60 protein-coding genes (1 of these 60 cut by a window edge) are annotated in these 57,671 nt (G+C 35.0%); 43 read left to right on the top strand and 17 right to left on the bottom strand.

Annotated features, from left to right (window positions below; genetic code table 11):
- From PBT91_RS17425 to PBT91_RS17410, 4 genes are all read left to right on the top strand, one after another.
- Nucleotides 1-1,126: the 3' portion of a GH3 auxin-responsive promoter family protein gene (locus tag PBT91_RS17425; RefSeq protein WP_270059732.1), read on the top strand. The gene continues 374 nt to the left of window position 1, outside the view; the window shows 1,126 of its 1,500 coding nt (coding positions 375-1,500); its start codon lies off the left edge, out of view; the stop codon is at nucleotides 1,124-1,126.
- 68 nt (nucleotides 1,127-1,194) lie between these two features.
- On the top strand, nucleotides 1,195-2,820 hold the full coding sequence (locus PBT91_RS17420; RefSeq protein WP_443089648.1) for a DUF6909 family protein: 1,626 nt from the start codon (nucleotides 1,195-1,197) through the stop codon (nucleotides 2,818-2,820).
- A gap of 61 nt (nucleotides 2,821-2,881) precedes the next feature.
- Entirely contained in the window at nucleotides 2,882-3,871 is a 990-nt protein-coding gene (locus PBT91_RS17415; RefSeq protein WP_270059730.1) for a UDP-glucuronic acid decarboxylase family protein, read from the top strand.
- A gap of 5 nt (nucleotides 3,872-3,876) precedes the next feature.
- Nucleotides 3,877-4,650, top strand: a complete 774-nt coding sequence (locus tag PBT91_RS17410; RefSeq protein WP_270059729.1) for a glycosyltransferase family 2 protein — start codon at nucleotides 3,877-3,879, stop codon at nucleotides 4,648-4,650.
- Here PBT91_RS17410 and PBT91_RS17405 read toward each other — a convergent pair.
- Entirely contained in the window at nucleotides 4,639-5,949 is a 1,311-nt protein-coding gene (locus PBT91_RS17405) for a phenylacetate--CoA ligase family protein (protein WP_270059728.1), read from the bottom strand. The two genes, PBT91_RS17410 and PBT91_RS17405, sit on opposite strands and share 12 nt — an antisense overlap.
- An 82-nt stretch (nucleotides 5,950-6,031) precedes the next feature.
- Between PBT91_RS17405 and purD the strand changes: the two genes are divergently transcribed.
- Nucleotides 6,032-7,306 carry a phosphoribosylamine--glycine ligase gene (gene purD / locus PBT91_RS17400; RefSeq protein WP_270059727.1) on the top strand — a complete coding sequence of 425 codons (1,275 nt, stop codon included), beginning with the start codon at nucleotides 6,032-6,034 and terminating at the stop codon, nucleotides 7,304-7,306.
- Here the strand turns inward: purD and PBT91_RS17395 are convergent.
- Entirely contained in the window at nucleotides 7,303-7,527 is a 225-nt protein-coding gene (locus PBT91_RS17395; protein ID WP_270059726.1) for a DUF6341 family protein, read from the bottom strand. The two genes, purD and PBT91_RS17395, sit on opposite strands and share 4 nt — an antisense overlap.
- Nucleotides 7,528-7,630: 103 nt before the next feature.
- On the opposite strand from PBT91_RS17395, the gene PBT91_RS17390 reads away from it, so the two are divergent.
- The 3 genes from PBT91_RS17390 to PBT91_RS17380 all read left to right on the top strand — a co-directional run bounded on the left by PBT91_RS17390 (nucleotide 7,631) and on the right by PBT91_RS17380 (nucleotide 10,327).
- Nucleotides 7,631-8,500, top strand: coding sequence for a DUF6427 family protein (locus tag PBT91_RS17390; protein ID WP_270061487.1), 870 nt, complete (start codon nucleotides 7,631-7,633; stop codon nucleotides 8,498-8,500).
- Nucleotides 8,501-8,643: 143 nt separating this feature from the next.
- On the top strand, nucleotides 8,644-9,249 hold the full coding sequence (locus PBT91_RS17385) for a DUF4254 domain-containing protein (protein ID WP_270059725.1): 606 nt from the start codon (nucleotides 8,644-8,646) through the stop codon (nucleotides 9,247-9,249).
- A gap of 7 nt (nucleotides 9,250-9,256) precedes the next feature.
- Nucleotides 9,257-10,327: a glycosyltransferase family 9 protein gene (locus PBT91_RS17380; protein WP_270059724.1), complete on the top strand. Its 1,071-nt coding sequence runs from the start codon at nucleotides 9,257-9,259 to the stop codon at nucleotides 10,325-10,327.
- Between the two features lie 204 nt (nucleotides 10,328-10,531).
- Here PBT91_RS17380 and PBT91_RS17375 read toward each other — a convergent pair whose 3' ends face one another.
- Nucleotides 10,532-11,578 carry a ferredoxin--NADP reductase gene (locus PBT91_RS17375; protein ID WP_270059723.1) on the bottom strand — a complete coding sequence of 349 codons (1,047 nt, stop codon included), beginning with the start codon at nucleotides 11,576-11,578 and terminating at the stop codon, nucleotides 10,532-10,534.
- A gap of 130 nt (nucleotides 11,579-11,708) precedes the next feature.
- On the opposite strand from PBT91_RS17375, the gene PBT91_RS17370 reads away from it, so the two are divergent.
- From PBT91_RS17370 to PBT91_RS17260, 23 genes are all read left to right on the top strand, one after another.
- Complete coding sequence (locus PBT91_RS17370) at nucleotides 11,709-12,044, top strand: PadR family transcriptional regulator (RefSeq protein WP_270059722.1); 336 nt, start codon at nucleotides 11,709-11,711, stop codon at nucleotides 12,042-12,044.
- Between the two features lies 1 nt (nucleotide 12,045).
- Nucleotides 12,046-12,705: a hypothetical protein gene (locus PBT91_RS17365; protein ID WP_270059721.1), complete on the top strand. Its 660-nt coding sequence runs from the start codon at nucleotides 12,046-12,048 to the stop codon at nucleotides 12,703-12,705.
- Nucleotides 12,706-12,751: 46 nt separating this feature from the next.
- The gene (locus tag PBT91_RS17360; protein ID WP_270059720.1) at nucleotides 12,752-13,447 is read left to right on the top strand and encodes a hypothetical protein; all 696 of its coding nucleotides are present in this window, start codon (nucleotides 12,752-12,754) and stop codon (nucleotides 13,445-13,447) included.
- Nucleotides 13,448-13,501: 54 nt separating this feature from the next.
- Entirely contained in the window at nucleotides 13,502-14,986 is a 1,485-nt protein-coding gene (locus tag PBT91_RS17355; protein WP_270059719.1) for a DUF5687 family protein, read from the top strand.
- 82 nt (nucleotides 14,987-15,068) lie between these two features.
- A complete protein-coding gene (locus tag PBT91_RS17350) occupies nucleotides 15,069-15,827 on the top strand; it encodes an ABC transporter ATP-binding protein (RefSeq protein WP_270059718.1) in 759 nt (252 codons plus the stop codon).
- A 114-nt stretch (nucleotides 15,828-15,941) separates the two neighbouring features.
- Entirely contained in the window at nucleotides 15,942-18,479 is a 2,538-nt protein-coding gene (gene porW, locus PBT91_RS17345) for a type IX secretion system periplasmic lipoprotein PorW/SprE (RefSeq protein ID WP_270059717.1), read from the top strand.
- A 57-nt stretch (nucleotides 18,480-18,536) separates the two neighbouring features.
- Nucleotides 18,537-18,755, top strand: coding sequence for an AtpZ/AtpI family protein (locus tag PBT91_RS17340; protein WP_270059716.1), 219 nt, complete (start codon nucleotides 18,537-18,539; stop codon nucleotides 18,753-18,755).
- Nucleotides 18,756-19,142, top strand: a complete 387-nt coding sequence (locus PBT91_RS17335; protein ID WP_270059715.1) for a hypothetical protein — start codon at nucleotides 18,756-18,758, stop codon at nucleotides 19,140-19,142.
- 132 nt (nucleotides 19,143-19,274) lie between these two features.
- A complete protein-coding gene (atpB, locus tag PBT91_RS17330; RefSeq protein ID WP_270059714.1) occupies nucleotides 19,275-20,357 on the top strand; it encodes a F0F1 ATP synthase subunit A in 1,083 nt (360 codons plus the stop codon).
- Nucleotides 20,358-20,381: 24 nt separating this feature from the next.
- Complete coding sequence (gene atpE / locus PBT91_RS17325) at nucleotides 20,382-20,603, top strand: ATP synthase F0 subunit C (RefSeq protein WP_084841957.1); 222 nt, start codon at nucleotides 20,382-20,384, stop codon at nucleotides 20,601-20,603.
- A gap of 68 nt (nucleotides 20,604-20,671) precedes the next feature.
- Nucleotides 20,672-21,166, top strand: coding sequence for a F0F1 ATP synthase subunit B (locus PBT91_RS17320; protein ID WP_270059713.1), 495 nt, complete (start codon nucleotides 20,672-20,674; stop codon nucleotides 21,164-21,166).
- Nucleotides 21,167-21,175: 9 nt separating this feature from the next.
- A complete protein-coding gene (gene atpH, locus PBT91_RS17315) occupies nucleotides 21,176-21,733 on the top strand; it encodes an ATP synthase F1 subunit delta (protein ID WP_270059712.1) in 558 nt (185 codons plus the stop codon).
- 44 nt (nucleotides 21,734-21,777) lie between these two features.
- Entirely contained in the window at nucleotides 21,778-23,358 is a 1,581-nt protein-coding gene (atpA, locus tag PBT91_RS17310) for a F0F1 ATP synthase subunit alpha (RefSeq protein WP_270059711.1), read from the top strand.
- A 79-nt stretch (nucleotides 23,359-23,437) separates the two neighbouring features.
- Entirely contained in the window at nucleotides 23,438-24,298 is an 861-nt protein-coding gene (gene atpG / locus PBT91_RS17305) for an ATP synthase F1 subunit gamma (protein ID WP_270059710.1), read from the top strand.
- A gap of 132 nt (nucleotides 24,299-24,430) precedes the next feature.
- A complete protein-coding gene (locus PBT91_RS17300) occupies nucleotides 24,431-24,871 on the top strand; it encodes a hypothetical protein (protein WP_270059709.1) in 441 nt (146 codons plus the stop codon).
- A gap of 48 nt (nucleotides 24,872-24,919) precedes the next feature.
- On the top strand, nucleotides 24,920-26,365 hold the full coding sequence (locus PBT91_RS17295; RefSeq protein WP_270059708.1) for an oligosaccharide flippase family protein: 1,446 nt from the start codon (nucleotides 24,920-24,922) through the stop codon (nucleotides 26,363-26,365).
- Nucleotides 26,362-26,796: a dUTP diphosphatase gene (dut, locus tag PBT91_RS17290; RefSeq protein ID WP_270059707.1), complete on the top strand. Its 435-nt coding sequence runs from the start codon at nucleotides 26,362-26,364 to the stop codon at nucleotides 26,794-26,796. The genes PBT91_RS17295 and dut overlap by 4 nt, the downstream gene beginning before the upstream one ends.
- Before the next feature lie 47 nt (nucleotides 26,797-26,843).
- The gene (locus tag PBT91_RS17285; protein ID WP_270059706.1) at nucleotides 26,844-27,854 is read left to right on the top strand and encodes a sugar phosphate nucleotidyltransferase; all 1,011 of its coding nucleotides are present in this window, start codon (nucleotides 26,844-26,846) and stop codon (nucleotides 27,852-27,854) included.
- Nucleotides 27,855-27,882: 28 nt separating this feature from the next.
- Complete coding sequence (locus PBT91_RS17280; protein ID WP_270059705.1) at nucleotides 27,883-29,265, top strand: tetratricopeptide repeat protein; 1,383 nt, start codon at nucleotides 27,883-27,885, stop codon at nucleotides 29,263-29,265.
- Nucleotides 29,262-30,032, top strand: a complete 771-nt coding sequence (locus tag PBT91_RS17275) for a DUF4292 domain-containing protein (protein WP_270059704.1) — start codon at nucleotides 29,262-29,264, stop codon at nucleotides 30,030-30,032. Before PBT91_RS17280 ends, PBT91_RS17275 begins: the two co-directional genes overlap by 4 nt.
- Nucleotides 30,029-31,246: a murein hydrolase activator EnvC family protein gene (locus PBT91_RS17270; RefSeq protein WP_270059703.1), complete on the top strand. Its 1,218-nt coding sequence runs from the start codon at nucleotides 30,029-30,031 to the stop codon at nucleotides 31,244-31,246. The genes PBT91_RS17275 and PBT91_RS17270 overlap by 4 nt, the downstream gene beginning before the upstream one ends.
- Before the next feature lie 61 nt (nucleotides 31,247-31,307).
- A complete protein-coding gene (locus tag PBT91_RS17265) occupies nucleotides 31,308-31,997 on the top strand; it encodes a hypothetical protein (RefSeq protein WP_270059702.1) in 690 nt (229 codons plus the stop codon).
- Nucleotides 31,998-32,019: 22 nt separating this feature from the next.
- The gene (locus PBT91_RS17260; protein ID WP_270059701.1) at nucleotides 32,020-32,661 is read left to right on the top strand and encodes a hypothetical protein; all 642 of its coding nucleotides are present in this window, start codon (nucleotides 32,020-32,022) and stop codon (nucleotides 32,659-32,661) included.
- A gap of 2 nt (nucleotides 32,662-32,663) precedes the next feature.
- Here the strand turns inward: PBT91_RS17260 and PBT91_RS17255 are convergent, their stop codons facing one another.
- Both PBT91_RS17255 and PBT91_RS17250 read right to left on the bottom strand, forming a co-directional pair.
- On the bottom strand, nucleotides 32,664-33,176 hold the full coding sequence (locus PBT91_RS17255; RefSeq protein WP_270059700.1) for an acyl-CoA thioesterase: 513 nt from the start codon (nucleotides 33,174-33,176) through the stop codon (nucleotides 32,664-32,666).
- A 57-nt stretch (nucleotides 33,177-33,233) separates the two neighbouring features.
- On the bottom strand, nucleotides 33,234-34,169 hold the full coding sequence (locus tag PBT91_RS17250; RefSeq protein WP_270059699.1) for an SPOR domain-containing protein: 936 nt from the start codon (nucleotides 34,167-34,169) through the stop codon (nucleotides 33,234-33,236).
- A gap of 97 nt (nucleotides 34,170-34,266) precedes the next feature.
- On the opposite strand from PBT91_RS17250, the gene dprA reads away from it, so the two are divergent.
- Nucleotides 34,267-35,367 carry a DNA-processing protein DprA gene (gene dprA / locus PBT91_RS17245; RefSeq protein ID WP_270059698.1) on the top strand — a complete coding sequence of 367 codons (1,101 nt, stop codon included), beginning with the start codon at nucleotides 34,267-34,269 and terminating at the stop codon, nucleotides 35,365-35,367.
- 7 nt (nucleotides 35,368-35,374) lie between these two features.
- On the opposite strand, the gene trpS is transcribed toward dprA, so the two are convergent.
- Complete coding sequence (gene trpS, locus PBT91_RS17240; RefSeq protein WP_270059697.1) at nucleotides 35,375-36,343, bottom strand: tryptophan--tRNA ligase; 969 nt, start codon at nucleotides 36,341-36,343, stop codon at nucleotides 35,375-35,377.
- Between the two features lie 75 nt (nucleotides 36,344-36,418).
- Here trpS and PBT91_RS17235 point away from each other — a divergent pair, with 75 nt between their 5' ends.
- On the top strand, nucleotides 36,419-37,162 hold the full coding sequence (locus PBT91_RS17235; protein ID WP_270059696.1) for a lysophospholipid acyltransferase family protein: 744 nt from the start codon (nucleotides 36,419-36,421) through the stop codon (nucleotides 37,160-37,162).
- A 4-nt stretch (nucleotides 37,163-37,166) separates the two neighbouring features.
- Here PBT91_RS17235 and PBT91_RS17230 read toward each other — a convergent pair whose 3' ends face one another.
- The 4 genes from PBT91_RS17230 to recA all read right to left on the bottom strand — a co-directional run bounded on the left by PBT91_RS17230 (nucleotide 37,167) and on the right by recA (nucleotide 41,080).
- Nucleotides 37,167-38,630 carry a hypothetical protein gene (locus PBT91_RS17230; protein WP_270059695.1) on the bottom strand — a complete coding sequence of 488 codons (1,464 nt, stop codon included), beginning with the start codon at nucleotides 38,628-38,630 and terminating at the stop codon, nucleotides 37,167-37,169.
- Nucleotides 38,627-39,169: an RNA polymerase sigma factor gene (locus PBT91_RS17225; protein WP_270059694.1), complete on the bottom strand. Its 543-nt coding sequence runs from the start codon at nucleotides 39,167-39,169 to the stop codon at nucleotides 38,627-38,629. The genes PBT91_RS17230 and PBT91_RS17225 overlap by 4 nt, the downstream gene beginning before the upstream one ends.
- A gap of 272 nt (nucleotides 39,170-39,441) precedes the next feature.
- Complete coding sequence (locus PBT91_RS17220) at nucleotides 39,442-39,942, bottom strand: hypothetical protein (protein WP_270059693.1); 501 nt, start codon at nucleotides 39,940-39,942, stop codon at nucleotides 39,442-39,444.
- 118 nt (nucleotides 39,943-40,060) lie between these two features.
- Nucleotides 40,061-41,080 (bottom strand): recombinase RecA, encoded by a 1,020-nt coding sequence (recA, locus tag PBT91_RS17215; RefSeq protein ID WP_270059692.1) that lies wholly within the window; start codon nucleotides 41,078-41,080, stop codon nucleotides 40,061-40,063.
- Nucleotides 41,081-41,287: 207 nt separating this feature from the next.
- Between recA and PBT91_RS17210 the strand changes: the two genes are divergently transcribed.
- The 9 genes from PBT91_RS17210 (at nucleotide 41,288) to PBT91_RS17170 (ending at nucleotide 49,945) form a co-directional block, all read left to right on the top strand.
- Entirely contained in the window at nucleotides 41,288-42,529 is a 1,242-nt protein-coding gene (locus tag PBT91_RS17210; protein WP_270059691.1) for a peptidase U32 family protein, read from the top strand.
- On the top strand, nucleotides 42,529-42,759 hold the full coding sequence (locus PBT91_RS17205; RefSeq protein ID WP_270059690.1) for a ferredoxin: 231 nt from the start codon (nucleotides 42,529-42,531) through the stop codon (nucleotides 42,757-42,759). Before PBT91_RS17210 ends, PBT91_RS17205 begins: the two co-directional genes overlap by 1 nt.
- A 30-nt stretch (nucleotides 42,760-42,789) precedes the next feature.
- A complete protein-coding gene (trhO, locus tag PBT91_RS17200; protein ID WP_270059689.1) occupies nucleotides 42,790-43,821 on the top strand; it encodes an oxygen-dependent tRNA uridine(34) hydroxylase TrhO in 1,032 nt (343 codons plus the stop codon).
- A 216-nt stretch (nucleotides 43,822-44,037) separates the two neighbouring features.
- Entirely contained in the window at nucleotides 44,038-45,210 is a 1,173-nt protein-coding gene (locus PBT91_RS17195) for a PSP1 domain-containing protein (protein ID WP_270059688.1), read from the top strand.
- Nucleotides 45,200-45,691 (top strand): gliding motility lipoprotein GldH, encoded by a 492-nt coding sequence (locus PBT91_RS17190; protein ID WP_270059687.1) that lies wholly within the window; start codon nucleotides 45,200-45,202, stop codon nucleotides 45,689-45,691. Before PBT91_RS17195 ends, PBT91_RS17190 begins: the two co-directional genes overlap by 11 nt.
- 5 nt (nucleotides 45,692-45,696) lie before the next feature.
- Nucleotides 45,697-48,015, top strand: coding sequence for a penicillin-binding protein 1A (locus PBT91_RS17185; RefSeq protein WP_270059686.1), 2,319 nt, complete (start codon nucleotides 45,697-45,699; stop codon nucleotides 48,013-48,015).
- 144 nt (nucleotides 48,016-48,159) lie between these two features.
- Complete coding sequence (locus PBT91_RS17180) at nucleotides 48,160-48,852, top strand: CoA transferase subunit A (RefSeq protein ID WP_270059685.1); 693 nt, start codon at nucleotides 48,160-48,162, stop codon at nucleotides 48,850-48,852.
- A 64-nt stretch (nucleotides 48,853-48,916) separates the two neighbouring features.
- Nucleotides 48,917-49,252, top strand: coding sequence for a four helix bundle protein (locus PBT91_RS17175; protein WP_270061486.1), 336 nt, complete (start codon nucleotides 48,917-48,919; stop codon nucleotides 49,250-49,252).
- Between the two features lie 39 nt (nucleotides 49,253-49,291).
- On the top strand, nucleotides 49,292-49,945 hold the full coding sequence (locus tag PBT91_RS17170; RefSeq protein WP_270059684.1) for a CoA transferase subunit B: 654 nt from the start codon (nucleotides 49,292-49,294) through the stop codon (nucleotides 49,943-49,945).
- Here PBT91_RS17170 and PBT91_RS17165 read toward each other — a convergent pair whose 3' ends face one another.
- Both PBT91_RS17165 and PBT91_RS17160 read right to left on the bottom strand, forming a co-directional pair.
- Nucleotides 49,946-50,662, bottom strand: a complete 717-nt coding sequence (locus PBT91_RS17165; protein ID WP_270059683.1) for a 3'-5' exonuclease — start codon at nucleotides 50,660-50,662, stop codon at nucleotides 49,946-49,948. It abuts the gene before it with no gap.
- Between the two features lie 89 nt (nucleotides 50,663-50,751).
- Entirely contained in the window at nucleotides 50,752-51,579 is an 828-nt protein-coding gene (locus tag PBT91_RS17160; protein ID WP_270059682.1) for an ankyrin repeat domain-containing protein, read from the bottom strand.
- Nucleotides 51,580-51,747: 168 nt separating this feature from the next.
- Here PBT91_RS17160 and PBT91_RS17155 point away from each other — a divergent pair, with 168 nt between their 5' ends.
- Entirely contained in the window at nucleotides 51,748-53,658 is a 1,911-nt protein-coding gene (locus PBT91_RS17155) for a S9 family peptidase (protein WP_270059681.1), read from the top strand.
- A 74-nt stretch (nucleotides 53,659-53,732) separates the two neighbouring features.
- On the opposite strand, the gene PBT91_RS17150 is transcribed toward PBT91_RS17155, so the two are convergent.
- From PBT91_RS17150 to PBT91_RS17130, 5 genes are all read right to left on the bottom strand, one after another.
- The gene (locus PBT91_RS17150) at nucleotides 53,733-54,881 is read right to left on the bottom strand and encodes a serine hydrolase domain-containing protein (protein WP_270059680.1); all 1,149 of its coding nucleotides are present in this window, start codon (nucleotides 54,879-54,881) and stop codon (nucleotides 53,733-53,735) included.
- Between the two features lie 36 nt (nucleotides 54,882-54,917).
- The gene (locus PBT91_RS17145) at nucleotides 54,918-55,394 is read right to left on the bottom strand and encodes a methylated-DNA--[protein]-cysteine S-methyltransferase (RefSeq protein WP_270059679.1); all 477 of its coding nucleotides are present in this window, start codon (nucleotides 55,392-55,394) and stop codon (nucleotides 54,918-54,920) included.
- Entirely contained in the window at nucleotides 55,342-56,481 is a 1,140-nt protein-coding gene (locus PBT91_RS17140) for a CNNM domain-containing protein (protein WP_270059678.1), read from the bottom strand. Before PBT91_RS17140 ends, PBT91_RS17145 begins: the two co-directional genes overlap by 53 nt.
- A gap of 127 nt (nucleotides 56,482-56,608) precedes the next feature.
- Nucleotides 56,609-57,127 carry a hypothetical protein gene (locus PBT91_RS17135; protein ID WP_270059677.1) on the bottom strand — a complete coding sequence of 173 codons (519 nt, stop codon included), beginning with the start codon at nucleotides 57,125-57,127 and terminating at the stop codon, nucleotides 56,609-56,611.
- Nucleotides 57,128-57,193: 66 nt separating this feature from the next.
- Nucleotides 57,194-57,547 carry a hypothetical protein gene (locus PBT91_RS17130; protein WP_270059676.1) on the bottom strand — a complete coding sequence of 118 codons (354 nt, stop codon included), beginning with the start codon at nucleotides 57,545-57,547 and terminating at the stop codon, nucleotides 57,194-57,196.
- Nucleotides 57,548-57,671: the final 124 nt, after the last annotated feature.

Raw genomic sequence — 57,671 nt, 5'->3', positions numbered from 1 at the left:
TGCAATTCTCTGTTATATTGCTGAAACCGGAAATTCGAAGTTTGTAGACGGTAAAATGATTTTTCTACAGGGAAGCCCAGAGCTTACCGAGAAAAACGGAGTAAAATTAGGGAGATTATCGGGTATTGTTGCGCATTACGTACCGGGTTATCTTCAGAAAAACAGGATGCCAAGCTGGGAGACCAATTGTATCGAAGATTGGGAAACTAAAGTTGATGCCATTGTCGAGGAAACTCGCAATCTAAATATGACCGTGATTAGCGGAATCCCAAGCTGGGTGCAGATGTATTTTGAAAAGCTTCAACAAAAAACCGGTAAAAAAGTAGGTGATATTTTTAAGAATTTTGACTTATTTATTTATGGTGGAGTAAACTACGAACCTTATCGGTCGAAATTCGAAAATTTAATAGGCAGAAAAGTTGATAGTATAGAATTATATCCCGCTTCGGAAGGGTTTTTTGCCTTTCAGGATAGTCAGAAAGCAAAGGGAATGTTACTTCAGCTTAATAGCGGAATTTTTTACGAGTTTATTAAAGCTGAAGCATTCTTTGATGAAAATCCAGAAAGGCTTACCATTGGTGAAGTAGAATTGGGAATAAATTATGTAATGATCATTAGTAGTACCGCCGGTTTATGGGCTTATAATGTTGGTGATACGGTTCAGTTTACCAGCTTGAAGCCTTATCGATTAATGGTTTCGGGAAGAATTAAACATTATATTTCTGCATTCGGGGAGCACGTAATTGCAAAAGAAGTAGAAGAAGCAATGCAGGTAGCTTCAGATAATACAGGAGCTAGAATTAACGAATTTACTGTTGCACCACAAGTAAATCCTTCAGCTGGAGAATTGCCTTATCACGAGTGGTTTATCGAGTTTGAAAAGGAACCTGAAGATTTTACAAAATTTCGGGATACATTAGATCAATCACTTCAGCAGCAAAATTCCTATTATTTCGATTTAATTGAAGGAAATATTCTGCAGCCAGTAAAAGTCACCAAAATCCCGAAAAATGGCTTTCAGGAGTATATGAAATCTATAGGCAAATTAGGGGGACAAAACAAGTTACCAAGGCTTTCTAACGATCGTAAGATTGCTGAGGTTTTAGAAAAGATAATTAAGAAATAAAAAAATTATAGAATTTGAAATTGGAAGGTAGAACAAGAGCACAGGAAAGTACTAACGCTATTGAGCGTATGTACATTACTATGAGACATTTATTTAATCGTGGTTTTTATAAACCTATGGGTGTTTCTGGAGAGACATTGCGAGAAGGTTTATTAGCATTGCGCCCCGAGATTTATGGCTCTGTTGCTGAAGATAAAGCTGAATTAAACGGATTGTTATATGTATTAGAACGTCTACCTTTAGGTATAGAACAATGTCGTTATATTAACCTTACCAGCGATGAAGGTTATGGAAATTCTCATTTTCAGCCAATTGTACCACCCAAACGTCGAAGAAATTGCTACCGTATCGACGAGGAGCAAATGAATATTGAAATAACCAGAGGACGATCTGAAATTTATGATATCCTAACGCACCTAACTTTCTTATTCATCGAATCTCATAAAATTATGAGACGAGTAGTTATCGATGAGGACGGGAGTGTAACCCGGGATTGGAAAAAACTTGAAGCTGTTGTGCTTTCTAAAGAAGAAATTGATAAATCTGAACGTGAAGTTGCGCTTACCCACGCGGCAAATATTTTAGGAAGAACGTTTTACGAAGTTTCTACAATTTATCCTAAGTTTTCTACCCGAGATAATCCAGAACAATTTCTGCATATTATTTACTGGATGGGAAAACTAGCGATCGAGGAAACCGTAAACAATGATAAGAGAATCATCACTTTTAGTCCGATTCTTAGAGAACGTTTAGGCCATCATATTCATGGTGAAGTTTGGGCAGATAAGATTAAGAAAAGTTTGGTAGAAAGCGATTTGGTGCAACGTCCAATCCATATTATAAGTGCGAACATGCATAGTGTTATGAATACGCTTTATGCTCCTTTAGCGCTTAAAAATGAAATCAAGAAAAAAGATATTCTTCAGGTTTACGAAATGCTAAGTGATTCTTCTAGCGGGAATGTGCGGCAAAAAGTATCTAAAATGGCGCTATCCAACGGAATGAGGTTTTTGGAAGATGAAAGCGGTACCAATATCGATGTCCAGATATTCGATACAGCTATGCTTGAAGAAGGCTTTAGAAACGAAAATTTTAAAAGCTTAAAAGAAGAAGAGAAACCTGTAATTATAGTTATGGATTATGCGTTTGGTGAGCAGGCTTATGAAACGATGGACGAGCTTTTAAAGCCTTATATTCTTGATGGAGAAGAAATAAAGATGAATGTAAGATCGGTTTCTATTATGGGAAAAGCCGGTATTTTAGAAGGAGGTAAAGGAGATATTATGATTCCCTCGGCACATATTTTTGAAGGTACAGCAGATAACTATCCTTTTAAAAACGAGCTTAAAAAAGATGATCTTGAGGGCCACGGAATAAAAGTTGTGGATGGTAGCATGATTACCGTTTTGGGTACGTCACTTCAAAATAGAGATATTCTTAAGTTTTTCCATGATTCAACCTGGAATGTAAGTGGATTAGAAATGGAAGGCGTACATTATCAAAAAGCAATTCAGGCTGCAAGTAAGCTTAGAAAAAGTATCGCAGAAGATGTACAGGTTCGTTATGCTTATTATGCTTCAGATAATCCTTTAGAAACTGGTAGCACTTTAGCATCTGGAGGTTTAGGAACTACAGGAGTTAAACCAACCTATTTAATTACTGAAAAGATTTTAGAGCAAATTTTTAATTCTTAGAGCGCTTCTGCTTAACTTGAGGTTGATAATAATTAGATTAAAATCGATTAATAAAAAATAAATGGGCAAAACTGTATTAATTACAGGAGCAGCAGGATTCTTGGGATCACATCTATGCGATAGATTTATTAAAGAAGGTTATCGCGTTTTAGGAATGGATAATTTGATAACTGGTGATATTCGAAATATCGAGCATCTTTTTAAGAACGAGAATTTCGAGTTTTATAATCATGATGTTACTAAATTTATCCATGTGCCGGGCAAACTAGATTATATTTTGCACTTTGCATCTCCTGCCAGCCCCATTGATTATCTAAAAATTCCTATTCAAACTTTAAAGGTTGGTTCTTTAGGAACTCATCATTGTTTAGGTTTAGCCAAAGAGAAAGGCGCTAGAATTTTGATTGCTTCAACTTCAGAAATTTATGGTGATCCTTTGGTGCATCCACAATCTGAAGATTACTACGGAAATGTAAATACCATAGGACCAAGAGGAGTTTATGATGAAGCAAAACGTTTTCAGGAATCATTAACGATGGCTTATCACAGATTCCACGGAATAGAAACAAGAATAGTTCGGATATTTAACACGTATGGCCCGCGAATGCGATTAAATGATGGTCGCGTTATTCCTGCGTTTATTGGGCAATCCTTAAGAGGAGAAAACTTAACTGTTTTTGGCGATGGTACGCAAACAAGATCCTTTTGCTATGTAGACGATCAAATTGAAGGAATATATAGACTATTACTCAGTGATTACAGTCAGCCAGTAAATATTGGTAATCCAGATGAATTAACCATTAATGATTTTGCTGAAGAGATTATAAAGCTCACCGGCACAGATCAAAAAATAGTTTATAAGAAACTTCCTAAGGACGATCCAATGCAAAGACAGCCAGATATTACACGGGCAAAGGATATTCTTGGCTGGCAGCCTGCAGTGAGTAGGGAAGAGGGAATGCGCATTACTTATAATTACTTCAAAAATTTATCTAAAGAAGATCTATTAAAGAAAGAACATAAGGATTTTAGTAAGCATAATCGAAAATAGATAAAATGCAGCGTCCTCTTGTTTCGATAATTATGCCTGCATATAATTCTAATAATTATATCGCTTCATCTATTGCTTCCGTAATAAATCAGGATTACCAAAATTGGGAACTCATTATTGTCGACGATTTTTCTAAAGACGAAACTTTTAAAATAATTTCAGCTTTTTCAGAAAAAGATAAGCGAATTAAAGTTTTCAGAAATAAATCAAATAGGGGCGCAGGTTTTTCTCGTAACAAGGCGTTAAAAGAAGCAAATGGGGAGTTTATTGCATTTCTAGATGCAGATGATCTTTGGAAGAGAGAAAAGCTCTCTAAACAGCTCAATTTCTGCTTAGAGAATAAAGTAAACATTGTTTATAGCAGTTATGAAAAAATAGACGAGCAGGGTAGATTATTAAAGCAAAAAATTAAAGCCTTACCATTTGTAAATTATCAAAAACTGATGCGAAGCAATTACATTGGTAATCTTACCGGAATGTATAATGCTGCAAAAATAGGAAAAATATATCTGCCCGAAATTAGAAAGCGTCAGGATTGGGCTATGTGGCTTGTGGTTGTTGAAAAAGGAGGAACAGCTCACGGAATAGAGGATTCTTTAGCTTTCTACAGAATTAGAAAAGGATCGGTATCCGAGAATAAACTGGCGATGCTTTTTTACAATTTTAAAATTTATAATGAAGTACTTGGGTTTGGAAAACTGAAAAGTCTGTATTGGATGTTGGTCTTTTTGGGAGATCATTTTTTCGTTAAATCGAAACAAACTGTATCAATCGACTAAAGATGTAAACTGCTTTAATTTGCCACTTTTAGTTCTGTTTAGCATGTGTTTACGTTTAAAGTTTACATTAAGGTTTTTTCCTACATATTTTTCTACGGCATCGGCTATTTTTGCGATCTCTTCCTCCTCAAAATCATTTTCTCTAACATATTCAATCTCAAAAGTATCAATATCTGTTTGGGTAATTACAAATTCTTTGGTGCTACCGGCATCGTCGATTATCGTTTTTGTGACATAGTAAAATGTAAGTCCTGGTACTACTTTGCCGTTAGCAAGTTTTGCTACATCGCTGGTTCTTCCTATTAATGATTTTAAAATTGGTTTTTTCGTGGTGCTTTTCTCATCTAAAATACCAATATCTCCTATGGCATATCTTATTATAGGATGTGCTCTATTGTAAAGCGATGTAATTATTACTTTTCCCTCCTGTCCAACAGGCAAAGTTTTATTGTTTTGATCTACAATTTCAATATAAAGATCTTTAGAATTTAGACACCATTCCCTTTTTTGGTTTTCGAAAGCAATAAGTCCAACCTCACTTGCGCCGTATTCATTAATAACCGTAACGCCAATGGCTTTTTCAATAATTTCTTTGTCTTTATCAAACAATCGCTCAGAAGTTACGATGCATAATTTTAAACTTGGGCAAATATTCTTAAGTACGATTTCTTTTTTCTGTAGAAATTTAGCGAATAATAAGATTGCACTCGTATATCCATTAATATAATTAAAATTGCTCTTTTTAAAACGGTTAAGAAAACTTTGTAATTTTGCATCGCTAAGGTCAAAAATGGTAAAGCGACGCCTTAAACTTATTCTATCTTTTATGCGTTCTTGCAGATTACCATAAAAATCTAACGGGATACCATAAAACCTTGCTTGTAGCGATTTGTTCAAATCAATCCCGTGCCAGTTATAATGATCGTTAAAACCTTCCCACGCCATAGCATGGCATAACCTGTCTTTAGCAAAAGTAAAGGGATGTCCACTACTGCCCGAAGTTTTTCCTATATATGTGTTTTTTAAATTAAATCCTTTGCTAAGTCTGTTGTTAAGAGGTATTTGAAGATCTTTCTTCGTCATTACCGGGATATCCTCCCAATTTTCTATTGACCGATCTCCGATAAAATCTTTATAGAAATTATTGTTTCTAAGATGAAATTCAACAATTTCACGCTTTTTCTTTTCTACAAAGTTTTGATAGTCTTCTTCAGGAATTTTTTGAATATCATCAAGTATCTTGCGCGCCCGATTAACAGGGAATTTATTGAATTGAAGCGAAAGTTTAAACCAGTCCAAAACTTATCAGTGTTTTTTTCTTTGATTTTATTGGCGCTTCAATTTACAAACAATTATTTTTGAAGACCAAAATATATAAAAAATGAAAATCTTAATACTAGGTTCAGGTGGTAGAGAGCATACTTTTGCTTACAAAATTGCACAAAGTCCAAAATGCGATAAACTATACATAGCTCCCGGAAACGCCGGAACTTCAAAAGTTGGGGAAAATATAAGCCTAAATGTAGGAGATTTTTCCGGTATTAAAGATTTTATTCTTGAAAAAAATATCGAAATGCTGGTGGTAGGACCAGAAGATCCACTAGTTAAGGGAATTACTGATTTTTGTAGGCAAGATACAGAATTAAAAGAACTATTAATTGTAGGTCCTTCTAAACGAGGAGCACTCTTAGAAGGAAGCAAAGAGCGAGCTAAAGAATTTATGCTAATACATAAAATTCCTACTGCTGCTTACGAGAGTTTTACGATAGAAAGTTTAGAAGCGGGAAAAACCTTTTTAGAAACTTTAAAGCCTCCTTATGTGCTTAAAGCCGATGGTTTAGCTGCCGGGAAAGGCGTGTTAATTCTCAACAATCTTGCTGAAGCTAAAGCCGAATTGGAAAATATGCTGAAGAACCAAAAGTTTGGTGAAGCCAGCGCAAAAGTAGTGATCGAAGAATTTTTGGATGGTATCGAGCTGAGTGTATTTGTTTTGACAGACGGTAAAAACTACAAAATTTTACCAACAGCAAAAGATTACAAACGAATTGGTGAAGGCGATACTGGTTTAAATACTGGAGGAATGGGAGCAATCTCGCCAGTGCCGTTTGCCAATGAAGAATTTATGCAGAAAATCGAAGATCGTATCGTAAAACCTACGGTAGATGGTCTTGCTGAAGAAAATATAGATTACAAAGGATTTATTTTTATTGGTTTAATTAAAGTGGGTGAAGAACCTTATGTGATCGAGTACAATGTGAGAATGGGTGATCCCGAAACCGAAGTGGTTTTACCAAGAGTAAAATCAGATTTGGTTGAAGTATTGACAAAAGCAGCACAGGGAAGACTTGATGAGGTAAACTTAGAAATAGATGACAGAGCAGCTACAACTGTAATGTTGGTTTCTGGAGGCTATCCTGAAGCTTACGAAAAAGGAAAAGAAATTACCGGTATAGAGAATGTAGAAGATGCAATTGTTTTTCATGCAGGAACTACATTAAAAGACGGTAAAGTAGTTACCAATGGAGGGCGAGTAATTGCAGTAACCGCGTTTGGAGAAGATTACGAACAGGCACTAAAAAAATCTTACCAAAATGTAGAGAAACTACAATTTGATAAGATGTATTTTAGAAAAGATCTAGGCTTCGACTTAGATTAACCTAAATAAGGTTTAGATCTTGTGTTTTCGTCATCAGCATCTTGGAATATTTTTAGTTGCTTACACCAGTAGGCAAATGCGATCATTCCAATGATAATAAATACAAAGTTGATGGCGTTAGCACCCCACCAGGTGTCTAGTTCCAGAGAACGTAACCAATCTAGTGGCTTAAGAAGAACTTCTTCAAACAGCCATGAGATTCCATTAAAAAATTCATTCATCGTTTAACATTGTTAGTTTAACACTACAAAAATAGAAAAAAGAGCAATGCTAACAAGCTTTTTCTCCAAATCAAAACCAATAAATATTGCTCTTGTTATCCTATTGCTTTCTGGATTTTTCATATCAGCAAATTTTCAGAACTGGTTTTTAGACTTCGAGATCTTTAAGTTTTTTAAGATTTTAAGCGTTTTCTTGTGCTTAATGTTTTCTCTTTTTTTGCTGAATTTTGTGGCCAAAAAGAATGATTTAACACAACGAAGCGCGTATAAGGTGCTGCTATTTTCTGTCTTTTGCGCTTCCTTTCTTTCTTTGCTTAAAGATTATAATATTATCATTTCAGCAACTCTAATTTTAATGGCATTAAGGCGTATTATTAGTCTTAAGTCACAAATTTCTGTTCAGAAAAAGATATTTGATGCAGCTTTATGGATTTGTATTGCTTCCCTCTTTTATTTCTGGTCGATTTTATTCTTATTAATTGTTTTTGGAGGTATTGTAATTTATAGCCCAAGACCAAAAAACTGGTTAATTCCTATAGTATCAGCAGTATGTGTGTATATGATTTATTGTTCGATTAATCTTTTGGTAAAAGATCAGTTCTATTTATTTTCTAATTGGTATCAGGATTATAATTTCAATTTTTCTAATTACCAGTCATTTAAATTCCTAACGCCTATTAGTATTATTCTTGCACTTACTGTATGGTCGCTTGTTTATTATTTTTCTATAATCCAGAAAGCCGGTGTGAGTCTAAGACCTTCTTTAAATCTAATTTTATTTACCCTAATTATAGGAATTGCCGTTGGTGTTTTGGCTCCTAGTAAGAATGGTAGCGAATTGATCTTTTTCTTTATACCGCTTAGTATTATTGTTTCTAATTACTTTGATAACGGTAGAGATAAGATTTTTAGGGAGATTTTATTGATTATTCTAATTTTAATGCCCTTTGGTGTGTTATTCATTCAGGATTAATAGCATATAGATTACGTTTTAGAGTCATAGATTTTATAATATCTTTGCTCTTCAGTTTTTAAATATTCAATAAAAACGCCTAATATTTCAATTTTAAAGTTTTATAGGTGTTTTAAACTAGTTCTTTTTAAAAAATCAACATAATGTTTACAGATAAAGCGAATAAGATCTTTCAGGAAGTGATTGAAAAATATCATGAATTGGATAATGTAGATCAGCCTTTTACAAATCCTTACGATAGCGAAGCACAACTTATCGAGCACCTTCTTTATAGAAAATGTTGGATAGACACGGTACAGTGGCATTACGAAGACATTGTAAGAGATCCAAATATCGATCCTATAGCTGGTTTAAAATTGAAACGACTTATTGATGCTTCTAACCAGGATCGTACCGATACCGTAGAATATATCGATAGCTATTTTCTTGAAAAATATAAAGCAGTTGAGCCAAAAGACAATGCGACAATCAATACCGAAAGTCCGGCTTGGGGTGTAGACAGATTGTCGATTCTTGCGCTTAAAATCTATCATATGCACGAAGAAGCAACTCGAGAAGATGCATCTACCGATCATAAAGAAAAATGCCAGGCGAAATTAGATGTTTTATTAGAGCAACGAGTAGATCTTTCTTCAGCAATCGATCAGTTTTTAAAAGATATTGAAAGCGGAGATAAATACATGAAAGTCTATAAGCAGATGAAGATGTATAATGATGACGAGTTAAACCCGGTTCTTAGAAACAAATAAAAGAAATATGAGCACTAAAAATCAACATATTCCAAAAGTGAATAGAGAGAAAAGTGCTCATATTCTTGCTATTCGTTTATCGGCGATGGGCGACGTAGCCATGACGGTTCCGGTGATTAGGACCTTTATGTCCACCTATCCTAATTGTAAAATTACTTTTCTTACCAGGCCATTTTTCGCGCCTATGTTTAAAGGAATTCCAAATGTAGAAATTTATGAAGCCGACGTGAAGGGCGAGCATAACGGTGTAATGGGATTGGGACGATTAGCGCGCGAGTTAAGAAATCATGAAATTGAAATGGTAGCCGATCTTCACAATGTGTTGCGTAGTAATGTGCTTAAGTCGGTTTTTTACCTTTTTGGAATTCCCGTGAAACAAATTGATAAAGGAAGATCTGAAAAAAAGAAACTAACCCGCGAAGATCACAAGCTTTTTAGGGAGTTGAAAAGCACCCATCAGCGCTATGCAGATGTTTTTGCGGAAATGGGTTTTCCGCTCGATTTCAAAGCTCATGTTTTTCCAGAGAAGCATCAAATTCCGGCCAAAATCAGCGAAATTATATCTCAATCTTCTAAAAAATGGCTGGGAATTGCACCTTTTGCACAACATGATTCTAAAGTATATCCAGCAGATCTTATGGAGGAAGTTCTAAAAAAGCTGAATACAGAAAATAATACTCAGATATTTTTATTTGGCGGTGGAAATGCTGAAACTAAAAAGCTGCAATCCTGGGAAAATCAGTTCGAGAATTGTGTAAGCATAGCCGGACTTTTATCTTTTGAAGAAGAGCTGGCTCTAATCTCCAATCTTGATGCAATGCTTTCTATGGATAGCGGAAATGGCCATATGGCCGCAATGTATGGAGTGCCTGTAATTAGTATTTGGGGCGTTACACATCCTTTTGCTGGTTTTAAACCATTTGGGCAGTCTTTAGAAAATTCTTTGATTCCAGATTTAGAAAAATTCCCTAAAATTCCTACCTCTATCTACGGGAATAAATATCCGGAGGGTTATGAATATGCCATAAGAACGATCACACCGGCTATGGTGGTTGATAAGATACATTCTGTTTTGTAATCATTAGCTTACACCTTCACACACTCTAAAAATTCAGTTTAAAAATATCAAATTTGAATTCTAATCATTCAGATTTCAGCATAAAATAGTTCTAAATCTGTTTTTTCGCTATTCTATAATTATTCGAGCGGCTTACCTCAAAAAATTAAAAAAGGCCTTTAGAATCAACTAAAAGCCTTTGTTATATTTCATTTTTAATGACGATTAAACATCATCGTAATCGACCTTAATAGATGGAGTAAGCGGATGTGCCTGGCAGGTTAAAATTAGGCCTTCTTCAATTTCATCGTCGGTTAGAATCTGATTTTTACGCATTTCAGCTTTACCTTCAGTAATTCTGGCAATACAGCTACTGCAAATTCCACCCTGGCAAGAATAAGGAACATCAAGATCGTGTTCTAAAGCAGCATCCAGAATAATATCGTTTTGATTCATCACAAAACTTGTTTCCTCATCATCCACTAAAATAGTGATTTGTGACTGTCCTTCTAGGTTGGCTTCTACCTCTCCGGTATCATTACTGGTAAATAACTCGTAATAAATATTTTCTTCAGCAATATCATTATTGGTTAGTACTTCGCTAACATGATTAATCATTTCTTCTGGACCGCATAAATACACCGCATCAAAAGGATGATCTTTAAATTTATTTTTCATTACAAAATTAACCGTACTTGTTTCGATACGGCCAAAATGAGAATTTTCTTCTCGGGTTCGACTAAAGACAAATTCTACAAATAAACGATCTGGATAGGCTGCTTGTAACTCTAAAAGTTCTTTAAAGAAAATGGTATCTTCTGGAGATTTATTTCCGTAGGTAAGAATAAAACGGCTATGGCTTTCGTTATTAAGAACTGTCTTTATAATCGATAATATTGGCGTAATTCCACTTCCAGCAGCAAAAGCCGCATAGGTTCTTGAAGCTTCAGAAGGTTCTAAAATAAATTTTCCTTCGGGCGGATGAACTTCTAAAGTATCACCTGCTTTTAAGCTATTGTTGGCTAATACAGAGAATTTACCACCCTCAACTTCTTTTACTGTAACTTTAAATTCGTCGGAATTAGGGGCAGAACAAAGCGAATATGCTCTACGTAATTCTTTGCCTTCTACATCTGCTTTAATAGTAATATATTGCCCTGCCTTGAATTTGAATTCTTCTTTCAATTCAGCCGGAATTTCAAAAGAAAGACTAACAGCTTGTGCAGTTTCCCTAATTACTTCCTTTATTTTCAGTTTATGAAATGTACTCATCAAAAAATAATTTGTGGGCAAAAATACAAAGTAAGCTGTGTTTTAAAAGATTAAAAATTTAAAATATTATACCTAAGTATTTTATGCATAAGAAATTTATGTATATTAGAATCGGTATAATCGATCTAAAATGTCAAATTCAAAATTATATAAGGGTAGTTTATCTACCATCATTTTAAAACTTTTAGCTGAAAGCGATAAAATGTATGGTTATGAAATTACCCAAAAGGTAAAAGATATTACCAAAGGAGAATTGAAAATCACAGAAGGAGCGCTTTATCCCGCGCTGCATAAGTTAGAAGCTGATGGATTTTTGGAGGTTGAGGTAAAAAAAGTAGATAATCGGCTTCGGAAATATTACAAACTTACTGAGGCTGGAAATAAAGAGAAGGTTAATAAAATCAATGAGTTAGAACAATTTATTGAAAATATACAAGGGATTATAAATCCTAAATTCAGTATCTAAGATGAAGAATTTGAAGACCGAACAAATAGATGATATCCGCAAAATACTTTTCTACAAGGGTGTTGTTTTTTGTGAAATTCAGGAAGAACTTATAGATCATATTGCCAGTGAAATAGAAGAGAAAATGGCTTCGGAAAATTTAAGCTTTAAAGGAGCTTCTGATAGCGTTTTTTCGAAATGGGAAAATGCCTTTATATTAAAACAAAATAGATGGTTATTAGGGAAGGAGATGTATCCTAGTATAATTTATGAGGAACTTAAGCGAGCTTATTTGAAAATGATATTACCGCTAAGTATCATTTCTTTTATATTAGCAGGTTTACTTTGGATTCTCTTCCAAACTCAAAATGAGTTATTTAGTAACCTGTCTTATTTAATTTGTTCATTTTTAATAGTTTCAGGACTCTTTGTGTCGTTTGTCTATAAGAAGTTAAAAAACGGAAATCAAACGATTTACAGTCATTTTTTACTAAGAGAATTTAAAATGTTTGTTCCAATGAGTATACTATTAATTATAGAAATCTTCGAAAAAGATTTACAAAACCCATCGATTGTTCATAACATACTGTTCTTCGTTTTCATGGCAATGATGCTTTGCTTTTCAATTTATTTAATCAGCCTGTATACTAAACACGTAGATGTCCAGAGAAAGTTTTCGTAATAATGAACTTTTAGCACTATACTTTTTATGTAAACGATATTAATTTATGAGAAAAGTAAATCAAAATCAAACAGATAGACTGTACCGATTTACTAGCGAACATCTTGTAGAATATTATGATGTGCAAACTGAATTAGTAGATCATTTAGCATCTGCCATTGAAGAAAAATGGAGCCAAAACCCAAGTTTTGAATTTGAAGAGATGCTTCAACAAGAGTTTAAAAAGTTTGGTGTATTTGGATTTTTAGAAGTTGTGGAGGCGAGACAAAAGGCGATGACAAAAACTTACTGGAATCTGGTTTTAAATGAAGCTTTAACTTTCTTAAAACTTCCGAAGGTACTACTAATTATAGGCGTAGTTTCCTTTATATTTTGGAGTCTTACAAAGCTTGAGTTTGGAAAAATTATAATTGCCTCTATTGTTCTCTTGGAGATGATTCTTCTTTTTTACCAACTTATTAAACTGAACGGTGAGAAGAAAAAACGTGCAAAAAGAAATGAAAAAATATATCTTTTAGAGGAAATGATTTTAAATGTTGGCCAAATTGCGGCAATATCTTTCTTTCCGGGGTATTTGCTAATTCATTTTGATAAAATAGTTCCGGTTGATATTGGATCTATTATTATGGCAATACTAATCACATTATCTTTTGTAATCCATTATATAGCAGTAGTTGTACTTCCTTCAAGAAAAGAAGAAATATTGATAGAAATATATCCAGAACTTAAGTTAAATTATTAATTCTGTTGTAACAAAAAACTAAATTTAGACACAAGTAAGTAAAGCATTCTTTTTATGATTGGTAAATTACTCAGCTTAGAGTGGAAATCTTTTACTCGTAGCGCTAGTTTTGGTAAAAGCCTTAGCGTTAAAATTTTATTGGGTTTTTTGGGGCTCTATTTCGCAGTTATTTTTTTAGGTTTTGGTGTTGGATTACATCCTTTTCTAAAAGAAATGTATCCAGATGAAGTTCCGCTTTTAAAATTCAATGAATTTGTGTTGGCTTGGCTTGGATTTGAGTTGATTTTTAGATTTTTTTTCCAAAGCTTACCGGTGCTCAAAATTAAGCCTTTGCTTGTTCAGGATATAAGAAAAAAGAAATTAGTAGATTTTGTATTGTATAAATCACTGTTTTCCTTCTACAATCTTTTTCCAATCCTTTTTTATGTGCCATTCGCTATTATGAATGGAATTAAATCTGATTATAGTGCGATCTCTCTTTTAGGATGGTGCGCGGCAATGCTTTTTTTTAGTTTTTCCTTAAACTTTTTAAACTTCCTTATTAAAAAGAAATTCGCTGAAAATATTAAATCCTTTTTGCCATTTATCTTTTTGATTTTGGTTGTAGCGGGCTTAGATTATTTTGATATTATTTCGTTAAGTGAACAATTTGGAGTGTTCTTAAACTTTCTATTACAAATGCCTTATTTGGCCGTACTACCGCTACTGCTTTGTATAGGTTTGTTTATGGTGGTTAGACATATACTTTTAGACAAATTTTATCTGGATTCTGGTTTAAAAGCTAAACAACAAGTGGCGAAATCTCAGGATTTTGAATGGACTAAGCGTTTTGGTGATATCGCTCCTTTTCTTCAATTAGATATGAAAATGATTTGGCGTAATAAACGCCCCAAAACAACCGTGTTTCTATCTTTTATCTTTGTGCTATACGGCTTGTTGTTTTTTAGTGATACAGGCTTAGATGGGCTAAAAATTATGCCGATTTTTGCAGGAGTTTTTATGACGGGCATGTTTGTAACTAATTTTGGGCAATTTATACCAAGTTGGGATTCCTCGTATTATCAAATGATAATGTCTCAAAATATTCCTATGCGAAAATACCTTGAGTCTAAAGCAGTATTACTTAGCTTCAGCATTATTATTCTAACAATTTTATGCACACCTTATCTCTATTTTGGATGGAATGTGATGTTAATTATCGTGATGTGCGCTTTGTATAATCTAGGTGTTAATGTCCCGTTTTTATTATTTATGGGATCGCTTAATAAAAAAAGAATCGATTTGGAAAAAAGTCCTATGATGAACTATCAGGGAATGGGCGCGGCACAATGGATTATGGCAATACCAGTCTTAATAGTGCCTCCGGGAATTTTTTCCTTGTTTTATAATTTATTCAGTTTTAATATCGGACTTCTGGCATTGGGCGTTTTAGGAGTTATCGGACTTTTACTTCGGAATTACCTGATGGATAAAATCACACTTCAGTACAAAAAGAAAAAGTATATTATGATTCACGGCTTTAAACAAACTGACGCATAGAACTTAGCTGAGTAAAAAGCAACCCTAGAATCAATTTAAAGCGAACGTATATTCAATCTCGATAACGAGTAAATAAAATAGCATGATAACAGCAACCAACCTCTCAAAAGTATATAACGGTACTAAAGTTTTAGATATCGACCATTTAGAAATTCCACAAGGACAAAATTTTGGATTAGTAGGAAATAATGGAGCCGGGAAAACTACATTTTTTAGTATGTTACTTGATTTAATTCGGCCAACTTCAGGTAGTATTTTTAATCATGAAATTACCGTAAACGAAAGTGAAGAGTGGAAGACATTCACTTCCTCTTTTATTGATGAAAGTTTTTTGATAGGCTACCTTACTCCTGAAGAATATTTCTATTTTGTGGGAGAACTTCGCAATCAAAATCGTGCTGATATTCATAGTTTTTTAGAGCAATTTGAAGAGTTTTTTAACGGCGAGATCATTGGTCGGAAAAAATATCTTCGCGATTTATCCAAAGGAAACCAAAAGAAAGTAGGTATTGTTGCCGCTTTAATTGGCAATCCAAAAGTAGTAGTGTTAGACGAACCTTTTGCAAACCTGGATCCTAGCACCCAGATTAAGCTGAAAAAAATTATTAAAGAGCTTTCTGAATTTTCGGGCACAACGGTATTAGTTTCTAGCCATGATCTTATTCATGTTACAGAAGTTTGCGAGCGCATTGTAGTTTTAGACAAAGGAGTGATTGTACGCGATATCAATACTTCAGAAGCGACTTTAAAAGAATTGGAATCTTACTTTTCAGGAGAGACAGCACCACAGGAAAATATAGATCCTTCAATACAACATAATACCGAAAATACTATGGAATAGCTTCTCCTTCTTTCTAATTTGAATCGCAAATCTTTGTATTTGTAAAAAGAAACTTATTTTTACACACTAAACGTGGCGTAACTGAGTTATGATGGTATTAAGAAAGAGTTGATTTTGAGGACATTTACACAATTTTTTTTCATAGCTCTTCTTCTTGGAGCAGTAATTTCTTGTTCTCGTAAGAAGGATAATTTTATTAGCCGAAGCTGGCACTCCGTTACTGCGGAATATAATACGCTTTATAACGGCAATCTGGCTCTAGAAGCAGGGCGTAAAGAACTCAACCAAAATTATAGTGATAATTACTGGGATTTGCTACCTATTGAACGTATGCAGATCGACGAAGAAATATTGCTACCCGATAGCGTAAGAAATCAAAATTTTGGAATAGCAGAAAAAAAAGCAGCAAAAGCTATCCAAAGACATTCGATATTGATTGACGGGAAAGAAGAGAATCCACAAATAGACGAAGCTTTTATTCTACTTGGCAAAGCTCGATATTACGATCAACGTTTTATACCTGCTTTAGAAGCTTTCAACTATATCTTACAAAGATATCCTGCGAGTAACAGCATAAGAACGGCACAAATTTGGCGAGAAAAAACCAATATTCGTTTGGAGAATAATCGTATTGCGATTAAAAATCTAAAAAGGATTTTAAACAATGCAAAATTTGAAGATCAGGAATATGCCGATGCAAAAGCTGCCATGGCACAAGCGTATATTAATCTTCAGCGACCAGACAGTGCACTTGCGCCTTTAACCACCGCTGCTAATTTTACTAAAAAAGATGAAGAAAAAGGGCGTTACTTTTTTATTATAGGCCAGTTATATAATTTATTAAACCAGCCAAAAAACGCGAATCTTGCTTTTGATGAGGTTATTGATTTAAATAGAAAGTCACCCAGAATTTATATGATTAATGCCTATATCCAAAAGGCAAGAAATTTTGATCCTGAAGAAAACGACGATCAACAACTAAAAGAGCTCTTAACCGAGCTTAAAGAAGATCGCGAAAATCGACCATTTTTAGATAAAATCTATTTTCAGATTGGCGAATATTACAATCAGCGTGATTCTTTAGATACCGCAATTACATACTATAACAAATCGCTTAGAACACCAGGAAGCAGCGATCCATTTTTAAGATCAATTAATTATGAAATTCTGGCAAATATTAATTTTGATCGTTCAGAATATCAAACGGCTGCAAGCTATTTTGATAGCACACTCTACGAAATGCCTACTAATTTAAGGGAATATCGAACGATACAAAAAAAGCGTAAAAATTTAGACGATATTATTTTTTATCAGGCAATTGCTAATAAAAACGATAGCATCTTAAATCTTATCGATTTACCGCGAGAAGAGCAAATTGCTTATTTTACAAAGTATACAGACAAGCTTAAGGAAGAATATAAAAAAGAAATAGAAGCCGGTGAAACTGAAAAAGCTTTGGCTTTAAATAATACCGGTCCCGGAGTTCCGGATGTTAGCCTTCCCGGCGAAGAAAATACAAGCAATTTTTATTTTTATAATGAAAGCCGAAAAGCTAGGGGAGAGCGTGAATTTTTAAGAATCTGGGGAAATAGAAAACTTGCGGATAATTGGCGTTGGATTTCCACAGGAAATACCGGCGGTATAGAAGCTAATGAAGAAGAATTGGCTGAGTTTGATTTTTCGAGCGATCCAAGATTCGACCCGGCGACCTATGCAGATAAGTTACCAACCGATAATTTGGTGATCGATAGTATTTATAAAGATCGAAATTACGCTTATTACCAATTGGGTCTTATTTATAACGAGAAATTTGGCGAATATCAATTGGCAACAGAAAAATTAGAAGCATTGTTGGCTAGCGATCCCGAAGAGCGGTTAATTTTACCTTCAAAATATAATCTTTACAAAGCTTACGGCAGATTAAATATGAATGCTAAGCAAGACGCAATGAAAATTGATATTGTGTCTAATTATCCAGATTCGCAATACGCTATTTTTATTCAGAATCCTCAGCAATTGGCTTCAGGAGAAAGCTTAGCGCAAAGAAGTTATGAAGAGACTTTCAGTTTGTATGAGGATCAACAATTTGCTGAAGTAATTTCAGAAAGTAATAAATTTATTACACGATATTCTGGCGAAGAAATTATTCCGAAGTTTGAATTGCTAAAAGCGATGGCTATAGGAAGACTTAGAGGTTTGCAGGAATATCGTAAAGCGCTTAGCTATGTTTCTTTAACCTATCCACAATCGGCAGAAGGGGAAAAGGCAAAGAACATGATAAACGGAGCTTTACCTAAATTAAGCAGACTTCAGCTGCAAGAAGATAGTTTAGCCACCAATTATAAACTGATCTATCAGTTTGATAGCGAAAATAGAGAGGCTGCCCTTGCGCTTCAGCAGAAAATAGATTCCGCTTTGGTAGATTTAGACTATACTAATTTTTCTACTTCAATAGATATTTATAACGAAGAAACTATTTTTGTGGTGGTGCACGGTTTGCAGGATCGTATTCGGGCTTTAGGTTTGGGAGAATTATTGCAGGAAAATGATGAATATGAGTTAGAAAATGATTTTATTGCGATCTCAACAAACAACTATAGAGTAGTTCTTTTAAAGAAAAATCTGAAGGATTATTTACGCGACAATATATAGTTTCTAAGCCTTTTTCTCTTTTACAAACCAGTATTAAAAAACGAGTATTCTCCTTTCATGAAAAACGATCAGCGTAATAAATATCTTGTTTTTGTAAACATTGGCTTCCAAATGGCCATTATTATAGCCGGTGGCGTTTTTCTTGGTATTTGGTTAGACGAGAAATTTCCGAATAAATTTTCAGCATTTACAATTTCATTATCGCTTTTAGGCGTTTTTGTGGCGTTATATCAAGTAATTAGAAGCGTAAAAAACATAAGTAAAGACGACGAATAGATGGGACGACCATTTTTAAATTTCCTGAAGGTTTTTGTGCCTTTTTCATTGATTTTATTTTTTATTCAGTATTATATAACTTCTAATTATGTTGAGGCTACCCTATACTACAGTACAGTTGCTAATTATTCCTTTCATATTTTAGCAACTTTGATAGTTTATGGCATATTGCTGATTATAAATCTTAATTTTCAAGACAAAACCGGTTTTGTATTTATGGGATTGGGATTGTTAAAAATGTTTGCTGCAGTATTGTTTTTACTGCCGGCTTTACTAAATGATGAGGTTTCAATTTTTGTTCAGGTTATTGCTTTTTTTGCGCCATATTTTATCTTTTTAATTTTTGAAACCACTTTTGCAGTAAAATTGATAAATAGAAACAAATGATTGTCTATCAATCAGTTCAACGAATTTTGAAAATTGAGGCAAAAAAATAATCGGGGACTTTCACATAAAAAATAAAAGTATACCTTTGCACCGAAATTTAGAGCCCATAATTTTATAAGTAGACCAGGTATTATGATAGCACAAAAATCGTTAAAGATTATAGTGACATTTGCACTAGCCTTACTTCCGGTTTTTTCTTTTGCATCAAAAGAGGACTCTTTAGCAGAAGCTGAGAAAGAATTTAATGCGACAGAAATGATTCTTCACCACATTGGTGATGCCCATGGATGGCATTTCTACGGAGAAGGAGAAAATTCTTTCACTATAGCACTTCCGGTGATTCTTTACACGGATAACGGACTGGTTACTTTTATGTCTAGTGAATTTCACCATGATACTGAAGGGCATCATGTTGTTGAGAAAGACGGGATGAGATTCGTTAATCTTCACGAAAAAATCTACAGATTAGAAGATGGCGCAAGCGAGATTGAATTTGATGCCGATCATCATCCTTTAAATGCAGAGCGACCTATTGATTTATCGATAACTAAAAATGTAGCGGCTATATTTTTGACCGTTATTATCATGCTTATCATTTTTACTAGTCTGGCGGCACATCATAAAAAGCATAAGCACGCTCCAACAGGATTTAATAATCTTCTAGAAACTTTCGTTTTGTTTGTACGAGACGAAATTGCAATACCACAAATTGGAGAGAAAAAATACATGAAGTTTATGCCATTCCTTTTAACGGTATTTTTCTTCATTTGGATTACTAATATGATTGGTTTATTACCTGGAGCAGCCAATGTTACAGGGAATATCGCAGTAACTGTTTCTTTAGGTTTATTTACTCTAATTTTAATTATTGTAAATGGAAATAGAGATTTTTGGAAACACACATTGTGGATGCCTGGAGTGCCTACTTTCGTAAAGCCTTTGCTTGCAGTTGTAGAATTATTAGGGATCATTATTAAGCCCGCAGCACTTATGATTCGTTTATTTGCGAACATTACTGCAGGTCACATAATTATACTTAGTTTAATAGGATTAATATTTATACTTGAAAGTGTTGGAGTCGCTGGAGTTTCAGTTCCATTTTCACTTTTTATATCAATATTAGAATTGCTTGTTGCATTTTTACAAGCGTTTATATTTACCATGCTGTCGGCTCTATTTATAGGGATGTCAGTTGAAGAACACGAACATCATTAAATTTTAATTTTAAATCTTTCAGTTATGGAATTATTGTATGTAGGACTTGCAGCTTTAGGTGCTGGTTTAGCAGTTATTGGAGCAGCTATGGGAGTTGGTAAAATTGGTGGTTCTGCCATGGATGCTATCGCTCGTCAGCCAGAAGCTTCTGGGAAAATCCAGACAGCTATGATTATTGCTGCAGCTCTTGTAGAAGGTGTTGCTCTTTTTGGAGTAGTAGCAGCTTTACTTGGAGTTCTTAAATAATTGAATTCTTTTTTATCCATTCGTAACGGTTGGTTACGAATGGATATTATTTAAATTTAAAAAACACTATGGATTTAATCACTCCTGAAATTGGGTTACTTTTTTGGCAAACAATAGTTTTTCTAGTACTTATTTTGCTTCTTGCAAAATTCGCTTGGAGACCTATTCTTGGAGCTGTTAAAGAAAGAGAAGACTCTATAAATAACGCATTGTCGTCTGCTGAAGAAGCTAGAAAAGAAATGCAAAATCTTAAGGCAGATAACGAGCAGTTAATGAAAGAAGCTCGTGCTGAAAGAGATGCAATTCTTAGAGAAGCTCGTGAATTGAAAGAAAAGGTAATGGCAGATGCTACTGTAGAAGCACAAGACAAAGCAGATCAAATAGTATCACAAGCTAAAGAAAGTATTGAACTTGAGAAAAAAGCTGCAATGGCAGAAATTAAAGCTCAGGTAGCAAGTCTTTCTATAGAAATTGCAGAAAAAGTAGTTCGTACAGAATTATCAAGTAAAGAAAAACAACACCAGATGATTGATAACATGCTTGGTGATGTTACTTTAAACTAATACTTTGTGATGAAAGGAACCAGAGCAGCACAACGTTATGCAAAAGCAATTCTTACATTAGCTAACGATCAAAAAGTAGCTAAAGATGTAAAGGAAGATATGCTTAGTATATCTAAAACTATCGCGGCAAGCGAAGATTTAAGATCTACTTTAGCGAGCCCTATAATTAAGCCTAATTTAAAGAAACAAATCTTAGAAGAGATTTTTAAAGATATAAATGGGTTAACCAAGGGTGTTTTTAATTTACTTGTAGAGAATAATCGAATTAATATTTTAGGAATTGTGGCAACGCAATATTTAATGTTATTCGATGATTCTATTCTAGTGCAAAATGCTGTTGTTACCACCGTAGTTCCTTTAACAAAGGAGCTTGAAGATAAGATTCAGGCTAAAATAAAAGAGCTTACCGGTAGGGAAGCTACAATCGAGAATAAGATTGACGAAAGTATTCTTGGTGGATTTGTTTTGAGAGTTGGTGACCTTCAGTATGATGCTAGTGTCGCTAATAACTTAAACAAGTTGAAAACAGAATTTATAAAAAGCAACGCTTACGTTTCTAAAATTTAATAAAAACCGCCCGTAGCTAACGAGGCATTTTATCTTAAATAATTATGGCAGAAGTAAATCCTGCTGAAGTTTCAGCAATATTAAAGAAACAACTTTCCGGATTCGAGGCAAAGGCTTCTTTAGACGAAGTTGGTACCGTGCTTACAGTTGGTGACGGTATTGCTAACGTTTATGGTCTTTCTAATGCGCAATACGGAGAATTAGTTCAATTCGACAGTGGTCTTGAAGGAATGGTGCTTAACCTAGAGGAAGATAATGTTGGGGTAGTACTTTTAGGACCTTCAAAAGAAGTTAGAGAAGGTTCTATTGTTAAAAGAACACAAAGAATTGCTTCTATAAATGTTGGAGAAGGTATTGTTGGAAGAGTAGTAAATACCTTAGGTGAACCAATAGACGGTAAAGGACCGATCGAGGGAGAAACTTTCGAAATGCCTTTAGAGCGTAAAGCACCAGGTGTTGTTTTCCGTGAGCCGGTGACAGAACCTATGCAGACAGGTATTAAATCTATCGATGCTATGGTACCGGTAGGTAGAGGACAACGTGAGCTTGTAATTGGTGACCGTCAAACAGGTAAAACTACTGTTTGTATTGACACTATTCTTAATCAAAAAGAATTTTACGATGCCGGTGAGCCGGTTTATTGTATATATGTAGCTATAGGGCAAAAGGCTTCTACAGTTGCAGGTATTGCTAAAGTACTTGAAGATAAAGGTGCTTTGGCTTATACTACTATCGTAGCTGCAAATGCATCAGATCCTGCGCCAATGCAGGTTTATGCTCCATTTGCTGGTGCTGCAATTGGTGAATATTTTAGAGATACAGGTCGTCCTGCTTTAATTGTTTATGATGATTTATCTAAACAAGCAGTTGCATACCGTGAGGTTTCTCTTTTATTACGTCGTCCACCGGGACGTGAAGCGTATCCTGGGGATGTATTCTTCCTTCACTCAAGATTGCTAGAGCGTGCAGCGAAAGTGATTAATGATGATGATATTGCGAAGACCATGAACGATCTTCCTGAGTCACTTAAAAGTAAAGTAAAAGGTGGTGGTTCTTTAACAGCATTGCCAATTATCGAAACTCAGGCGGGTGATGTATCTGCATATATTCCTACTAACGTAATTTCGATTACAGATGGTCAGATTTTCTTAACTTCAGATTTATTTAATTCTGGTGTACGTCCTGCGATTAACGTTGGTATTTCGGTATCTCGTGTAGGTGGTTCGGCTCAGATTAAATCTATGAAGAAAGTGGCTGGTACACTTAAATTAGACCAGGCTCAGTTCCGTGAACTTGAAGCTTTTGCTAAATTCGGTTCAGACCTAGATGCGGCTACAATGAGTGTGATCGAAAAAGGTAAGCGTAACGTAGAAATCCTTAAGCAGGGACAAAACGATCCTTATCCTGTAGAAGATCAAATCGCTATTATCTTTGCAGGCTCTAAGAACTTGCTAAGAGATGTACCTGTAGAAAAGGTTAGAGAATTTGAAAGAGATTATATAGAATTCTTAAATGCTAAGCATAGAGGAGTAATGGATACGCTTAAAGCGGGCAAACTTACCGATGAAGTTACTGATACTTTAGCAGCTGTAGCAAAAGAATTATCTGAAAAATATAAAGGATAAAAGTTTTTGAACAAAGAGTGAATGAAATATTTAACTCTTTGTTCTTTATTAGTATTTAGGCTAGTCCAATTTTAAAAATATGGCAAACTTAAAAGAATTACGTAGCAGAATTACCTCGGTTTCCTCAACCATGCAAATCACCAGTGCCATGAAAATGGTATCTGCAGCAAAGTTGAGTAAAGCTCAGGATGCTATTGAATCTATGAGACCTTATTCTCAAAAGCTTTCACAGCTTTTGCAGGATCTTAGTGCTAGCTTAGATGACGATAGCAGCAGTAAATATGCAGAGCAGCGTGAAGTAAACAAAGTGCTTGTAGTTGCTATTTCTTCTAACAGAGGTTTGGCTGGTGCTTTTAATGCAAATATCATTAAGGGAGTAAAAAATGCAGTAGCCAAAGAATATGCAGATAAAGATGTTCATCTTTATAGCATAGGAAAGAAAGCTAACGACATTTTAAAGAAAAGCTTGACGGTTTATAAAACCAATACTGAGATCTTCGATGATCTTAGTTTTGAAAATGTTTCTGTGATTGCTGAAGATTTAATGAATCAGTTTCTTGAAGGGAATTATGATAAAATTGTTTTGGTTTATAATCACTTTAAGAATGCTGCTACTCAAGCTGTGATGACTGAGCAATTTTTACCAATACCTAAGTTTGAAACAGAAGAGGAAGTGCAACTGGATTACATTTTTGAACCTTCAAAGCTGGAAATCGTAAAAGATTTGATTCCGAAGTCTTTAAAAATGCAATTGTATAAAGCTTTAAGAGATTCATTTGCATCTGAGCATGGTGCGCGTATGACGGCGATGCACAAAGCTACAGAGAATGCAACTGAACTTAGAGATTCTCTTAAATTGTCTTATAACAAAGCAAGACAAGCTTCTATTACTAACGAAATTCTTGAAATCGTTGGTGGTGCGGAAGCTCTTAATAATTAAAAGATTTGATTTTATATATTTAAAAACCCGGCTAGTCCGGGTTTTTTTGTTTTTAAATGGAGAGCTATAAAATAATTTTTTGTTTGGCATTCAATTTGATTTCTAGTATAAGACAATCAAAAAACTTTTATTATGAAATCAGCCTATTTCATCTTCAGTATAATTTTCTTTTCTATGTTTACCAACTGTAGAAGTCATAAAGATCTTCAGGAAGAAGCTCCTGCACAGTTTCAGCAGGCTTATTATAGTTCAGATAAGGGGCAAATGACTTTTTTTCTTCCGGTAATTGCTATCCAAAATAATCGTGTTGAATTAAAGAATATCTACTTCAAAGGATTAAAATCACCAATTGTAAAAGACGAGGATGTGCAAAATCGCTACACTGCAATTTTTAATGTAAAACAATCTGACTTTGTAATGAGTTCAGATCCTAAAGAAGAATACGGAAATAAAATGCCCCAAAGACCGGTAGAAAGCCCGATAAAGATCGAAAAAAATCAGGCATTGTTAGAATATCAGGAAGGCAAAGAAATTAAATATTATTTATTAGATAATATCGAGGAGCGTAAATAGTCGCTTTCTTCTTAAATATTAGGATATTTGCAGGAAAACTAACGCCTGTTGAGTACTTTAAAACGATTTTTTCAGGATACGATTATTTACGGTATTGCCACTGTGGTACCTAGGCTTCTAAATTTTATTTTAGTCCCTTTACATACAGAAATATTAGGAACAGGGCATTATTCGATAAATACCACATTCTATATTTGGGCGGCATTTTTTAATGTTTTGCTTACGTATGGGATGGAAACTTCTTTCTTCAGGTTTTTTAGTAGGGCAGAGGAGAAACAAAAAGTTTTTTCAACTTCTTTTATTGCATTAACTATCACAACGCTCCTTTTTTTTGGATTAGGAATGCTTTTTAGAGATCCTTTTATAAGGTTTCTAGACTTAGATCCTTTCTTTTTTAATATCCTGTTTACGGTCTTAATTTTAGATACATTGGTGGTTGTTCCTTTTGCTTATTTAAGAGCAACTAACAGACCGGTAAGGTTTGCTTCCATAAAACTTTTAAATGTAAGTATTGTCTTTTCAATCAATTTATATCTCTTGTGGCTTGTTCCTAGATTCCCTGTGGTTGCGCCACAATATATCTTAGATCATTTTAGCGAAAAAGATATTTTAGGCTATATTTTCCTGGCAAATCTGGCTGCTAGTATTGTCACGTTTATAATCCTTCTTCCTTATTTCTTTAAAACTAAAATACAGTTTAGTTTTTCATTATTAAAGCAAATGTGGAAGTACGGCTGGCCGATAATGCTGGCAGGAATTTCATTCATTATTAATGAAAACCTGGATAAACTTTTGCTAAAAGATATCCTTTCCGAAGAAATTATGGGAGCCTACTCCGGCTGCTATAAACTAGCTGTTTTTATGATGATTTTTATACAGGCTTTTAAAATGGGAGCAGAGCCTTTTTTCTTTAATCATGCCAAAGAAAAAAATGCAAAAACAACCTATGCTAAAATCCTTAATTATTTTGTAATCACCGGTGGATTGATTTTAGTGGTTTTAGTGAGTTTTATAGATATTTTTAAGGAGTATTTAATCAGGGATGAGGATTATTGGGTCGCAATGTCGATTGTTCCTGTGATTCTTTTGGCAAACCTGTTTTTAGGAATTTACCATAACCTTTCAGTGTGGTATAAACTTACCGATAAAACAAGAATGGGAATGTATATTTCACTTTTTGGTGCGTTAATTACTATCGTTATTAACGTAACGCTAATTGGTAGCTATGGTTTTATGGTTGCCGCCTGGGCAACTTTGGCTGCTTACGGGAGCATGATGCTTATCTCATATTTCTTCGGAAGAAAATACTACCGAGTACCGTATAACGTTAAGAAAATAGGATTTTATTTACTACTTTCAATAACATTGTCGGCCATAAGTTTTATATACTTCAGGCAAAATTATATAGTTGCCGTATTATTTGTTCTCATATTTGTGGGAATTACGTATTTTAAAGAACAAGAAGACATAAAGAAAATTTTAAAACGATCATGACGATTAAAATAATCAACAAAAGTTCACACGATTTACCAAGTTATGCTACTGAAGCTTCCGCAGGAATGGATTTAAGAGCCGAACTATCCGAGCCGGTAACTCTAAAACCATTGGAAAGAGCAATCGTAAAAACAGGATTGTTTTTAGAGCTTCCTGTAGGTTACGAAGCACAGGTAAGACCAAGAAGTGGTCTTGCTGCTAAAAAAGGGATTACGGTTTTAAATGCACCGGGAACTATAGACGCCGATTATCGAGGTGAAATTGGTGTAATATTGGTGAATTTATCTAATGAAGATTTCACGATCGAAAATGGTGAGCGTGTGGCACAACTTGTAATTGCAAAACACGAGCATATTAATTGGGAAGAAGTTGAAATACTTACCGATAGCGTACGCGGAGCTGGCGGGTTTGGCAGTACGGGAACAAAGTAAGTTTAGGTTTTTCCTAATATTTATAATAGAATCAAACAAACAAAAAGATGAAGATTATTGTACCCATGGCGGGAAGAGGTTCGCGCCTTAGGCCACATACATTAACTACTCCAAAACCTTTAATCCCTATTGCTGGTAAACCTATTGTGCATCGTTTGGTGCAGGATATCGCAAAGGTGTTAGATGAAAAGGTCGATGAAGTTGCTTTTATTATTGCTGAGGATTTTGGAGAAAAGATAGAAAACGATCTCAAAGATATAGCCGAAAGTTTAGGCGCAAAAGGAACAATCTACTATCAGGATAAACCTTTAGGAACTGGTCACGCGATTATGTGTGCTAAAGATTCGCTAAGCGGTCCTGCCGTGATTGCCTATGCAGATACGCTTTTTAAAGCCGATTTTACATTAGATAAAGATGCCGATAGTGTAATTTGGGTAAAGCAGGTAGAAAATCCATCTGCTTATGGAGTTGTAAGCCTAAATGAGAAAATAGAAATAACCGAGCTTGTTGAAAAACCAACCGAATTTGTTTCAGATCTTGCAGTAATTGGGATTTACTATTTCAAGGATGTAGCTGTTCTAAAAGGCGAACTTCAAAAAGTTTTGGATAATAATATTGTTCATGGTGGCGAGTATCAGATCAATGATGGAATTAAAGCCATGCAGGCAAACGGTCTTCGTTTTGTGCCGGGTAAAGTAGACGAATGGATGGACTGCGGAAATAAAAATGTAACCGTAGAAACCAACGGGAGGATGCTTAACTTTTTACATAAAGATGGCGAAAAGTTGATCGCTAATAATGTAAAAATAAAAGATACTGAAATTACCGAACCTTGCTTTATTGGTGAAAATGTAGAATTAATCAATGCCAAGATTGGTCCCAATGTTTCTATAGGAAACGGAACCAAAATAGAAAATTCAACCATAAAAAACAGTCTTATTCAAACTTTTGCTGAAGTGAAAAATGCAAAATTGGATAATGCCATGATTGGTAATTTTGCTAAATTCAACGGAGAATTTACCCAAATCAGTATCGGTGATTATTCTGTATTGGAATAGTTATTGAATCCAAATCCTAAAACCTACTTTGCTGAAAAATTTATTCATATTGGCCTTTCTAGGAATCCTTTTTCTGGTACCGGGAAAGGCCTTTGCATTTTTTCAGCAAAAAGAAGAAAATAGCGCTACCGTGAATACTGATCTTGGTGAAGTAAACGACGCTTTTCAGGAATATTTTTTTGAAGCACTAAAGCAACGCGGTATCGAAAATTATAAAAAATCGAATACTGCTTTGCAAAAGTGCCTCGCCATTGATGATAATAAAGCGATTGTTTATTACGAAATGGCGAAAAATTATTATTCATTAGAAGCCTATAATAAAGCGAAACCAAATTTTATAAAAGCCCTGGAGCTTAAACCGAAAGATGAAAATATTCTTGGAGATTATTACGAAAATGAAATTGCAGCAGTAGATTACGAAAGTGCTATTGTAATTCTAAGAGATTTAATCAAAATCGATAAAAAATATCGGGAAGATTTAGCCGATTTATATATTCTAAGCGATCATTACGATAGTGCTTTATCGCTAATCGATAGTTTAGACCAACAATACGGCAAGAATAGTTACCGTACCAGGATGCGACGCCAAATCTATGCGCGTACCAACAACATTGATGCTCAAATCTCCAGTTTAGAAAAAGCCATTCAGGAAAATCCCGAAGACGAGCAAAATTACCTGAATCTTATTTATGTTTATAGCGACGAGGATATGGAGGAAGAAGCTTTTGATACAGCGCAAGAACTCTTAAAATATAGTCCCGGTTCCAGTCTCGCTCATTTAGCCCTTTATAAATTTTTTCTGAATAAAGAACAGGCAGAAGATGCGGTGAATTCTATGGAAATTGTTTTTAGATCTGAAGAAATAGACGCAGCTTCAAAATATAAAGTTCTAAACGACTTTTTATTATTTGTAAACGAAAATCCACAGTGGGAAACAGAGCTTATGAAAGTAAGTCAAATGCTTTCCAATTTGGAAAATGAACCTTCACTTTATAGAAAATTAGGAGAATATTATCTAAAAAATAATAATAAAGCTGATGCTCTACGTTATTTTGAAATGGGCTTGAAGGAAGATCCATCCAATTTCGAAATGATAAAAAACACCGTGATTTTAAGAATCGATCAACAACGTTTTGAAGGTGCTAACGAACTGGCATCAGAAGCCAGGGATATCTTCCCGGCACAACCAATTTTTTATTTACTGAATGGTGTAGCCTTAATTAAACTTAAAAATTATTCTGAAGCTGTCGAAATTCTTACTTTTGGACTGGATTTTTTAATCGAAAATCCAAGAATGCAAGCCGATTTTTATCAGCAGATTGCGGTGTCTTATACAGGTATGGAGGATAAGGAGAGTGCTAATGAGTATAAAGCAAAGGCAATTAAAATTTTAAAAGAAGAAACTAAATGATCAAACGTGTAATAATTGTTGTCTTAATAACCATCACCACTGTTGCATGTGGGACAAAAAAAGCTGCAACTGGTTTTGAAAGGAGTAACGCTAAAGCATCTGGCGTTATTAAAAATCACTACGATAAGGCAGTTGACTTTAATACGATATCCGGTAAACTTAGAGCAGCGTACCAGAACTCCGATAAATCGCAATCGGTAAATCTAAGTTTTCGTATGGAAAAAGATAGAGCTATTTGGATGAGCGCCAGTATTCTTGGTTTCCCGATGGCAAAAGTTTACATCACTCCAGAGAAAGTAAGCTATTACGAAAAAGTAGGAAAATCATATTTTGATGGCGATTTCAGTTTAGTAAGTAAATGGTTAGGAACGCCGCTGGATTTCGATAAACTTCAGAATTTATTAATTGGTCAGGCGATTTACGATCTTAGGAAAGATGGCTACACATTAAGCGAATCTGCAAGAGGTTTTCAATTACTTCCGAAGAAAGAATCTGAAGTGAAAAAAATGTTTATGCTAGATAGCAAAACTTACAAAGCCAAAGCACAGCAGTTGGCTCAGGAGGATAAGAATAGAAGTGTAACAGTAACTTACGATGATTATCAAACCGTTTCTGGAAGAATTTTTCCTGAAACTATTACGATTATTGCCAACGAAAGTGGCGAAAGTACCAATATTACCATCCAATATCGCTCGATCGAGTTTGACGGAGATGTTAGTTTTCCGTTTAGTATTCCTTCTGGTTACGATGAAATTTCTGTAAAATGAAATTGAATTTCTTTAAATATATCGTTGTTGCTGCAACCTTTTTGGTGGCTACCAATTCATTTTCTCAAAGTACTAGAGAAGCTTTGGAGAAAAAGAGAATGGAACTTCAAAACGAAATTCGTCGAATATCCGATCTTAGAAGTAACAACAAGAAGAAGGAAAAGTCAATTTTGAATGAAGTTCAGGATTTAAATCAGCAGATAAAAAGCACCGAAAATTTAATACAAGTAACCAACAGGCAGGCTAGTCTTCTTACGAAAGAGATGAATGAGAACGAAGCGAAGATCGCGAAGTTTAGAAAAGAATTAGAAGAGCTAAAGGCAGATTATGCGGTAATGATTAAAAAATCCTATCGTAGTAAGTCACAGCAAAGCCGCATAATGTTTTTGTTGTCTTCAGAAAGTTTTTTACAGGCTTATAAACGGCTGGAATATTTAAAACAATACACAGAGTACAGAAAACAGCAAGGAGAGCAAATAAAGACACGTACAGTCGATTTACAACGTTTAAACACACGACTTTCTAATCAAAAAGAAGAAAAGGATAAATTAATTGCAGAGAATCGTAAAACCAGAGCTCGTTTAGAAGAAAATAAAAAAGCACAGCAAGAATTAATGAAAACCATTACGGCGAAAGAAGGCCAGTTCGCTTCGCAAATAAAAAAAGCTCAGCAGGAAATCGACGAAATTGAGCGTAAGATCGATGCGATGATTAAAGCTTCGATCGCAGAAACCAATAAAAAATCGGGTTCAGCAAAACGTGATGTTTTTGAATTATCCCCTGAAGCAAAAGCCTTGGCTAAAGACTTTGCCAGCAACAAAGGAAAATTACCCTGGCCTGTAAAAGCTGGTACCATTAGTATGAAGTTTGGGAAACAACCGCATCCTGTAGTTCGTAATATTTCGATAAACAATAGCGGTATAAATATCGATACCGACAAAGGTGGTAAGGCCAGAGCTGTTTTTGAAGGAACTGTTAGTGAAGTTCAGATCTTAAAAGGAGCAAATAAGGCAGTGATGCTAAGGCACGGAGATTATATCACCATTTATGATAATTTAGAGAGTGTTGCTGTGCGAAAAGGAGATTATGTAAGCACCGGGCAGGAACTTGGTGTGGTGGCCACCAGTAAAAGCACAGGAAAAACGACTTTACATTTTTTAATATTTCAGAATACTAATAAATACAATCCTGAAAGCTGGATTATAAACCGTTAATTTTTAGTGTTTAAAGCAACCAATTTTAGTATTTTGCATCTAATTGATGTAATATTAGATCATGAAAAAAATAGGTGTTGCGATTGTAGTCTTATTAGTAGGACTATCTGCTTGTACTAGTGATGAGGTATTGGTAACCGAAAATCAGCGATTGGCAGTATTTGCAACTTTAACCGATTCTAATAACGTCGCTTTAAAAAATATTCCGGTAAATATAACTACCGATACAGAATCTGAATATAATATTTTAGGAGAATCAAAAAGTAAAGATTTAGGTAGAGTAGATTTTGTGTCGCTGGTTTCCTACAATCGCGGTTTAATAATTAATTTTAATCCAGAATATTCTAAAGATTATATTCCCGCTTACTCTTCATTAAGCTTTATCGATTCACTTAATATCGAAGGAAGAGAAGGCATCATCAACCTTAAACTTGTCCAATTAAGTAGAATTAGGAATGTGAACCTAAATATCGCAATGGGAGCGCAGACCGACAGTCTGGAACTTGTTTTAATGTATCCTAAGAAAAAGCAATCTCTGGGGCTCTATGATTCTCAGGAGAATAATTTCTTACCTGAAAATTATATTAGAAATTATCTAAAATTAGATGAAGAGAATACCAGTTTTATGGATGCATTTTCGATTCCCGAAGGTAGTAGTATAAAAATTAATTACACTGTAAATGATGAAGTAGAAAGGGATACGATTGTAAAAGTTACTTCAGAAAGCAATCGTTTTAATTTCGAATTTTAGTTTCAGCACCACCCATTTTTATATGAAAAAGTTACTACTCATATTCGGCATTTTTAGCTACACTTTTCTTCAGGCGCAACAAAGCGATGTGGAGATCGCTGCACATCGAAACTGGTACCAACCTGAAGATCCAGAAACTATTTTTTTTGATTTATCCACTTTTTATCCATTAGGAATAAGTAATTCTAGTTTTAGCAACGATTATCAATTAGATCAGGGAATTCAGTTTGGCGTGCACATTTTTATTGTTCCTGAATTTACTGCTGGTCTTTATGGGAAATGGCACGGGAGCGAAGTCACTAATATTGAAAAAATAGGAAATATAAGCGAAACAAGATTCAACGAATATGGGCTTGAATTGGGATATTACTACGCTATCGATCAGAAAGTTAATGTGCATCTAACCGGAGGCGTTGCAGGTGTATATCTTAGAAATTTGGTTAATTTTTCTCCAAACTCTTTTGGTGAAAATGGGATAAGTTATAAGCTAGGAGTAGCCTTGGGTTATCGCTTCAACCAGACCTTAGCAGTTTTCGCTAAAGTATCACCGTATTATTTAAATCTGGATATCCAAAATGAGGCCTATGATGATTATTTAAACGATCATATTTTAATGGATTTTGGAGTTGGGTTACGCATTCATCTGCATAACCCTAATGGATAAATTTAGTCTTTAAATAATGCTTTTAATTCCGTAGCATCATTAGGTTTTAATTTTCCGGCAAGAACAAGGCTTAATTGTTTTCTTCGTAGAGCGGCATCATAACGATCTTTTTCTAAATCTGTTTCCGGTTTTAAGGGAGGAACAGGCACTGGAGCTCCTGTTTCATCTACGGCTACAAAGGTATAAATTGCTTCGTTTGCTTTGCTTCTAAGACCACTTTCGCGATCTTCTACCCAAACATCTATAAAGATTTCCATAGACGATTTAAAGGCTCTAGAAATAGCTGCTTCAACAGTTACCACACTTCCCAAGGGAATAGCTCTATTAAAAGCAACATGGTTTACAGAGGCAGTAACTACAATACGGCGACTATGTCTTCTTGCTGCAATACTTGCTGCACGATCCATACGAGCTAACAATTCGCCACCAAATAGATTATTTAGGGGATTGGTCTCGCTTGGTAAAACAAGGTCGGTTAATGTAGTTCTAGAATCTTTTGGGTATTTTGAATCCATATTTGCCAGTTTTTGGCAATAATAGTGAGCTTTTAGGTAAAAAGCACTAAAAAAAGATTAAAGTTCCTGTACAAGTAGCCAAGCTGCTTTGTCTTCTCTCTTTAATTTGTTAAGTGCATTTACTGCTTCGCGTCTGGTTTTATGGCTAGAAAATACCACTTGGTGAAGTCCGTATTTGTTCGCTCCTATAAGTCGGGCTTTGTACCCTTCTTTTTTAAGTTCATTTACTTTTTTTTCGGCATTTTCTTCAACTCTAAAAGCTCCTGCAACTAAATGAAAGTCGCCAGATTGCTTTTCTACATTAAAAGTAATTGCCGGTAATGGATTATCGATAACAAAAGTAGCTTCCTGAATTTGTTGCTGTAACTGGTTTTCAGCTTCCTGTTGTTCAGCAATATTATGTTGCGCAACCTGATTGCTGTAAATATTTAAACCAGCCATACCCGATAAACCAATTGCAAGAATTCCTACTGCAGCATATTTAAGAAATGCGGCTTTGCGGTTTCTACGTTCAGGAGTAAAATGAATAGGTGCTTTTTCCTCAATTTCCTGAACCTGAGTTTTGTAAACTTCACGCTGAATTTTTGCTGAATGAACCACATCCAGTCCAAAAGAATCAGCCAGATAATTTACTTTATTAAAAGGCTCAAATTGAAGTGTAAAATCTTCAGAAACAGTAAACTGCCCAATATTCGTGATTTCAACTTTATCTTGATCTTTTAGAGAGCTATCTAACTGATGTACAAAATCTGCAATCTTGTTAAGCGCTGTCGTATAATTAATACTTTCAGCCTCAGCAACGTAATTTGCTAATAATCCGTCGTTTTTAACTAACTGACGATTAAAGGACACCGTTTTCTTTGGTGGGTAAAGACTATTTGTTTCAGCATCAAGAAACGCCGATTCTCTTTGAGATAAAAATGCACCAAATCCCGGTACGATAACGCATTCGTAGCGGTAAAGTAAATCCTGTATGTAGTTAGCTATTTTCATAAATGCAAAAATAAGACGAAAGTGAAGTATATAAAAATAGAGAAACAAATTTTATTAACAAATCTTTTTTTGTTTAATTTTAGAGGAAAGCGATGGGATGAATTTTAATGATCTAAAATACGTCTTAGCACTCCAAAAAGCTCCTAATCTGGGAGATAGAACTGCAAAAAAGTTAATTGCTAGATTGGGAAGTGCTAGGGCAATATTCGAAGAAAAGCGACAAAATTTATTGAAAATTGAAGGAATTGGAGCGCTTAAACTGAAAGGATTACTAGATCCTGCGAATTTTGAAGCGGCAGAAAACGAGCTCGAATTTATCCAAAATGAACAATTAAAGACGCATTATTTTGAAGATCAAAATTATCCCGAAAAATTGAAACACTGCCATGATTCGCCAATTTTGCTGTTTTCAAAAGGAAATATTCAGCTTCAACATCACCGAATTATAAGTATTGTAGGAACACGAAAAATCACCAGCGCTGGCAATTCTTTTGTTGAGCAATTTATCGAGGAACTTAGTCCGCTTAATCCTATCATTGTTTCTGGATTTGCATACGGAGTTGATATCGCGGCGCATCGCGCTGCTGTCGCGAATAATTTGCAAACTATTGGTTGTTTAGCACATGGTTTCAATCAAATTTACCCAAAAGTCCATGCAAAATATGTAGACAGCGTTTTAGAAAATGGCGGGTTTTTTAGCGATTTTTGGAGTAGTGATAACTTCGGAAGAAATAATTTTCTAAAGAGAAATCGAATTATAGCTGGTTTAAGTGAAGCGACGGTAGTTATAGAAAGTGCAGAGAAGGGCGGAAGCTTAGTTACTGCAGATATTGCCAACTCTTACAATCGTGAAGTTTTTGCCGTTCCCGGCCGTCCTGGTGATAAATATAGTAAAGGTTGTAACGAACTTATAAAATCGAATAATGCCAATTTATTAAGTAGCGCAGCCGATTTGGTTTATATGTTGGGATGGAAACTTCAGGAAGAAATTAAACCCGTGCAGCAACAATTATTTGTCGATTTAGATTCTGAAGAGCAACAAATTTACGATCATCTAAAAGAAAAAGGGAAATCACAATTAGATACGATAGCGCTCTACTGTAATTTCCCAACTTTTAAAACCGCTTCAATTTTACTGAATATGGAACTTAAAGGTGTTATTAGGCCTTTGCCCGGTAAATTATTTGAAGCAATTTAGATTGTACTTAATATCCTAATTTTTGGCGAACACGCTTTAAAACATCACTAGCCACAGCTGTTGCTTTTTCTTTCCCAATGGCCAAAGCTTTATCAATTTCTTCAAGATTGTTGATGTAATATTCATATTTTTCACGCTGTTCAGCAAAAGTTTCTTTTACCAATTCGAATAAAGCTTGTTTTGCATGGCCATAACCAAAACCACCAGCTTCATATTTTTGGCGTAGATCTGCGTTTTGTTCTTCAGATCCTAATAATTTATAGATATTGAAAACATTACAGGTATCTGGGTTTTTAGGTTCTTCAAGCGGAGTACTATCAGTTTGAATTCCCATAATTTGTTTTCTCAGTTTTTTATCGGTCTGAAAAATATTTATGGTATTATCTTTCGATTTACTCATTTTAGAACCATCAGTACCGGGAACAAACAAGATGTTTTCTTCTACTTTAGCTTCAGGAATTACAAAAGTTTCTCCCATTTTAGCGTGAAAACGAGAGGCTACATCTCTGGTAATTTCTAAATGTTGTAACTGGTCTTTCCCAACAGGAACAATTTCAGCATCATATAATAGAATATCTGCAGCCATAAGCATTGGGTACGTAAAAAGCCCGGCATTTACATCTTCTAGACGATCTGCTTTATCTTTAAACGAATGTGCTAAAGTAAGTCGTTGATAAGGAAAAAAGCAGCTTAAATACCAGGTAAGCTCACTGGTTTGAGGGATATCACTTTGTCTGTAAAATACCGTTTTGTCTATATCAATACCACAGGCAAGCCATGTGGCAGCGACAGAGTAGGTGTTATTTCTTAAAGTTTCAGCATCTTTAATTTGTGTTAGAGAATGCATATCTGCAATGAAAATGAAGGAATCATTTTCTGGGCTGTTCGCCATTCTTATAGCAGGCATAATAGCCCCCAGTAAATTTCCTAAATGAGGAGTTCCTGTACTTTGTACTCCCGTTAGTATTCTAGACATGTAGTAATTAAATTTTTATACAAAGGTACTTTTTTTGTGGAATTGACTTGATTGTATTTACTACTTTTGGAATCTATGCGTTTTCTAAAAAATATTGCTATTGCGGTATGGAGAATTTGGTTCTATGTTTTACTCGTAGTGCCAATAATCATTATGTTACCTATATTGGTAGTGTTTACTTCATCGGAACGATTTTATCCTCAATTCTTCTTTTGCGCAAGAATGTGGGCCAAATTTATCATTTTTGGAATGGGATTTTATCGCAAAGTTGTTGGTGGGCAGAAGTTGGAAAAAGGTTACAGCTATATGTTTGTAGCCAATCACTGTTCTATTATCGATATCATGTTAATGCTTTCTACGATAAACCATCCTTTCGTTTTTGTTGGAAAAAAAGAACTAGTGAAAATTCCCATTTTTGGATTTTTCTATAAACGAACCTGTATTCTGGTAGATCGCAAAAATCCACAAAGTAGGCAAGCGGTTTTTAATGAAGCGCAAAGAAGATTAAAGCAAGGCAACAGCATTTGTATTTTTCCGGAAGGGGGCGTTCCCGATGATGAAAGTATTGTTTTAGACGAATTTAAAGAAGGAGCTTTTAAGCTGGCTATAGACCATCAAATACCTATCGTTCCGCTAACATTTCACGATACTAAAAAGCGTTTTTCCTACACTTTCTTTTCTGGAAGCCCCGGGAAGTTGAGAGTTAAGATCCACGATTTTATATCGACCAAAGGGAAAACCCAGCAAGACCGTAAAGCACTAAAGCTGCAAAATAGGGAGGTTATTCTTCAGGAATTAAACAATCCAACCGTAAATTAATCGGTTAAAACTCAAAACTAAATCCTGTATAAATTCCGAAGAAAAACGGCTTCACGCCATCAACATTATTAAAACTATTTAATTGATATTTGAAGGTTGGTTCTAAATTTAACCGGAATTTATCGTTGAGCTGATAATCTATACCCATCCCAATATTGGTCGTAAAACTTAGTTCTTCTAAATTATTTGCTTCTCCCAGCTCTACTTCTCCATTTTGGGAACTAACACTTACCGAGTTTTCATCTAAAAATAAACTGCTGGCACCACCAATTAATTTCAGTCCAATTTTTTTATCGATCAAGTTATATTCGATTTCAAGCGGAACTTCAATATATCCAAAACTTTGATTTATAGAACCCGATTCTACAGGCATATTTAAATTCGCAAAATTATTAATTTCTGGTGAAGTCACTGGGCTATCAAAAGCATCACCATTACTTCTAGAATTGGTACTCGTAATTTTAATATTCTCGCTTCCATTTTCGTAATTAATATTAGCAAGATTGTTAGAAGCCATGGCGTAGTTATAAACAATATCCCTAGTTTTATAATTCATATTCACTTTATTAATCCCAGAACGTATTTTTACTTTTTCAGAAATAGCATAAGCTAATTTTATACCGTAAGACATGGTAACCTCGCTATTGGTTTGATTACCTGCAAAATTGGGATCTATTGCACTACCGCTTCCTAAATTATCATAATATACAGGTGCTGCAAAAGGAGCAATACTAATTTTGCCAGCTTTGTTTGATGTTATTTTTAAATCTTCAGAGGTAGCTTCCTTGTTTTTTTCTTCCTCAAGAATTGCTAATGCATTCTCATATTCTTGCTGTTCTTTAATTTTAGAAGAATCTGCGACAGTAAATTGAGCATCTTGATTATTTTTAATGTTCTCTTCGTTATTTATTTCATTTTGGAAGTTTTTCGTTGAAACCTTCTTATTTTCATTTTCAAGATAGGCTAATTGTTGCTCGTTTTTTGATTGGTTTGAACTGTTATTTTTTTCTGTTCTTGCTGAAATGCTATTACTTAAAGTAGAATTTTGATTATTTGTAATGGCATTATTTTGATTAATACTAGCCCCTGAATTATTTCTGGAAACTTTACTTGGCGCGCCTGAATATTCAGACCGGCCTGCAATCTCTTCAAGAATATTATTAGCGCTCTTCAGGGTAGAATCTACAGGCATTTCAATCTTAGGAAGGGCTGATTTTTCAACATCAATAGAGATTTGGGGCTCTGTTAAATTTGCAGGGTTTAGGTAAATATAAGTTAGAGTTGTAATTAGAGCTAAAACAGCCGCTACGCTGCCAAGCTTATACCAAAATGGTAAAATAAACGGCTTTTTTTCTTGCTTTTTCTGCAATTTGCCTGCTATATTTTTCCATACTTCTTCTCTGGGAGCTTGTTCAAAATCTTTGAACTTCTCCTGAAAAAGGCGATCTATATTCTTTCTCTCTTTCATAGGGTTTTTGCAGAAGAATTAATTTGACTTTTCTCGATATTATCTTTCAATATATGTCGGGCTCTTGATAGATTAGATTTAGAAGTACCTTCAGAAATATTCAGCATATTCGCAATTTCTTTGTGGGAATAACCATCTAAAACATATAGGTTAAATACTTCGCGATAACGTTGCGGTAATTGCTGTACGATTTTTAATAAAAAATCTAAAGGCAAAGAAGATTCTTCATATTCTACTGTAGCTTCTTCTATTTGATTTTCGTTTGCTATACTATATAATTTTTCTTTTCTGTGCTTTTGTAAAGCGGTATTTATTACAATTCTTTTCATCCAACCTTCAAATGATCCTAAATTATTGTATTGACCAATTTTGTCGAATATGGTCATAAAGCCATCCTGCAGATTATCTTCGGCCTGCTGGTAGCTATCAGAATATTTTAAACATAAGCCGAACATCTTCCCGGAGTATAATCGGTAAAGTTCTTCCTGTGCTTTAATATCCTTTTTTTTACATCTTTTTATGAGCTTTTCTAGCGTCAAAAAATCATGTGAGTTTAGTTGGTTACTTATGCGTAAGTTATCTGTTTTTTATCAGATTTTATGCTAACTGTAATTTAATAAAAACAAGCTTAGTCTTTCCTAAGTTACATGTTGTTAGGATAATGATTAATGCTTTTATATTCTCTTTTCTGAATACTTCTATTCCTGGTTTATAATGTATAGATACGCCGAAATCTAAAAGGTTGCGTGGCTTAAAATAAAAAAAGCTGAAATTATACAATTTCAGCTTTTTAAAAATAATGATTAATCTTTTATTCTGCAGGTTCTTCAGGAGTAGGCTCTGGTTCTCCTACGGGAACGTTTACTGTTAAAAACTCGTATTCATTTGTTGCAGTATTAACGCCGTTTACAAAACGAAATCGAACAGTATCATAGCGATCTTCATTTTGGGTAACAGTATTTAGCTTAAAGCTATTTCTGAATAGAGATTCTGTTTTAGATAAACTAGTTGTTTGCTCTGTACACTCTGTAACGTTTGGATCGTAGGATGTTAAAGCCACAATATCGTAAACTAAGATATTTTCCTCATCTTCATTCTCGTAAGATTTTCCATCGAATGCATAAAAAGTATGGCAGGCATCGGGTAGCGTAAAGGTTGCTTTTATATCGTAGCTCTCTTCATAATCAATAAAAGCAGGCAAATTGTGGTTCGTGATTCTGGCATATTGGTATGCGATACTTGGACCATCATCATCACTATTACAACTAATAAGAGAGATTGCAAGAATTAATAATAAACTTAGCTTTTTCATCTTTGTATTTTTGGGTTTTGTTTGTTGTAGATGATTGAGTTTTGAAAAGGTTGCGTAAAATTCAAAAAAAAATCCCCGAAGTCGGAGATTTTTTTATATTAATTTGTTTTTCAATTGCTTAAGATTCTTCTTTTGCAACTTTTATTGCATCTTTTATTTTAACTTCCAGTTCATCCATTAGATCTGGATTGTCTTTTAAGATGGTTTTTACCGCATCACGACCTTGCCCAAGTTTGGTGTCTTCATAACTAAACCAAGAACCACTTTTTTTAATTATTTCGTAGTCAACACCTATATCGATAATTTCACCAATTTTAGAAACTCCTTCCCCATACATAATATCAAATTCGGCAGTTTTAAATGGTGGTGCTACTTTGTTCTTCACCACTTTCACCCTGGTCTTATTACCCATTACCTCACTACTGCTGTTTTTAATCTGAGTAGATCTTCTAATATCTAAACGTACTGAAGCATAGAACTTAAGTGCGTTACCACCAGTAGTTGTTTCAGGATTTCCAAACATTACCCCAATTTTCTCACGAAGCTGGTTAATGAAGATCACTGTACAATTTGTCTTACTAATTGTAGAGGTTAATTTTCTAAGTGCCTGAGACATCAAACGAGCATGTAATCCCATTTTTGAGTCTCCCATTTCTCCTTCGATCTCACTTTTTGGAGTAAGAGCTGCAACCGAGTCGATTACAATAATATCGATAGCTCCAGATCTAATTAAGTTATCGGCAATTTCCAGAGCCTGTTCACCATTATCTGGTTGCGAGATTATTAAATTTTCTATATCCACCCCTAGCTTTTCAGCATAAAATCTATCAAAAGCATGTTCTGCATCAATAAAAGCTGCAATCCCTCCGGTTTTTTGGGTTTCGGCAATGGCGTGTAAAGTAAGCGTAGTTTTACCAGAAGATTCTGGACCATAAATTTCTATCACTCTTCCTCTTGGATAACCTCCAACACCTAGTGCTAAATCTAAGCCTAAAGAACCGGTAGAAATCGAAGGAACATCAACAACTGCTTGATCTCCCATTTTCATTACCGTACCCTTTCCATAAGTTTTGTCCATCTTATCCAGGGTAAGCTTTAATGCTTTTAATTTTGCCTCTTTTTCTTTATCGTTACTCATTTTATTATCCTGTTTTTTTGCAAGTTGCTAAATTACTATAACTTTTATTAGGTAACAATTATAAATTGAATCGCGTTTTAAAGATTTCTCCATTTTATTGAATCTGAAAAAACTAAATTCTTAATTGAAATCCATAAAATTTGGCTTTCGCTAAATGTAACCAATAATTGAAAGATATGTATCTTTGCAGCCCATATTTTATTAGAGATGACGAGTACAGGAAAGATAGAACTTATGGCCCCCGCGGGCAATTTTGAGTCTTTACAGGCGGCATTAGATAATGGAGCCGACTCCGTTTATTTTGGTGTAGAACAGCTTAATATGCGGGCAAGAGCAAGTATAAATTTTACATTAGACGATCTGCCAGAAATAGCAAAGCGTTGCATAAATAAAGGCGTTAGAACTTATCTAACTCTCAATACAATAGTTTACGATCATGATCTTTCTATTGTAAAAACCTTATTGGATAAAGCCAAAGCTGCATCGATCACCGCGGTAATAGCGATGGATCAGGCGGTGATTGCTTATGCAAGACAAATAGGTATGGAAGTTCATATTTCTACACAGATCAATATTACCAACATCGAAACTGTTAAGTTTTACGCGATGTTTGCAGATACCATGGTCTTGAGTAGAGAACTGAGCTTGCGACAGGTTAAAAAGATCTGCGACCAGATAGAAAAAGAAGAAGTAAAAGGTCCTTCTGGAAATTTAGTTGAAATAGAAATTTTTGGACATGGTGCACTTTGTATGGCAGTTTCAGGTAAATGTTATTTGAGCTTACATTCACATAACTCTTCGGCGAATCGAGGAGCCTGTAAACAAAATTGCAGAAAAAAATATACAGTGATCGATCAGGAAAGTGGTTTTGAGGTCGAGTTGGATAATGAATACATGATGTCTCCAAAAGATCTTTGTACTTTAGATTTTCTAGATCAGGTGATCGATGCCGGTGCAAAAGTATTAAAGATTGAAGGTCGTGGCCGTGCGCCAGAGTATGTAGCAAAAGTTATAAAAACCTACCGCGAAGCTATTGATGCTTATTATGCTGAAGAATTTACCAAAGAAAAGGTAGCGGCCTGGATGGAAGAACTTAAAAAAGTCTACAATCGTGGATTTTGGAGTGGTTATTATTTAGGTCAAAAATTAGGGCAGTGGAGTGATGGCTCTGGTTCTCATGCCACACAAAAGAAAGTTTATGTTGGTAAAGGAATGCATTACTTTCCTAAAGCTAATATTGGTGAATTTAAGATTGAAGCTTACGATATAAAATTAGGAGATACACTTTTAATTACAGGGCCCACCACAGGTGCGCAAGAAATAGAACTTTCTGAAATGATGGTGAACGATCAAACTTTAGAAACTGCTTCAAAAGGAGATTCTTGTACAATAAAATTACCATTCAGAATTAGAAATTCAGACAAACTGTATAAAATAGTAAAAGCCTAATGGTAGTGGTTACCTTACAAAGAGAAAAATGTATTGGCTGTAATTATTGTGTAGAAATGGCACCTTCAGAATTTCAGATGTCTAAGAAAGATGGCAAGACTGTTCTATTGCATTCTAAAGAAAAAAAAGGCTTTTATACGCTTAAATCTCACGATGATAGTATCTTTGCCGAATGTTTGCAGGCACAAAATGCCTGTCCGGTAAAAATAATTACCACTAAAAAACTGTAATATTTCTTTAATTCTTAAAATTAGTATAGCATGCAACTGTACAACAAACTAAGCGCTAAAGAAAGAGAAGCATTAATCGAGGAAGCTGGTGAAGACAGGCTTACGCTCTCTTTTTATGCCTACGCTAAAATAGGCAATCCTAATCTTTTTAGAGATCATCTTTTTGTAGCCTGGAATTCGATGGATGTTCTGGGTAGAATATATGTGGCGAACGAAGGTATTAATGCTCAGCTTTCTGTCCCGGCAAAAAGATTCAATGAATTTAAAGATTTTATAGACGGAATTTATTTCTTAGAAGGTTGTCGTCTAAACATTGCGATCGAACAGGATTCTAAATCTTTTTTGAAATTAAAAGTGAAAGTTCGGGATAAAATTGTTGCAGATGGTTTAAACGATGCGAACTTTGATGTTACTAACAAAGGGATTCATGTAGATGCTGCTACATTTAATCAGTTACTAGACGATCCAAAAACGGTTTGTGTAGATATGCGAAACCACTACGAAAGTGAAATTGGTCATTTTCAAGGAGCGGTTACTCCAGATGTAGATACTTTTAGGGATTCGCTTCCAATTATAGAAAAAGATCTTGAAGAGCACAAAGAAGATAAAAACCTGTTAATGTATTGCACTGGTGGAATTCGTTGTGAAAAAGCAAGTGCCTATTATAAGCATCGCGGATTTCAGAATGTGTACCAATTGGAGGGCGGAATAATAGAATATGCCCGCCAGGTTAAAAATCAGCAATTGGAAAATAAATTTATCGGTAAAAACTTTGTTTTCGATCATCGACGTTCAGAGCGTATCACAGAGGATGTAATTGCACATTGCCACCAATGCGGCAAACCTTGTGATACCCATGTTAATTGTGCAAATGAAGCGTGTCATTTACTATTTATTCAGTGTGAAGAATGTGCGATGGAAATGAACAATTGCTGCAGCGAAGATTGTATGAAAATAAATTCCCTTCCTTACGAACAACAAAAAGAGCTTAGAAAAGGAAAAGGAAACAGCAATAAAATTTTTAAGAAAGGCCGCTCTGAAGTTTTAAAATATAAGAGTTAAGCTTTCGTTCTAAATGGTGATGCCAATTAATATTGGTATCTTTACTTTTTTAGAACTGATTTATAAACCAAAAGGAGCAAAATTAGAAAACCGAATTTTTGAAATACACCCTTGAGGTCCTGGGATTTAGAAGTGAGATTGATGGTCGGGATATCGGGTTATTTTTGAATAAGAGATTTGGCTTTTTGTTACTCCTTATCAAGATATATAACATTTATGGCGTGTAGCAGTTGCTCTACCGGTACAGACGGTAAGCCTAAAGGATGTAAAAGTAACGGAACCTGCGGAACAGATAGTTGTAATAAACTTACGGTTTTTGACTGGCTCTCTAATATGTCCCTTCCAAACGGAATAGAACCTTTTAATTGTGTTGAAGTACGTTTTAAAAACGGAAGAAAACATTTCTTTAAAAATACCGAAAATCTTAGCCTAAGCATGGGCGATGTGGTAGCTACAGAAGCTTCGCCAGGTCACGATGTCGGGATGGTAAGTCTTACCGGAGAATTGGTAAGAATACAGATGAAGAAGAAAAAGGTAAATCCCGATAGCGATGAGGTATTAAAAATTTATCGCAAAGCCACCCAAAAAGATATTGATATTTGGGAAGAAGTTCGTTCCAAAGAAGAAAAAATTAAAACAAGAGCCAGAGAAATCGCCATTCGTTTAAATCTTAGTATGAAGATTAGCGATATCGAATTTCAGGGAGATGCTTCAAAAGCAACCTTTTATTATACAGCAGATGATCGTGTAGATTTTCGCCAGTTAATAAAAGAGTTTGCACGAGAATTTAATACTCGTATCGAAATGCGCCAAATTGGTCTTCGCCAGGAAGCTGCAAGACTTGGGGGGATTGGATCTTGCGGGCGTGAGTTATGTTGTTCTACCTGGTTAACAGATTTTAGATCTGTAAGTACCAGCGCAGCGCGCTATCAACAGCTATCTTTAAATCCGCAAAAACTAGCTGGGCAGTGTGGGAAACTAAAATGTTGCCTAAATTATGAGTTAGATACCTACTTGGAATGTCTTAAATCTTTCCCGAAAACAGATATTAAACTTTATACCAAAAAGGGAACAGCCGTATGCCAAAAAATAGATATTTTTAAAGGCTTTCTTTGGTATGCTTATGAAGGTGAATGGATGACGTGGCATAAACTAACCGCAGAGCAGGCAAATAAAATAATTGCTTCTAATAAGAAAAGAGAAAGTATAGGCAGTCTTGAAGAGTTTGAAGTTGTGCTTCAGATGGAAGAAGAAAAGCCAGACTTTAATAATGTGGTTGGACAAGATAGTTTAACAAGATTTGATAAACCACAACAAGGCAAAAAGAAACGTAGAAATAAAAAAAGAAGAAAGAAAAATAACCCATCTTCCTCAAAGAATGCGAAGTAATTTTATTCTGGTTTGTACTGTAATCAGCTTATTTCTGTGGAGTTGTGATTCCAAAATGGTTTATGATGAATATAAATCTATTAATGAGTGGAATAAAGATTCTATAGTTACGTTTAACATTGGAGAATTGGATTCTCTAAAAGCTTATAATTTATTTATCGATATTAGAAATAACAGTAAGTTTAAGTATAGCAACTTATATTTAATTACTGAAATTCAATTCCCAAAAGGAAAGGTGATAAGCGACACCTTAGAATATAAAATGGCTGAACCTAACGGCGAATGGCTTGGTACAGGATTTGGTGATGTAAAAGAAAACAAACTTTGGTATAAAGAAAATGTAAAATTTAAAGAACCAGGAGATTATCAAGTTAATATTAGACATGCCATGCGTAAGAATGGTGATGTAGATGGAATAGAAAATTTAGAAGGAATCACAGATGTTGGTTTCAGAATAGAAAAAACGACACAGAATAATTAGAGCAAATGGCTGAATCTCGTAAAAAGCAAACTAAACCTAAGCAGAGTAACCGCAAATACATCATTGGATTTTGGACACTTTTTAGTGTAGGAGTCCTAGCGGTTGTTTTTTTCTTTCTATTAGCTGGTTGGGGGGTATTTGGTAAAATGCCAACCTTTGATGAATTAGAAAATCCGGAAACCAATCTCGCTACCGAGCTTATTTCTTCAGACGGGAAAACACTTGGTAAATATTATCGCGAAAATCGTACTCCCATTAAATACGATAATCTTCCGCAACATTTAGTGCAAGCTTTGGTAGCTACAGAAGACGAACGTTTTTATAAACATTCTGGGATAGATGCCCGTGGTACTGCACGTGCAGCGATTTACATGGGATCTAAAGGTGGAGCGAGTACAATTACGCAGCAGTTGGCTAAGCAATTGTTTACCGATGATTTCTCTACAGATAATACATTTGAGCGTGTACTTCAGAAAATGAAAGAATGGGTAATCTCTACTCGTTTAGAGAGACAGTACACAAAAGAGGAAATTATCACAATGTATTTGAATAAATACGATTTCCTTTATCAGGCTGTTGGCGTACGATCTGCATCCAGAATCTATTTTGATAAAGAACCTATCGATTTGAAGATAGAGGAATCTGCTGTTTTGGTGGCAATGCTTAAAAATTCGGCACTGTACAATCCTGTTCGTCGTCCAGATTTGGTGGAGAAAAGAAGAAATCAGGTATTTGTTCAGATGTACAAAAATGGATTTTTAACCGAACAGGAAAAAGATTCTCTACAACAAGTAGCAATGAAAATTAATTTTTCTCCTGAAGGTCACGACGATGGTATTGCAACTTATTTTAGAGAATATACACGACAATTCTTATCAGATTGGATCGAGGAAAATCCTAAACCTGATGGTGAAAAATATAATTTATATCGAGATGGTTTAAAAGTCTATACTACTATCGATTCAAAAATGCAGGAATATGCAGAGGATGCAGTACATAGGCATTTAACTAAACTTCAGAAAGAGTTTGATCGCCAAAATCAAAACAACAGATCAGCTCCTTTTAGAGATATCGATCAGAGTATGATCGATAATATTATCAAGGGGTCTATGAGAAGATCTGCGAGATATAAAAAAATGAAAAAAGAAGGCAAATCTGAAGAAACCATCATGGCTTCTTTTGATAAACCTCGAGAGATGAGAGTCTTTTCCTGGAAAGGGGATATAGATACTACAATGACACCACGAGATTCCATTAGATATTATAAATCATTCTTTCAGTCTGGTTTAATGTCTATGGATCCAACCACGGGAGAAGTAAAAGCCTGGGTTGGCGGAACAAACTTTAAGCATTTTAAATACGATCACGTAAAACAAGGGAAACGTCAGGTAGGCTCTACCTTCAAACCTTTTGTTTATGCAACAGCGATCGATCAGTTAAAAATGTCTCCTTGTGATACCTTACCATTAAACAGGTTTACAATTCCGGCAGGAAAATTTGGAAATATTAAAGATTGGTCTCCGAGAAATTCAGGTAGTGGCGATAAATATTCAGGGATGATGAGCTTGAAGGAAGCACTGGCAAACTCTGTAAACACGGTTACCGCTAGAGTTATTGATAAGACTACTCCCGGGAATGTGATCAATTTAATTACAAAACTGGGAATTGATACCGATAATTTTCCAACAGGGCCGGCTATTGCTTTAGGAACTGCAGATATAAGTCTTTATGATATGGTGGGTGCTTATAGCACTTTCGCAAATAAAGGCGTTCGTGTTAAACCTGTTTTGATTACACGAATCGAAGATAAAAATGGAACCGTTTTATTCCAAAATGTTCCAGAAACGCATGATGTGATGAGTGCAGAAGCGGCTTATGTAACGGTTAACTTGATGGAAGGTGTAACTAGATATGGATCTGGAGCACGTTTGCGAGGAACAGGTAGAGAAGTTAGATTAGATTATAAGCGAGCGGTAACAGGTTATCCTTATGACTTTAAAAATCCTATTGCCGGAAAAACCGGAACTACACAAAATCAAAGTGATGGTTGGTTTATGGGAATGGTTCCAAATCTCGTAACCGGTGTTTGGGTAGGTGCTGAAGATCGTGCAGTACATTTTCCTGGGATAACTTACGGTCAGGGAGCTACGATGGCATTACCAATTTGGGGAATGTATATGAAGAGTGTTTATGCAAATGAAGATTTAAATATCTCTCAGGATGATTTTGAACGACCTGAAAATCTATCCATTACTGTAGATTGTGATTCTTACGGGAAATCTAACAACGCCGATAGCGGAGTAATAGAAGAATTAGATTTCTAAAAAATATAACTTAAATTCTAAAAGCTCAGATTGGTCATTCAGTCTGGGCTTTTTTTATTTTACTTCGGAAGTTTATATTGAAGACTTTTTAAAATATTGGAATTATCTTGAAATTTCTTTATTTTTAGAGGAAAATAGTAGTCGATGATTAATAAAACGGTAGATAATGTTGCTGAAGCTTTAAAGGGAGTTCATGATGGGATGACGTTTATGCTTGGGGGATTTGGATTAAGCGGAATTCCCGAGAATGCCATTTCAGAACTCGTTCGGTTGAATACTAAAAATCTAACCTGTATTTCCAACAATGCCGGTGTGGATGATTTTGGATTAGGACTTCTACTTCAGAAAAAACAAATCGATAAAATGGTGTCTTCTTACGTAGGCGAGAATGCTGAATTTGAACGACAAATGTTGAGTGAAGAGCTGGAAGTTGAATTAATCCCGCAGGGAACATTAGCAGCGAGATGCCAGGCAGCACAACAGGGATTTCCAGCAATTTATACTCCTGCTGGCTACGGAACTGAAGTCGCTTTGGGAAAAGAAACTCGGGAGTTCGATGGCAAAATGTACGTTTTAGAAGAAGCTTTTAAAGCCGATTTTGCCTTTGTAAAAGCTTGGAAAGGGGACAAGGCCGGCAATCTGATCTTTAAGGGAACAGCGCGTAATTTTAATCCCGTAATGTGCGGTGCCGCAAAAGTTACCGTCGTTGAGGTTGAAGAACTAGTAGAACCGGGAGAACTGGATCCTAATTTTATCCATATTCCGGGAATATTTGTACAACGAATTTTTGAAGGCAAAAACTACGAAAAACGAATTGAGAAAAGGACGGTGAGGTGATGTGTTAATTTGATGAGTAGAAAATGTGCTGATACGTTGATGTGAGTAATTTAAAAAAAGAAATATTATTCTAAAAATATCCGTCGAGTTCGCTCTAGGGATAATCAATTACTCCGAACAACTAAAAGTACATAAGCATTATGAGATTGCTTCTCAACTTATTAGAAGTGGTACGTCGATTGGAGCAAACATTTGGGAAGCACAATCTTCAGAGAGCCGAAAAGATTTTGGACATAAACTAAAAATAGCCGATAAGGAAGCAAAGGAAGTTGAATACTGGCTTTTACTTTGTAAATCTTCCGAACATATTAAAAATTATGATGGGGAATTGTACGAAAAATTACTTTCAATTCAAAAGCTGCTTAGTCGAATTATTTCAACAAATAAAAGCAGAGGATAATTTCCAAATTATCATATCATCAAATTAACACATTAAACAATGTTAGACAAAAACGGAATAGCACAACGAATAGCCAAAGAGGTTAAGGATGGATTTTATGTGAATTTAGGAATTGGGATTCCAACCTTGGTAGCAAACTTTGTAAGAGATGATATTCAGGTAGAATTTCAGAGTGAAAACGGCATTTTAGGTATGGGACCGTTCCCGATTGATGGTGAAGAAGATGCCGATCTTATCAATGCGGGGAAACAAACTATTACCGCGTTGCCGGGTGCGAGTTTCTTCGATTCTGCTTTAAGTTTCGGGATGATTCGCGGTAAACATGTCGATCTTACTATTTTGGGCGCGATGGAAGTTGCCGAAAATGGAGATATCGCCAACTGGAAAATTCCGGGGAAAATGGTAAAAGGAATGGGGGGCGCAATGGATCTGGTAGCTTCCGCAGAAAATATAATTGTCGCTATGATGCACACCAATAAAGCTGGCGAATCCAAATTGCTTAAAAAATGCAGCCTTCCTTTAACAGGCGTAGGTTGTGTTACCAAGATTGTCACAAACTTAGCTGTGATTGAAGTTACCAAAGAAGGGTTTAAATTATTAGAGCGAGCACCGGGAGTTAGCGTAGATGAAATTATCGCCGCTACCGAGGGGAAATTGATTATCGAAGGGGAAGTGCCGGAAATGGTTTTATAATTAAACAGTGCTAATTTCTGAGTCTTTTAAAAGTGCTTCTTGCTTTAGGCGCAAAACAATTTGAGCAATAGCCACCACGTCACGCTCGCAGTATTCAACAATTCGTTGCAAATTATTTTCTTGGTAGTACACTTCGAAAACCTGATCGCCGCTAATATCGTTTTTAGGTGATGGTATGCCCAACGTGTGGGTAAGCAGTTTTAAAGAAGTAAAATGCTTGTAATCGCCAAATCGCCATAATTCCATTGTATCAAGATGCGGAATTTCCCATGGCTTTTTACCCATATTGTTTATTTTCTGCGGAAGTTTTAATTGGTGGATAATCATTCTTCTGGCGATAAACGGAAAATCAAATTCTTTCCCGTTATGGGCACAGAGTAAATGATACGGTTTATTAAAATGATCGTTTAAAAGTGAACTGAAATTATCTAAAATCGATTTTTCATCTCCCGAAAAACTTTTCAGTCTAAAATTTCTTTTTTCATCTTTTACACTTAAAAATCCTACTGAAATACAAACAATTTTGCCGAACTCGGCCCAAATTCCTGCTCTGGAATAAAATTCTTCTGGTGAATACTCATCTTTTCGAATATATTTGGTTTTTTCAGCCCATAAATCTTTTTTTTCTTCTTCCCAGTGTTCAAAAGAAGGTTGATCTGGAACCGTTTCAATATCCAGAAATAAAATGTGTTCTATATTAAGTTTTTCAAAATTCATTAGCAATTGAAATTCAGTATTTTAAATTACAATTTTATAATTGAATTTTCAAAATGTACTTATCAACTTCTAGAATATTAATATTTGCGCTATTCAAATAAGGTGATTAAGTCTTGGTTTTTACTTTCTAAAGCAATATCGTAAGCGGTTTTATGGTTTTCTAAACCCTCTATATTTTGATCGACTTCAGGATAGCTTAGCAATTGTTTTACAACTTCTGTTTTTTCAAATAGTGCCGCAATCATCAAAGGAGTGTATTGATTTTTGGTAAATTCTGTAGGTGTGAAATTTGGGTTGTCTTTCCAGGAAATCGCTTTTATATTCATATTTGCTCCGTTTTTATAAAGCAACGATATCAATTCAGAATTAGCGAAATAACAGGCTAAAATTAGCGAACAGGCACCGTCTCGATCTCTTAAGTTAGGATTCATTCCACTATCTAATAATTTTTTAAATAGCTGTATGTTTTGTTTTTTCTCTTTAACTAAAAAAGCAGCTTTAACATTCAACGGTTCTGGGTTTTTCACCATTTTATTTTCAACGGAAGCATCAAAATCATTATTCAGTAAAATTTCAGCAATTTCAGTATGATCTGCTTCCAAAGCCCAATGCATTAAAGTTCCGTAGCGTGAAATAAAATTTACATCGGCACCTTTTTTTAATAGAAAAACTACAATTTCTTGGTTGTTTTCCGAAACAGCATCAAATAATACCGTAGTATGAGAATCAACATGATTAGGGTCAAAATGGGATTCCTTGAAAAGGCTTTTAAAGGCCGCAACCGAGTCATTTTCAATAAAAGCTTCTAGTTTTTTATAGGTTTTATCAAGTTCAGCCTTATCTAAACTATTAACTTTTCGAGTTTTACAGGCGACAAGCGTAATAATTAGGAAAACGAATACAAATTTTTGGAGCATTGTGTATAGATATTAAGCTTGCAAAAATATCTCTTTAGTATGATCTTTTGGGTATATAAACCATAAATAAGAAATGGAGAATTGATTGTTTTGCGTAGTAAATTAATAGACTTAGACTTAAATTTGTGGCTTATACCTTCGTTAAAATGAAGAATAATATATAAATCTATGAAAAAATTAATGCTGGTTATGAGCTTAGTGATTAACGGATCTGTTGGTTTTGCACAACAAAGAATGACTCCGGAAAAATTATGGCAGGTCGAGAGGATAAGTGTTTTGGGGCTGGATAAAAGCGGTGAACAATTATATTATAAACTTTCCATCCCAAATGTTGAAGAAAATGATTTTGCTACAAAATATTATCAAATTCCTGCTGATGGAGGCACAGCGAAAGAGATCACTAAAGATGAGGTTGCAGTTGGGGAAGACAGAAATACTTCTCCAAATGGTGAATATAAGCTCTTTCACAAAGAGGTGCATTTAGAAGATGTAAAATCCAAAGATCTTTACAAGGATCTAGAAAAATCTGACGCGTATGTGTTTTCAGATTTAGACATTCGTCATTGGGATACCTGGCAAGATGGAAGCTTTGCGCATGTTTTTTATAAAAAAGCAGATCAGGAAGATAGCGAAGGCATTGATATTATGCCGAACGAGCCATATTACAGTCCGCAGAAACCTTTTGGAGGCGAAGAAGATTATTGCTGGTCTCCAGACGGTAAGAGTATCTATTATGTCTCTAAAAAGTTGAAAGGTAAGAAGTATGCTACAAGTACAAATACCGATATTTATAAGTATAATTTAGAAGCTAAAGAGACCGAAAATATCACCAAAGAGAATAAGGGATATGACACCAATCCTGCTTTTTCTTCGGAAGGGGCTTTGGCCTGGTTGCAAATGAAGGAAGACGGTTACGAGGCGGATAAAAATGATATCGTTGTTTTAGAAAATGGCGTAAAACAAAACCTTACGGCCAACTGGGACGGGACGGTAAATAGCTTTTTATGGGCAAAAAACGGAGAGGAAATCTATTTTACCGCTCCGGTAGATGGTACCATTCAATTATTCAAAGTGAATTATCCTGGTAAAAAACGAATTGCAGCTGTAGTAGAACAACTTTCTGAAGGTCAATTTGATGTTACTGGTATTATTGCTGAAAAGAAAAAAGAGCTATTGGTGACCCGCACCGATATGAATCATGCAGCTGAAGTATTTAGCTTTAATTTGAAGAAGAAAACTTTTGAACAAATAACGAATGTAAATACTGAATTATATGCTGCGTTAGATTTGCCGAAAGTAGAAAAACGATATGTAAGTACCACCGATGGTAAAAAGATGCTAGTTTGGGTAATTTTACCTCCTAATTTTGATGCATCAAAGAAGTATCCAACGTTACTTTATGCGCAGGGTGGACCACAATCTCCACTATCACAATTTTATTCTTTCCGATGGAATTTTCAGGTGATGGCGTCCCAGGGGTATATCGTAGTGGCGCCAAACCGTCGCGGTATGCAGGGACACGGCGTAGCATGGAATGAGGATATTAGTAAAGATTGGGGCGGCCAGGTAATGGATGATTATTTAGCTGCTATCGACGAGGTTGCTAAAGAACCGTATGTAGATAACGAACGTTTAGCCGCAGTAGGAGCAAGTTACGGAGGGTATTCGGTGTTTTATTTAGCCGGAATTCATAACAACCGATTTAAAACTTTTATAGCTCACGATGGTGTTTTTGATACTCGAAGCATGTATGGAACTACGGAAGAATTATTTTTTGTAAACCACGATTTTGGTGGGCCGTATTGGGAAAAAGATAACGCTGATGCGCAAAAAGCATATAACGAGTTTAACCCAATTACAAAAGTAGCCAATTGGGATACGCCAATTTTAATCTATCAGGGCGGTAAAGATTATCGTGTTCCGATAGAGCAAGGCTTAGGAGCTTATCAAGCAGCACAATTACTTGGTTTAAAAAGTAGATTAGTGTATTTTCCAGATGAAAATCATTGGGTACTAAAACCACAAAATGCTTTAGTTTGGCAAAGTGAATTTTTTAAATGGTTAGAAGAAACCCTTTAAATAAAGCACATTTTTGAATTAAAAAAGCCTTGTAGTTTAACTGCAAGGCTTTTTAAACTGAATAAATAGAAATTTTATTTTTCTTCCAACATCTTATACGTCTCATCTATATACTTATAAAAATCTGGGCTATGTTTTGCTTCTCCTTCACGCTTTTTGAGTCCTTGTCCTAAGCGAACGATTATCAAATCATCTTCAGGAATTACAATAACGTATTGCCCTAAAATTCCTCGCATATAAAAAATTTTCTTCTCTTTGTAATCGCTAAGCCAAAGTCCATAGCCGTAATAAGGAGCATCCTCAAAACGAGGGTTTTTCATTTTTCGAACAAAAGATGAATTAATTAAGCGACGACCATTCCAATGTCCATTTTGCATAAAAAGCTTCCCAAATTTTGCAAAATCTCTTGCATTACTGGCAATACAGCAATAGGCTTTTTCCATACCATTTTCTTTGCTATCCAATTGCCATAAAGCATCATTTTGCATTCCTAATGACTGCCATAAGCTTTCGCTCAAATATTGGGATAAAGTTTTGTTTGTAGCTTCTTCTAAAACCATACCCAATAACTCTGTATTTCCACTTAAGTATTTAAATTTCTTACCGGGCGCTTCTATAACTTCAAGATCTAAAATTAGTTTTCTGATATTATCGTCTAAATATGCCCTTGCGGTTTGCCCAAAGGGATTGTAATAACTTTCATCCCAGTTAAGACCAGAAGACATCGAAGCTAAATCACCAACCGTTAATCTTATATCAAACTGCGGAAAAAAATGGCTTACAGGTTCATCGATGCTGGTGATGTAGCCGTCACGAATCGCTTTACCTAAAAGTGCTACTACCACACTTTTTGCCATCGAAAATGAATTTGTTTTGCTTTTTGCCGAATACTTATCGTAATATTTTTCGTACCAAATACTATCATTTTTGATAATTAAAAACGCAGCCGTATTCAATTCACGATTAAGATTTTCTAAAGAATCGCTCGCTTCAACCGAATTGTAATTTTTACTTTCTGGCCAGGCTTGCGGATTCAAACTATCTGCCTTTATTACACGATTATCAAATTCGGTATAATCATCGATATAGGCTGTTTTATGTCCTTTTAGATAAGTAACTCGTATTCCTTTAAATATATAATCATAATCTAAGGCATAGATTAGAATAACGAGTACGATAATTATTCCGATGAGGTATTTTAGAAAATGTAGTAGTTTTTTCATTTTCTAAAATTAAGAATTATGTAGAAATTATTTCTATTAAAATAAGCTTTGTTGTGGTGCCGGACTTTCTAACTCCAAAAGCCACTTTTTACGATGAAGTCCGCCAGCATAACCTGTTAATGAGCCATCGCTGCCAATTACACGGTGACAGGGAATCACAATCCAAAGCGGATTCTTCCCGTTGGCAGAGGCTACCGCTCGTATCGCTTTAGGATCACCAAGTTTCTTTGAGAGTTCTAAATAAGAGCAGGTTTTGCCAAAAGGAATTTCAGATAAAGCTTTCCATACTTTTTGCTGAAAATGGGTCCCATTGGGATTCATCTTAAAACTGAAGTTTTGGCGATTCCGATTAAAATATTCAGCTAATTCATTTTTTGCCTGTACTACACACGGTGGAAGGTTATCGTCTGGATGAGGTTGAGCTTCTTCTGAAATCTTAATTTCAGAAACACCTTCTTGGTTACCCGTTATCTTTGCTGTTCCCAGAGGAGTTTTCAGGTACGTGCTTTTCATTTTCTAATTCTTCTGGTTGTGCTTCTTCTCTTCGTTGGATTAAGCCAATACGTTTTGCTCTTCGCTCCCAGTTTTTACGGGCGAGTTTTTGCATATCTTCAATACTGTCACTCTCGTCCATAATCTCTAAACCAAGTAGGGTTTCGATAATATCTTCCATAGTAACAAGGCCAACAACATTTCCAAATTCGTCGGTTACGATAGAAATATGCGTGCGTTTTCTTATAAAAATGTCAAACAAGTCTGGGATAGGAACTTCAGCAGTGGTCACAAAAACTTCCCGTTTTAAAGATTCCAATTTCGATTCTCCGTTTTGTTTAATCATTTCTTCCAATACATCGTCTTTCAGAATAAATCCTGAAATATTATTGGATTTCTCTTTGTAAACCGGAATTCTGGAAAACTTTAAATTCTTATGAGAATGATGAAAATCTGCAATGCTCATGGATTCATCTTCGGTAATGGCAACCGAAAATGGCGTCATAATATCTTTTACCTGTACAGATTTAAAAACCAACATGTTTTTAATTACCGTACTTTCGTTTTCTTCAAAAACACCTTCTTCTTCTGCAGCCTCGGTAATCGCAGCAAACTCTTCTCTACTCATGGTATTTACTTTTGCCGATTTACCAATCAATCTTGTAGTTAGCATTAAAAGCCAAAGGATACCGGTATATTTTAAAGGAGCGATCATTATACGAAGGGTGGTGGCAGTAAACGAACCCATTTTATCCCAATAGGTGGCACCTAATGTTTTTGGGATTATTTCAGAAAGAATTAAAATCCCCAATGTTAATAAACCAGAGACTATACCTACAGCGTTGCTACCATCCCCATAAGTTTTTTCTGCCTGTACACCAACCAATATAGATCCTACAGTATGAGCCACGGTGTTAATGGTAAGGATTGCAATTAGTGGCTTATCAATGTCCTTTTTAAAATTCGCTAAAATTTCGGCATATTTTTTTCCTTCTTGTCTTTTTATCTTAATAAAAGAAGGGGTGAAGCTTAATAGGGCAGCTTCTAAAATAGAGCACATAAAAGAAAAGAATATCGAAAATGCAGCAAAAACAAGGAGTAATCCCATTTGTATTTTTAGTTTTTAAAAATCTAAATTAGGAATTAAAAACTTAATTAGTTTGAAAGAAATTATAAAATAAAAAAAGCTGTAATTCATATTTCAAATTACAGCTTTTTGTCATTAAGCCAATATATTATAGGTTTGCCTGGATAAGCTCATTCCATCTAGAAGCAGTGAAAAGTCTTGTTTCCATATCATCATTTTCTACACCGTCTTCATCGTAAAATAAAATTTCAGTCACCTGCTTTAAATCACTCTTAGCCTTTAGTTCTACGCTTACCTGAATAACTTTATTTTTTCGGCTATCATTATGAATAAATGAAACGCTGCGTTTAATAATCGAGCTTTTTGTGATCTGGGAAAGATCTATTATTTGATGTTGCATCGCGTTAAATGGCTCCATCACTAAAAGTTTGTGCTGTTTTTTATCCAAACCTAGCACCAGCGAATTCGAAATTTCGGTATAATCTAAATTTAAATTGTACTCTTTGGCTAAATCTTTTAGGGCTTTTTTATTGCGCACATCTTTAGCGCTCTGTCTGTATAGTACAAAAAGAATTGGTCCTATAAAAAGTATAAAAAGCCCAAGTCCTATTATTGTTGAATAAGTATCCATTTGTTGTTGAATTAAAATTATTATCGATCTGTGCATCTTTCCTGAATTGAGGATTGCACGTGATTTTTGCTGAAAAACAGCATCGGATAATAAAAATTCAACTTATGTGAAAAAGTGAAATGGAAATATTTGCGTTGCTAACTTGCTTTTGCGATCCTGAAGATAGATCCAGGAATCCTGAGAAGGAATGATATGAAAATCTGCGGAATCTAACTTAAAATAAGTACCGTAAACTGAAGTAAATGTGGTCTGATCTTCCTGATCAGACTGAAGATTATAATTGGCAGATTCTTCAAATACAAAAGCTTTAGAACTATCGTGTTGCTTAAAATGATGCGAAGTGTTTTGAGCATCATCATAAATGAAAGTAGAAGCTTTAGGTTGCGAAATTCCTGTAGCGCTTAACAAAGCGATAAGCACTAAAGAAAAAGAGATATATAGTTTATTGAATTTCACAAAGTAAAGTTACGAAAAAGTAGCATCTGAATTACAAGAGGAGTGATGTATTTTCTAGCTAAAAAATCATCGTTATATAATTTTCGATAGCGCTAATTCCTATACTTATTTCTTACCAGTAAAA

It is taken from the genome of Zunongwangia sp. HGR-M22, from assembly GCF_027594425.1.
Taxonomy (GTDB): Bacteria; Bacteroidota; Bacteroidia; order Flavobacteriales; family Flavobacteriaceae; genus Zunongwangia.
Note: the sequence above shows the minus strand (reverse complement) of the source record. Positions and strands in the feature narration are given on the sequence as shown.

Coding starts and splice junctions, on each gene's coding strand:
- PBT91_RS17230 (WP_270059695.1), bottom strand. CDS start 38,630: ATGAAAGAGAGAAAGAATATAGATCGCCTTTTTCAGGAGAAGTTCAAA.
- PBT91_RS17320 (WP_270059713.1), top strand. CDS start 20,672: ATGGATTTAATCACTCCTGAAATTGGGTTACTTTTTTGGCAAACAATA.
- PBT91_RS17260 (WP_270059701.1), top strand. CDS start 32,020: ATGAAAAAGTTACTACTCATATTCGGCATTTTTAGCTACACTTTTCTT.
- PBT91_RS17365 (WP_270059721.1), top strand. CDS start 12,046: ATGAAGAATTTGAAGACCGAACAAATAGATGATATCCGCAAAATACTT.
- atpB (WP_270059714.1), top strand. CDS start 19,275: ATGATAGCACAAAAATCGTTAAAGATTATAGTGACATTTGCACTAGCC.
- PBT91_RS17255 (WP_270059700.1), bottom strand. CDS start 33,176: ATGGATTCAAAATACCCAAAAGATTCTAGAACTACATTAACCGACCTT.
- PBT91_RS17415 (WP_270059730.1), top strand. CDS start 2,882: ATGGGCAAAACTGTATTAATTACAGGAGCAGCAGGATTCTTGGGATCA.
- PBT91_RS17180 (WP_270059685.1), top strand. CDS start 48,160: ATGATTAATAAAACGGTAGATAATGTTGCTGAAGCTTTAAAGGGAGTT.
- PBT91_RS17285 (WP_270059706.1), top strand. CDS start 26,844: ATGAAGATTATTGTACCCATGGCGGGAAGAGGTTCGCGCCTTAGGCCA.
- atpA (WP_270059711.1), top strand. CDS start 21,778: ATGGCAGAAGTAAATCCTGCTGAAGTTTCAGCAATATTAAAGAAACAA.
- PBT91_RS17190 (WP_270059687.1), top strand. CDS start 45,200: ATGCGAAGTAATTTTATTCTGGTTTGTACTGTAATCAGCTTATTTCTG.
- PBT91_RS17150 (WP_270059680.1), bottom strand. CDS start 54,881: ATGAAAAAACTACTACATTTTCTAAAATACCTCATCGGAATAATTATC.
- dprA (WP_270059698.1), top strand. CDS start 34,267: ATGAATTTTAATGATCTAAAATACGTCTTAGCACTCCAAAAAGCTCCT.
- trpS (WP_270059697.1), bottom strand. CDS start 36,343: ATGTCTAGAATACTAACGGGAGTACAAAGTACAGGAACTCCTCATTTA.
- PBT91_RS17220 (WP_270059693.1), bottom strand. CDS start 39,942: ATGAAAAAGCTAAGTTTATTATTAATTCTTGCAATCTCTCTTATTAGT.
- atpH (WP_270059712.1), top strand. CDS start 21,176: ATGAAAGGAACCAGAGCAGCACAACGTTATGCAAAAGCAATTCTTACA.
- PBT91_RS17355 (WP_270059719.1), top strand. CDS start 13,502: ATGATTGGTAAATTACTCAGCTTAGAGTGGAAATCTTTTACTCGTAGC.
- PBT91_RS17205 (WP_270059690.1), top strand. CDS start 42,529: ATGGTAGTGGTTACCTTACAAAGAGAAAAATGTATTGGCTGTAATTAT.
- PBT91_RS17395 (WP_270059726.1), bottom strand. CDS start 7,527: ATGAATGAATTTTTTAATGGAATCTCATGGCTGTTTGAAGAAGTTCTT.
- PBT91_RS17375 (WP_270059723.1), bottom strand. CDS start 11,578: ATGAGTACATTTCATAAACTGAAAATAAAGGAAGTAATTAGGGAAACT.
- recA (WP_270059692.1), bottom strand. CDS start 41,080: ATGAGTAACGATAAAGAAAAAGAGGCAAAATTAAAAGCATTAAAGCTT.
- PBT91_RS17160 (WP_270059682.1), bottom strand. CDS start 51,579: ATGCTCCAAAAATTTGTATTCGTTTTCCTAATTATTACGCTTGTCGCC.
- PBT91_RS17210 (WP_270059691.1), top strand. CDS start 41,288: ATGACGAGTACAGGAAAGATAGAACTTATGGCCCCCGCGGGCAATTTT.
- dut (WP_270059707.1), top strand. CDS start 26,362: ATGACGATTAAAATAATCAACAAAAGTTCACACGATTTACCAAGTTAT.
- PBT91_RS17155 (WP_270059681.1), top strand. CDS start 51,748: ATGAAAAAATTAATGCTGGTTATGAGCTTAGTGATTAACGGATCTGTT.
- PBT91_RS17170 (WP_270059684.1), top strand. CDS start 49,292: ATGTTAGACAAAAACGGAATAGCACAACGAATAGCCAAAGAGGTTAAG.
- atpG (WP_270059710.1), top strand. CDS start 23,438: ATGGCAAACTTAAAAGAATTACGTAGCAGAATTACCTCGGTTTCCTCA.
- PBT91_RS17410 (WP_270059729.1), top strand. CDS start 3,877: ATGCAGCGTCCTCTTGTTTCGATAATTATGCCTGCATATAATTCTAAT.
- PBT91_RS17135 (WP_270059677.1), bottom strand. CDS start 57,127: ATGCACAGATCGATAATAATTTTAATTCAACAACAAATGGATACTTAT.
- PBT91_RS17340 (WP_270059716.1), top strand. CDS start 18,537: ATGAAAAACGATCAGCGTAATAAATATCTTGTTTTTGTAAACATTGGC.
- PBT91_RS17250 (WP_270059699.1), bottom strand. CDS start 34,169: ATGAAAATAGCTAACTACATACAGGATTTACTTTACCGCTACGAATGC.
- atpE (WP_084841957.1), top strand. CDS start 20,382: ATGGAATTATTGTATGTAGGACTTGCAGCTTTAGGTGCTGGTTTAGCA.
- PBT91_RS17270 (WP_270059703.1), top strand. CDS start 30,029: ATGAAATTGAATTTCTTTAAATATATCGTTGTTGCTGCAACCTTTTTG.
- PBT91_RS17380 (WP_270059724.1), top strand. CDS start 9,257: ATGAGCACTAAAAATCAACATATTCCAAAAGTGAATAGAGAGAAAAGT.
- PBT91_RS17265 (WP_270059702.1), top strand. CDS start 31,308: ATGAAAAAAATAGGTGTTGCGATTGTAGTCTTATTAGTAGGACTATCT.
- PBT91_RS17145 (WP_270059679.1), bottom strand. CDS start 55,394: ATGAAAAGCACGTACCTGAAAACTCCTCTGGGAACAGCAAAGATAACG.
- PBT91_RS17370 (WP_270059722.1), top strand. CDS start 11,709: ATGTCAAATTCAAAATTATATAAGGGTAGTTTATCTACCATCATTTTA.
- PBT91_RS17350 (WP_270059718.1), top strand. CDS start 15,069: ATGATAACAGCAACCAACCTCTCAAAAGTATATAACGGTACTAAAGTT.
- PBT91_RS17195 (WP_270059688.1), top strand. CDS start 44,038: ATGGCGTGTAGCAGTTGCTCTACCGGTACAGACGGTAAGCCTAAAGGA.
- trhO (WP_270059689.1), top strand. CDS start 42,790: ATGCAACTGTACAACAAACTAAGCGCTAAAGAAAGAGAAGCATTAATC.
- PBT91_RS17185 (WP_270059686.1), top strand. CDS start 45,697: ATGGCTGAATCTCGTAAAAAGCAAACTAAACCTAAGCAGAGTAACCGC.
- PBT91_RS17300 (WP_270059709.1), top strand. CDS start 24,431: ATGAAATCAGCCTATTTCATCTTCAGTATAATTTTCTTTTCTATGTTT.
- PBT91_RS17360 (WP_270059720.1), top strand. CDS start 12,752: ATGAGAAAAGTAAATCAAAATCAAACAGATAGACTGTACCGATTTACT.
- PBT91_RS17385 (WP_270059725.1), top strand. CDS start 8,644: ATGTTTACAGATAAAGCGAATAAGATCTTTCAGGAAGTGATTGAAAAA.
- PBT91_RS17165 (WP_270059683.1), bottom strand. CDS start 50,662: ATGAATTTTGAAAAACTTAATATAGAACACATTTTATTTCTGGATATT.
- PBT91_RS17335 (WP_270059715.1), top strand. CDS start 18,756: ATGGGACGACCATTTTTAAATTTCCTGAAGGTTTTTGTGCCTTTTTCA.
- PBT91_RS17235 (WP_270059696.1), top strand. CDS start 36,419: ATGCGTTTTCTAAAAAATATTGCTATTGCGGTATGGAGAATTTGGTTC.
- PBT91_RS17420 (WP_443089648.1), top strand. CDS start 1,195: ATGTACATTACTATGAGACATTTATTTAATCGTGGTTTTTATAAACCT.
- PBT91_RS17140 (WP_270059678.1), bottom strand. CDS start 56,481: ATGGGATTACTCCTTGTTTTTGCTGCATTTTCGATATTCTTTTCTTTT.
- PBT91_RS17275 (WP_270059704.1), top strand. CDS start 29,262: ATGATCAAACGTGTAATAATTGTTGTCTTAATAACCATCACCACTGTT.
- purD (WP_270059727.1), top strand. CDS start 6,032: ATGAAAATCTTAATACTAGGTTCAGGTGGTAGAGAGCATACTTTTGCT.